51 protein-coding genes are annotated in these 52457 nt (G+C 67.0%); 21 read left to right on the top strand and 30 right to left on the bottom strand.

The window, feature by feature from the left end:
- Nucleotides 1–263 precede the first annotated feature (263 nt).
- The 6 genes from VHB27_RS08195 to VHB27_RS08170 form a co-directional block, all read right to left on the bottom strand.
- A complete protein-coding gene (locus VHB27_RS08195) occupies nucleotides 264–1109 on the bottom strand; it encodes a phytanoyl-CoA dioxygenase family protein (protein WP_325599098.1) in 846 nt (281 codons plus the stop codon).
- The gene (locus VHB27_RS08190; RefSeq protein ID WP_325599096.1) at nucleotides 1106–2569 is read right to left on the bottom strand and encodes an NAD(P)/FAD-dependent oxidoreductase; all 1464 of its coding nucleotides are present in this window, start codon (nucleotides 2567–2569) and stop codon (nucleotides 1106–1108) included. The genes VHB27_RS08195 and VHB27_RS08190 overlap by 4 nt, the downstream gene beginning before the upstream one ends.
- Nucleotides 2559–4301, bottom strand: coding sequence for an ABC transporter ATP-binding protein (locus VHB27_RS08185; protein WP_325599094.1), 1743 nt, complete (start codon nucleotides 4299–4301; stop codon nucleotides 2559–2561). Before VHB27_RS08185 ends, VHB27_RS08190 begins: the two co-directional genes overlap by 11 nt.
- Nucleotides 4298–5143 carry an ABC transporter permease gene (locus VHB27_RS08180; RefSeq protein WP_325599092.1) on the bottom strand — a complete coding sequence of 282 codons (846 nt, stop codon included), beginning with the start codon at nucleotides 5141–5143 and terminating at the stop codon, nucleotides 4298–4300. Before VHB27_RS08180 ends, VHB27_RS08185 begins: the two co-directional genes overlap by 4 nt.
- Nucleotides 5140–6171 (bottom strand): ABC transporter permease, encoded by a 1032-nt coding sequence (locus VHB27_RS08175; protein WP_325599090.1) that lies wholly within the window; start codon nucleotides 6169–6171, stop codon nucleotides 5140–5142. The genes VHB27_RS08180 and VHB27_RS08175 overlap by 4 nt, the downstream gene beginning before the upstream one ends.
- Nucleotides 6172–6512: 341 nt before the next feature.
- Complete coding sequence (locus VHB27_RS08170; protein ID WP_325599088.1) at nucleotides 6513–8123, bottom strand: ABC transporter substrate-binding protein; 1611 nt, start codon at nucleotides 8121–8123, stop codon at nucleotides 6513–6515.
- 143 nt (nucleotides 8124–8266) lie between these two features.
- Between VHB27_RS08170 and trpB the strand changes: the two genes are divergently transcribed.
- The 4 genes from trpB to VHB27_RS08150 all read left to right on the top strand — a co-directional run bounded on the left by trpB (nucleotide 8267) and on the right by VHB27_RS08150 (nucleotide 12654).
- Complete coding sequence (gene trpB / locus VHB27_RS08165) at nucleotides 8267–9478, top strand: tryptophan synthase subunit beta (protein WP_325599086.1); 1212 nt, start codon at nucleotides 8267–8269, stop codon at nucleotides 9476–9478.
- The gene (gene trpA, locus VHB27_RS08160; protein ID WP_325599084.1) at nucleotides 9475–10293 is read left to right on the top strand and encodes a tryptophan synthase subunit alpha; all 819 of its coding nucleotides are present in this window, start codon (nucleotides 9475–9477) and stop codon (nucleotides 10291–10293) included. The genes trpB and trpA overlap by 4 nt, the downstream gene beginning before the upstream one ends.
- 17 nt (nucleotides 10294–10310) lie before the next feature.
- Complete coding sequence (locus VHB27_RS08155) at nucleotides 10311–10730, top strand: hypothetical protein (protein ID WP_325599082.1); 420 nt, start codon at nucleotides 10311–10313, stop codon at nucleotides 10728–10730.
- Between the two features lie 94 nt (nucleotides 10731–10824).
- The gene (locus VHB27_RS08150; RefSeq protein ID WP_325599080.1) at nucleotides 10825–12654 is read left to right on the top strand and encodes an alkaline phosphatase family protein; all 1830 of its coding nucleotides are present in this window, start codon (nucleotides 10825–10827) and stop codon (nucleotides 12652–12654) included.
- A gap of 19 nt (nucleotides 12655–12673) precedes the next feature.
- On the opposite strand, the gene VHB27_RS08145 is transcribed toward VHB27_RS08150, so the two are convergent.
- A complete protein-coding gene (locus VHB27_RS08145) occupies nucleotides 12674–13804 on the bottom strand; it encodes a CaiB/BaiF CoA transferase family protein (protein ID WP_325599078.1) in 1131 nt (376 codons plus the stop codon).
- A 262-nt stretch (nucleotides 13805–14066) separates the two neighbouring features.
- Here VHB27_RS08145 and VHB27_RS08140 point away from each other — a divergent pair, with 262 nt between their 5' ends.
- Both VHB27_RS08140 and VHB27_RS08135 read left to right on the top strand, forming a co-directional pair.
- Entirely contained in the window at nucleotides 14067–14903 is an 837-nt protein-coding gene (locus tag VHB27_RS08140) for an aldo/keto reductase (RefSeq protein WP_325599076.1), read from the top strand.
- Between the two features lie 107 nt (nucleotides 14904–15010).
- Entirely contained in the window at nucleotides 15011–16636 is a 1626-nt protein-coding gene (locus VHB27_RS08135) for a GMC family oxidoreductase (RefSeq protein ID WP_325599074.1), read from the top strand.
- 38 nt (nucleotides 16637–16674) lie between these two features.
- Here the strand turns inward: VHB27_RS08135 and VHB27_RS08130 are convergent, their stop codons facing one another.
- Entirely contained in the window at nucleotides 16675–17730 is a 1056-nt protein-coding gene (locus VHB27_RS08130; protein ID WP_325599072.1) for a glycosyltransferase family 4 protein, read from the bottom strand.
- 145 nt (nucleotides 17731–17875) lie between these two features.
- A complete protein-coding gene (locus VHB27_RS08125; protein ID WP_325599069.1) occupies nucleotides 17876–19066 on the bottom strand; it encodes an ABC transporter substrate-binding protein in 1191 nt (396 codons plus the stop codon).
- A gap of 264 nt (nucleotides 19067–19330) precedes the next feature.
- On the opposite strand from VHB27_RS08125, the gene arfB reads away from it, so the two are divergent.
- Nucleotides 19331–19747 (top strand): alternative ribosome rescue aminoacyl-tRNA hydrolase ArfB, encoded by a 417-nt coding sequence (arfB, locus tag VHB27_RS08120; RefSeq protein ID WP_325599067.1) that lies wholly within the window; start codon nucleotides 19331–19333, stop codon nucleotides 19745–19747.
- 59 nt (nucleotides 19748–19806) lie between these two features.
- Here the strand turns inward: arfB and VHB27_RS08115 are convergent, their stop codons facing one another.
- Complete coding sequence (locus VHB27_RS08115; protein WP_325599065.1) at nucleotides 19807–21153, bottom strand: ATP-grasp domain-containing protein; 1347 nt, start codon at nucleotides 21151–21153, stop codon at nucleotides 19807–19809.
- A 313-nt stretch (nucleotides 21154–21466) separates the two neighbouring features.
- On the opposite strand from VHB27_RS08115, the gene VHB27_RS08110 reads away from it, so the two are divergent.
- Nucleotides 21467–22663 (top strand): NAD(P)-binding domain-containing protein, encoded by a 1197-nt coding sequence (locus tag VHB27_RS08110; RefSeq protein ID WP_325599063.1) that lies wholly within the window; start codon nucleotides 21467–21469, stop codon nucleotides 22661–22663.
- 58 nt (nucleotides 22664–22721) lie between these two features.
- On the opposite strand, the gene VHB27_RS08105 is transcribed toward VHB27_RS08110, so the two are convergent.
- Nucleotides 22722–23453 carry a sulfite exporter TauE/SafE family protein gene (locus tag VHB27_RS08105; protein WP_325599061.1) on the bottom strand — a complete coding sequence of 244 codons (732 nt, stop codon included), beginning with the start codon at nucleotides 23451–23453 and terminating at the stop codon, nucleotides 22722–22724.
- A 56-nt stretch (nucleotides 23454–23509) separates the two neighbouring features.
- Here VHB27_RS08105 and VHB27_RS08100 point away from each other — a divergent pair, with 56 nt between their 5' ends.
- The 8 genes from VHB27_RS08100 to VHB27_RS08065 all read left to right on the top strand — a co-directional run bounded on the left by VHB27_RS08100 (nucleotide 23510) and on the right by VHB27_RS08065 (nucleotide 30702).
- Nucleotides 23510–23719 (top strand): hypothetical protein, encoded by a 210-nt coding sequence (locus tag VHB27_RS08100; RefSeq protein ID WP_325599059.1) that lies wholly within the window; start codon nucleotides 23510–23512, stop codon nucleotides 23717–23719.
- Nucleotides 23720–23788: 69 nt separating this feature from the next.
- Nucleotides 23789–24202, top strand: a complete 414-nt coding sequence (locus tag VHB27_RS08095) for a septal ring lytic transglycosylase RlpA family protein (protein ID WP_325599057.1) — start codon at nucleotides 23789–23791, stop codon at nucleotides 24200–24202.
- 68 nt (nucleotides 24203–24270) lie between these two features.
- On the top strand, nucleotides 24271–25611 hold the full coding sequence (locus tag VHB27_RS08090) for a tetratricopeptide repeat protein (RefSeq protein ID WP_325599055.1): 1341 nt from the start codon (nucleotides 24271–24273) through the stop codon (nucleotides 25609–25611).
- 183 nt (nucleotides 25612–25794) lie between these two features.
- The gene (locus VHB27_RS08085; RefSeq protein ID WP_325599053.1) at nucleotides 25795–28284 is read left to right on the top strand and encodes a circularly permuted type 2 ATP-grasp protein; all 2490 of its coding nucleotides are present in this window, start codon (nucleotides 25795–25797) and stop codon (nucleotides 28282–28284) included.
- Nucleotides 28284–29168: a transglutaminase family protein gene (locus VHB27_RS08080; RefSeq protein ID WP_325599051.1), complete on the top strand. Its 885-nt coding sequence runs from the start codon at nucleotides 28284–28286 to the stop codon at nucleotides 29166–29168. Before VHB27_RS08085 ends, VHB27_RS08080 begins: the two co-directional genes overlap by 1 nt.
- Complete coding sequence (locus VHB27_RS08075; protein ID WP_325599049.1) at nucleotides 29165–29857, top strand: substrate-binding domain-containing protein; 693 nt, start codon at nucleotides 29165–29167, stop codon at nucleotides 29855–29857. Before VHB27_RS08080 ends, VHB27_RS08075 begins: the two co-directional genes overlap by 4 nt.
- A 114-nt stretch (nucleotides 29858–29971) precedes the next feature.
- Entirely contained in the window at nucleotides 29972–30250 is a 279-nt protein-coding gene (locus VHB27_RS08070) for a FitA-like ribbon-helix-helix domain-containing protein (RefSeq protein WP_325599047.1), read from the top strand.
- On the top strand, nucleotides 30250–30702 hold the full coding sequence (locus VHB27_RS08065) for a type II toxin-antitoxin system VapC family toxin (RefSeq protein WP_325599045.1): 453 nt from the start codon (nucleotides 30250–30252) through the stop codon (nucleotides 30700–30702). Before VHB27_RS08070 ends, VHB27_RS08065 begins: the two co-directional genes overlap by 1 nt.
- 4 nt (nucleotides 30703–30706) lie before the next feature.
- Here the strand turns inward: VHB27_RS08065 and VHB27_RS08060 are convergent, their stop codons facing one another.
- From VHB27_RS08060 to VHB27_RS08045, 4 genes are all read right to left on the bottom strand, one after another.
- Nucleotides 30707–31282 (bottom strand): biotin transporter BioY, encoded by a 576-nt coding sequence (locus VHB27_RS08060; RefSeq protein WP_325599043.1) that lies wholly within the window; start codon nucleotides 31280–31282, stop codon nucleotides 30707–30709.
- 117 nt (nucleotides 31283–31399) lie between these two features.
- Nucleotides 31400–32014 (bottom strand): GntR family transcriptional regulator, encoded by a 615-nt coding sequence (locus VHB27_RS08055; RefSeq protein ID WP_325599041.1) that lies wholly within the window; start codon nucleotides 32012–32014, stop codon nucleotides 31400–31402.
- Between the two features lie 102 nt (nucleotides 32015–32116).
- The gene (locus VHB27_RS08050) at nucleotides 32117–32785 is read right to left on the bottom strand and encodes an amino acid ABC transporter permease (RefSeq protein WP_325599039.1); all 669 of its coding nucleotides are present in this window, start codon (nucleotides 32783–32785) and stop codon (nucleotides 32117–32119) included.
- Between the two features lie 25 nt (nucleotides 32786–32810).
- A complete protein-coding gene (locus tag VHB27_RS08045) occupies nucleotides 32811–33677 on the bottom strand; it encodes a transporter substrate-binding domain-containing protein (RefSeq protein WP_325599037.1) in 867 nt (288 codons plus the stop codon).
- Nucleotides 33678–33946: 269 nt separating this feature from the next.
- On the opposite strand from VHB27_RS08045, the gene VHB27_RS08040 reads away from it, so the two are divergent.
- From VHB27_RS08040 to VHB27_RS08030, 3 genes are read left to right on the top strand one after another with little or no spacing between them, the layout of a single operon-like run.
- Nucleotides 33947–34891 carry a lipid-binding SYLF domain-containing protein gene (locus VHB27_RS08040; protein ID WP_325599035.1) on the top strand — a complete coding sequence of 315 codons (945 nt, stop codon included), beginning with the start codon at nucleotides 33947–33949 and terminating at the stop codon, nucleotides 34889–34891.
- A 44-nt stretch (nucleotides 34892–34935) separates the two neighbouring features.
- Nucleotides 34936–35400, top strand: a complete 465-nt coding sequence (locus VHB27_RS08035) for a YcgN family cysteine cluster protein (RefSeq protein WP_325599033.1) — start codon at nucleotides 34936–34938, stop codon at nucleotides 35398–35400.
- A gap of 14 nt (nucleotides 35401–35414) precedes the next feature.
- Nucleotides 35415–36335: a dihydrodipicolinate synthase family protein gene (locus VHB27_RS08030; protein WP_325599031.1), complete on the top strand. Its 921-nt coding sequence runs from the start codon at nucleotides 35415–35417 to the stop codon at nucleotides 36333–36335.
- A 24-nt stretch (nucleotides 36336–36359) separates the two neighbouring features.
- Here the strand turns inward: VHB27_RS08030 and VHB27_RS08025 are convergent, their stop codons facing one another.
- From VHB27_RS08025 to VHB27_RS07995, 7 genes are all read right to left on the bottom strand, one after another.
- Nucleotides 36360–37499, bottom strand: coding sequence for a glycosyltransferase family 4 protein (locus tag VHB27_RS08025; RefSeq protein ID WP_325599029.1), 1140 nt, complete (start codon nucleotides 37497–37499; stop codon nucleotides 36360–36362).
- Between the two features lie 124 nt (nucleotides 37500–37623).
- Nucleotides 37624–38442: a UDP-2,3-diacylglucosamine diphosphatase gene (locus VHB27_RS08020; RefSeq protein ID WP_325599027.1), complete on the bottom strand. Its 819-nt coding sequence runs from the start codon at nucleotides 38440–38442 to the stop codon at nucleotides 37624–37626.
- A 363-nt stretch (nucleotides 38443–38805) separates the two neighbouring features.
- Nucleotides 38806–39738: a branched-chain amino acid ABC transporter permease gene (locus VHB27_RS08015; RefSeq protein ID WP_325599025.1), complete on the bottom strand. Its 933-nt coding sequence runs from the start codon at nucleotides 39736–39738 to the stop codon at nucleotides 38806–38808.
- Between the two features lies 1 nt (nucleotide 39739).
- Nucleotides 39740–40627, bottom strand: coding sequence for a branched-chain amino acid ABC transporter permease (locus tag VHB27_RS08010; protein ID WP_325599023.1), 888 nt, complete (start codon nucleotides 40625–40627; stop codon nucleotides 39740–39742).
- Nucleotides 40628–40663: 36 nt separating this feature from the next.
- On the bottom strand, nucleotides 40664–41884 hold the full coding sequence (locus tag VHB27_RS08005; protein WP_325599021.1) for an ABC transporter substrate-binding protein: 1221 nt from the start codon (nucleotides 41882–41884) through the stop codon (nucleotides 40664–40666).
- Between the two features lie 169 nt (nucleotides 41885–42053).
- The gene (locus VHB27_RS08000) at nucleotides 42054–42749 is read right to left on the bottom strand and encodes an ABC transporter ATP-binding protein (protein WP_325599019.1); all 696 of its coding nucleotides are present in this window, start codon (nucleotides 42747–42749) and stop codon (nucleotides 42054–42056) included.
- On the bottom strand, nucleotides 42742–43494 hold the full coding sequence (locus VHB27_RS07995) for an ABC transporter ATP-binding protein (protein WP_325599017.1): 753 nt from the start codon (nucleotides 43492–43494) through the stop codon (nucleotides 42742–42744). Before VHB27_RS07995 ends, VHB27_RS08000 begins: the two co-directional genes overlap by 8 nt.
- Nucleotides 43495–44200: 706 nt before the next feature.
- Between VHB27_RS07995 and VHB27_RS07990 the strand changes: the two genes are divergently transcribed.
- Complete coding sequence (locus VHB27_RS07990; RefSeq protein ID WP_325599015.1) at nucleotides 44201–44827, top strand: glycine zipper 2TM domain-containing protein; 627 nt, start codon at nucleotides 44201–44203, stop codon at nucleotides 44825–44827.
- Nucleotides 44824–45756: a hypothetical protein gene (locus tag VHB27_RS07985; protein WP_325599013.1), complete on the top strand. Its 933-nt coding sequence runs from the start codon at nucleotides 44824–44826 to the stop codon at nucleotides 45754–45756. The genes VHB27_RS07990 and VHB27_RS07985 overlap by 4 nt, the downstream gene beginning before the upstream one ends.
- On the opposite strand, the gene VHB27_RS07980 is transcribed toward VHB27_RS07985, so the two are convergent.
- From VHB27_RS07980 to VHB27_RS07945, 8 genes are all read right to left on the bottom strand, one after another.
- Nucleotides 45737–46681 carry a sugar kinase gene (locus VHB27_RS07980; protein ID WP_325599011.1) on the bottom strand — a complete coding sequence of 315 codons (945 nt, stop codon included), beginning with the start codon at nucleotides 46679–46681 and terminating at the stop codon, nucleotides 45737–45739. The two genes, VHB27_RS07985 and VHB27_RS07980, sit on opposite strands and share 20 nt — an antisense overlap.
- Nucleotides 46681–47298: a bifunctional 4-hydroxy-2-oxoglutarate aldolase/2-dehydro-3-deoxy-phosphogluconate aldolase gene (locus tag VHB27_RS07975; RefSeq protein ID WP_325599009.1), complete on the bottom strand. Its 618-nt coding sequence runs from the start codon at nucleotides 47296–47298 to the stop codon at nucleotides 46681–46683. The genes VHB27_RS07980 and VHB27_RS07975 overlap by 1 nt, the downstream gene beginning before the upstream one ends.
- A 55-nt stretch (nucleotides 47299–47353) precedes the next feature.
- Nucleotides 47354–47731 carry a hypothetical protein gene (locus VHB27_RS07970; RefSeq protein WP_325599007.1) on the bottom strand — a complete coding sequence of 126 codons (378 nt, stop codon included), beginning with the start codon at nucleotides 47729–47731 and terminating at the stop codon, nucleotides 47354–47356.
- 71 nt (nucleotides 47732–47802) lie between these two features.
- Nucleotides 47803–48252, bottom strand: coding sequence for a DUF3429 family protein (locus tag VHB27_RS07965; protein ID WP_325599005.1), 450 nt, complete (start codon nucleotides 48250–48252; stop codon nucleotides 47803–47805).
- Nucleotides 48253–48354: 102 nt separating this feature from the next.
- Entirely contained in the window at nucleotides 48355–49653 is a 1299-nt protein-coding gene (locus tag VHB27_RS07960; RefSeq protein WP_325599003.1) for an MFS transporter, read from the bottom strand.
- 99 nt (nucleotides 49654–49752) lie between these two features.
- Entirely contained in the window at nucleotides 49753–50241 is a 489-nt protein-coding gene (locus tag VHB27_RS07955; RefSeq protein ID WP_325599001.1) for a hypothetical protein, read from the bottom strand.
- Nucleotides 50238–50687: a hypothetical protein gene (locus VHB27_RS07950; protein ID WP_325598999.1), complete on the bottom strand. Its 450-nt coding sequence runs from the start codon at nucleotides 50685–50687 to the stop codon at nucleotides 50238–50240. The genes VHB27_RS07955 and VHB27_RS07950 overlap by 4 nt, the downstream gene beginning before the upstream one ends.
- Before the next feature lie 136 nt (nucleotides 50688–50823).
- The gene (locus VHB27_RS07945; RefSeq protein WP_325598997.1) at nucleotides 50824–52341 is read right to left on the bottom strand and encodes a DUF1565 domain-containing protein; all 1518 of its coding nucleotides are present in this window, start codon (nucleotides 52339–52341) and stop codon (nucleotides 50824–50826) included.
- Nucleotides 52342–52457 lie beyond the last annotated feature (116 nt).

The following is a 52457-nucleotide window of genomic DNA, read 5'->3' as shown; positions in this document are numbered from 1 at the left end:
CAAGACGGTGATCGCCGCGCTGGGTCCGCCGCCGAAGCGCCACGCCAAGGCGCCATTGCCCGCCTGGGTGGTACCAACCGTCTCGGCCCTGATCTTCGTCCTGGGTCTATCGGTGTTCGTCTACCGGGCGGTGTCGGGGATCTGAGGGGCTTCACCGGCTGCTCATGGGGGTGCAGGGCCGCAGTCGCCGGAACGGGCCGAAACCGGGGCCTTTCGTCATGGCGGGCACAGGCCCGCCGGGACGAGGGGACGCCGGCCGCCAGTCAGTGGATGCCGGCCATCTCCGGGATCGACCGGCTCGCTTCCCAGAACCGAGCGTCGCTCTTGCGATGGGCGGCGACGGCATCGGGATGGAGGTCGGAGAGGGGGCGCGGTTCCAGGTCGAAATGGCCGTAACGATCCTCCCCGCGCACCAGCGACGCCGTCAGGCGGGTCGGGCCGACATGGCGCACATGCGCCGGGATGTAGCTGATGCCGATCCCGATCCGGTCGTCGGTCCCGGTATTCGGGTCCGAGGCATGGATCGCCATCGTGTGGTGCAGCGAGATTTCGCCGGGCGAGAGGATCACCGGCACCGCCTTCGATTCATCGACGTTCAGGACGACCGTCTGCCCGCGCGACAGCATCAGGTCCGGGTCCGGCACGTCGGCATGCGGCAACTGCCCGTCCCCATGCGTCCGCGGCACGATCCGGACGCACCCCGTCTCCAGGTTGCTGGGGCTCAGTGCGACCCAGGCGGTGACATGCTCGAATGGTGCCAGACCGAAATAGGTGCCGTCCTGGTGCCACGGCACGCGGTTGGAAGAGCCGGGCGTCTTCCACCACATCGTCGTGTGGAACACCAGGATATCGGGGCCGATCAGGTCCTCCACCGCATCCAGCACCCGCGGGTGGCGCACCAGCTCCGCCGCCCATTCGAACAGCAGATACGGTTTCACACGATAGGAGATCGTGCCCTTGCGCGCCTCTGCCGGGTTCGCCGAGGCGCTGCACGTGCGCTCGACCTCCCGCCGGTACCACAGCGCGTCCTCGGCCGACATCACCCGTTCGGGGAAATGGAAGCCTTCTTCCTTGTAGTGACGGACGGCATCCTCGGTCAGTATCTTCATGGCGTCTTCCTTTCCGTCAGGATCGCCTGCGGAACGTCGTAATCCCGCAGCGATCGCCAGTGCTTTTCCACGTCCGCGGTGAACAGCCCGCGGGTCAGGCCGGAGACGAGCTTCGGGACGGCGGTCGTCATCGCGTTGATCGACGCGCCGGACGGACCGAAGCTCATGGTCGAGGCGATATTGAACATATGCACGTCGCGCATCCAGTCGGTCAGGCCGGGCTGGCGCGGCAGCAGGGCGAAATCGGGACCAAGATAGGGGAAATCCGCCAAGCGGTCGTCAGCTTCCCCATCGGCCTTCCCATCGGGATCCCCATCGGCTTCCGCTGGCTGCGGGTCGTAGCGGTCGCGCCAGCGGGCAATGTTTCCAGCGCAACGACCCAACTCGGGGCGTGCGGCGAAGTCGATCATGATGCCGGTGCCGCAGATCAGGAAGTCGGCTTCGTGCGGCCCGGCCGGCGTGTCGATCAGGACCGCATCGCCCGCCATGCGCGCGCCGGTCCAGGGCCGGCCGGTCAGCAGGCGGAACGCGGGGTGGCGCGCGCAGCGGTCCCAGGTCGGCTGCGGGAACCCCTCGCGCAGTCCCAGGATATGGCTCATGAACCGCCAGCGCCACGCATCGTCCAGGTCCGACAGATGCCGCAGGAACCCCGCAAACGTCAGCCACCGGAACGGCTGGATCACCTGCGGTTCCGCCCGGCGGCAGAACAGGGCGACATCCCGCGCACCGGCCTCCAGCGCCATCGCCGCGTTGTCCAGCGCCGAGGCGCCGGCGCCCAGCACCGCGACGCGCCGGCCGCGCAGCGCGGCGAAATCGATCGGGTCCGCCGTATGCGCCCGCACATGGACCGGCAGCGCGGCGACGAAGTCGGGCATCCACCACGTCCCGCCGCCGTCCTGGCCGGTGGCGAGCACGATCTTGCGCGCGTAACGAACGCCGCCGCCGGCGAAGCGTGCCTCCAACAGACCCTCAACGGGCGCGATGTCCACCAATTCGGTTTCGTTGGCAACGGGAACGCCAGTGACGTCGCGCACCCACAGCAGATAGGCGGCCCAGTCCTGCCGGGTGATCAGCTCCAGCGCCTGCCAATGCGCCGGCCCGTACACCGCCTCGTGCCACGACTGGTACGCCAGGCTGGGCAGGTCGAGGTCCGGCCCGGTGTAATCCTTCGGCGATCGCAACGTCGGCATCCGCGCGTAAGTCAGCCAGGGGCCTTCGAGGCCGCGCGGCGCCTTGTCGACGACCAGGACGTTGTCGACATGCGCGCGCATCAGCCCGTGCGCGATTGCGACGCCCGACTGCCCTCCCCCGACGATCAGCACGTCCAGCGCGGGCTTCCCATCCGGGCCGGCGACCGGCTCCATCCAAGGCAGGCGCGGATGGGCGATGCGCGCCAGGTCGTCGCGAACCCGAGCGGCGAGGGCATCGAGGCCCGCCGCGAAGGGAGCGTCATCCGGCAAAGGCGAGCCTCCCGCCCGCCGGTTCGAAATGCGGGATCGCGTCCAGCAGGGCGCGCGTGTAGTCGTCGCGCGGCGAATCGAAGACGGCCTGGCTGGCGCCCGTCTCGACGACCTTGCCCTGGCGCAGCACGACGATCTGGTCGCACAGCATGCGCACCACGTTCAGGTCATGGCTGACGAACAGCAGGGCGATGTCGTCCTCCCGCCGCAAACGGTCGAGCAGTTGCAGGATAACCGCCTGGATCGACACGTCCAGCGCCGCGGTCGGCTCGTCCAGCACCAGCAGCTTCGGCCGCGGCGCGATTGCGCGGGCGATGCCGACACGGGCCTTCTGCCCGCCGGATAGCTGGTGCGGAAAGCGGGTCAGCAGTTCGGCCGGCAGGCCGGCGCGTTCGGCGGCCTGCCTGACGCGGTCCGCCAGGGTGGCGCCGTCCTTCAGGTGTTCCAGCCGGCGCAGCGGGTGGGCGATGGAGTCGAACGCGGTGAAGCGCGGGTTCAGGCTGTCGTTCGGATCCTGGAAGACGATCTGGATGTCGCGGCGCTGCGGCGCGCGGTGGAAGTCGTTGGCGGGGACGCGGGCGATGGACTCGCCCAGGAAGACGATGTCGCCGCCGTCGGCGTCGAGCAGGCGGCAGATCATGCGCGACAGCGTGGTCTTGCCCGATCCGGACTCGCCGACCAGCCCCAGGCTGCCGCCTGGTTCGAGGTGGAAGGAGACGTCGTCGACCGCCTTGACGCCGCCCGAGAAGGTTTTGACGACGTGCTGGAGTTCGAGGAGATGGCCGGTGCCGGGGGAACGGACGGGGTGCAGAGAGGCAGAGGCACGCATGCTCGGCCTTGTCTCTCCCGCCGCCCCTGCTCCTGTCCCAGTGCGATGGCCAGGCTTGGCCCGGTCATGGCACGAGGGCGGGGGAGACGGGTCCAGGTCGGCCAGGTCCGCCAGCGTCGACGTCCGTGTCGGGGACGCCGCGATCAGCCGCCGTGTGTAGGGATGGGAGGCGCCCCGGAACAGCGCCTCGGTCTCGCCGCGTTCGACGATCAGGCCTTTCTCCATCACCGCGATCGACCCGCAATACTTCGCCGCCAGGCCCAGGTCGTGGGTGATCAGGATCGTCGCCATCCCGTGTTCGGCGGTGATGCCGGCCAGCAGGTCCATCACCACTTTCTGCGTGGTGACGTCCAGCCCGGTGGTGGGCTCGTCGGCGATCAGCAGCGCGGGCTCGCAGGCGATGGCCATGGCGATCATCACCCGTTGGCACATCCCGCCCGAAAGCTCGCCGGGATAGGCGTGCAGGCGCTTCTCGGCGTCGCGGATGCGCACCGCCTCCAGCAGCGTCAGCGCCTGCTTGCGCGCGTCGGCGGCCGTCATGCCCTTATGCGCCCGCAGCACGTCGACGATCTGGTCCCGCACGGTGCGGATCGGGTTCAGCGCGGCCCTGGGGTTCTGGAAGATCATCGACATCGCCGCGCCGCGCAGGCTGCGCAGTTCGCCGGCCTTCGCCTTGGTGATGTCCCGGCCCTGGAACGTCACCCGGCCCTTGTCGATCTGCCCTGCCCTGTCCAGCAGGCGCATGATCGCCAGCGAGGTGACGGACTTGCCCGATCCGCTCTCGCCTACGATACCCAGCGTCTGCCCGGCATCCAGGTCGAAGCTGATCCCGTGCAGCGCGCGCACCACGCCGTTGCGGGTGGAGAAGCTGACCTGCAGGTCTTCGACCGACAGCAGGGTCATGTCCGCATCCTCGGGTCCAGGATGTCGCGCAACCCGTCGCCCAGCAGGTTGAAGAACAGCACGGTCAGCATCAGGGCGAGGCCGGGATAGGCGACCAGCCACCATTTGCCGGTGGTGATGAAGCGGGCGCCCTCGGCGACCATGATGCCCCATTCCGGGGTCGGCGCGGTGACGCCCAGACCGATGAAGGACAGGCCGGCCGCGTTCAGGATCGCCCAGCCCAGGTTCAAGCTGATCTGCACCGCCATCGCCGGCAGCACGTTGGGCAGCAGGAAACGCATGACGACCGCGAAATGGCCCTCGCCGCTGGCCCTCGCCGCCTCCACCCAGCCCGCGTTGCGCCGTACATTCACCTCCGCTCGGGCGAAGCGCGTATAGAAGGGCAGGTTGATGACGGCGGTGGCGATGATGATGTTCTCCATCCGGTTGCCCAGGGCGGCGACCAGCGCCATGGCCAGGACGAACAGCGGGAAGGCCATCAGCACGTCGACGATGCGGCCGACCCAACGGTCCAGGCGCCCGCCCTTGTAGCCGCAGAACCCGCCGATCATCGCGCCGATCACGAAGGACAGCCCGACCGCGACCACGGCGATCAGCAGGTCGAGCCGAGCGGCCCAGAGCAGGCGGGAGAGGATGTCGCGGCCAAGCTGGTCGGTGCCGCACCAATGTGCGGCGGAGGGGGGCTGGAGCGCCTGCGCCACGTCGGAGGCGACCGGGTCATAGGGCGAGATCCACGGCGCGGCGAGCGCCAGGACGACGACGGCGACAAGCCCCGCGGCGGCGAGCGCGGTGACCGGATTGCCGCGCAGGACGAAGACGGCGTGGCGGGTGGTGGCGCTCATTCCACCGACACCCTGGGATCGGCGATGCCGTAGAGGATGTCGATCACCACGTTCACGCCCACGAAGATCGTCGCCATCAGCAGCACGAAGGCCTGGACCGGGGCGTAGTCCGCCGACAGCAGCGCATCCAGCGCATAGGATGCGACGCCGGGCCAGGAGAACACCTTCTCCACCAGCACGTTCGCCCCCAGCATGGTGGAGAACACGATGCCGGTGATCGTCAGCACCGGCAGCAGGGCGTTGCGCAGCGCGTAGGCGACGATGATGCGGAAGCGGCTGACGCCCATCGCATTCGCCGTGCGGATGAAGTCGCTGCCCAGCACCGCGAGCATCGAGGCGCGCGTCATCCGCGCCAGCGGCGCCAGCACGAACAGCGCCATGGTGCAGGCCGGCAGCAGCAACTGGGTGAAGGCGGCCCACCAGCCCGACCAGTCGCCGACGATCGCGAAGTCGATCAGGTAGAACCCCGTGATGTCGGGCGGCGTGCTGGCGAAGATGTCGATGCGCGCGGTGGGATCTGGCGCGAGTCCCAGCAGGTAGTAGAACACGTAGATCAGCAGCAGCCCCGAGACGAAAGTCGGCACGCAGACCCCTGCGGTACACAGCATGCGTACGATATGGTCGACGATCGAGCCCGGTCGGAGCGCCGCCGCCACCCCCAGCGGAATGGCCGCCGCCAGGGCGATGAAGAGCGCGGTGAAGGTCAGCTCCAGCGAGGCCGGCAGCCGCTGCGCGATGTCCGCCGTCACCGGCTGGCCGGTGCCCAGGGAGCGGCCAAGGTTGCCGGTCGCGATGTCTTCCAAATAGCGGACCAGTTGCACCGGGATGGGCTTGTCGAGGCCCATCTTGTGCCGGACCGCCGCGATCTCGGCCGCGCCGGCGTTCGGGCCGGAGGCGAAGAACACGGCCGGATCGCCCGGCATGACACGCATCAGGACGAACGTAATGACGACGACGCCCAGCAGCGCGGGAATGGAAGAGAGCAGGCGCTGGCCGACGCGGCGGGCGATGGCGAGGAGGATGGTCATGGGTGTGCCGTCATTTCTATTCCGCTCTCGTCACGGTCGGACTTGGCCCGCATAGGCCGTGCAATTGGCCGGAGCCAGCGCCGCCTCGTCATGGCGGGCGGTGGCGCGCCAGCCATGCACGGCGGGGTCGATACAGGGATCAGGCGCGCAATTGGCCGGACCCGGCGCCGCCTCGTCATGGCGGGCGATGGCGCGCCAGCCACGCACGGCGGGGTCGATACAGGGATCAGGCGCGGACGGCGGGCCTCCGCCCGCCATGACGGTTGTGATGCCCCCGAAGGCGGCTCTCCCAAGGCCTGCTCGGCCTGTCCCGGCCACCAGCAAGGAGCGGCCTTGTCCCATCACGTCCGGACCAGGTCGCGGAAGTCGGCCTGGCGGTAGAACTCGTAGGTGTACCCGTTGATGTTCTTCGCCATCGCCGCGTCGTGATTGGGCTGCCACAGCGTGATCAGCGGCACGTTCGCCAGGTACAGCTCGATCATCTCCTTGCCCAGTTGCTGGTATTTCGCCTCGTTCAGCTCGAAACGGGCGGCGCCGGAGAGTTTTTCCATGTCGCTGTTGATCCAGCTCGCGAAATTCCAGCGCTGGTCGCGGGTGAAATAGAGCCGGAAGAAATAATCCGTCGCCGGCAGCCAGGCGGTGGCGGCGTCGGTGAAGAAGGGCAGCGTCTTGTTGGCTTCGCCGGTGTTGAACTCGGCGTCGGGCATCTTCTGCACCGTGACGTCGATGCCGATCTTGCCCAGCGCTTCCTTCAGCAATGCGGCCATCGGTTCGGCGGTCCCGGCGGCGCCGGTCGAGAAGGTGAAGGTGGTCTTGAACCCGTTGGGGAACCCGGCCTCGGTCAGCAACTGCTTGGCCTTCGCCAGGTCCTGATTGAACGGCATCGGCTGCGGGAAGTCGCCGGTCGGCGGCGTGGTCCAGGTCGCCCCGTACAGCGGCTTGCCGAGGGAGAACAGCGCCGCCTTGAACATGTCCTGATACGGCAGGGCCGCGGCGACCGCCTGGCGCACCTTGACGTTGTCGAACGGCGCCATCTTGCAGTTCATGCTGATATGCGTGAACCCGTTGCTCTGCGGGGTGGACACGACCTTCGACTTGGCCGATTTCGCCACCGTGGAGATATCGCTGGCAGCCAGGTCGATGCACAGGTCGGCATCGCCTTTCTCGATCAGGTTCGCCCGCGTCGCCGCTTCCGGCACCGTCTGGATGATGATCCGCTTGAAATAGGGCAACTTGCCCCCCAGGCCGCCCTTCCAATGCTCATTGCGATGCAGGATGACGCTTTCGCCGGGCGTCCATTTGTCCACGATGTAGGCGCCCGACGCCGCCGTGTTGGTCTTCGTCCAGTCCAGGCCCCACGGATCGTCGGCGGTGCAATGCGGCTTGACCAGCTTGCTGTTGATGATCTGCGCATACGGCACGCACAGATCGGCCAGCCCCAGGCGGTCCGGGTCGGGCAGGTGCACCGCGATCGTATGCTCGTCGACGATGACGAACTGGTCGGTCTTGGTCATCGAGCCCAGGAAGAACTGCGGCGGCGCCAGAGACTTCGCCGCGACGCAGCGGTCGAGCGACCATTTCACGTCCTCGACCGTGACCTTGTCGCCGTTCTGGAAGGTCGCATCCGGCCGCAGCTTGAAGGTGATCGTCTTGCCGTCGGGGCTGACCGTGTAGCTCTGCGCCAGTTCGGGGATGATCGTGCTGGCGTCGAACGTCCAGTGGCCGTTCACCTGCTTGCGGCCGAAGCGGGCCAGGCGGTCGTAGACGACCATGCTCAGGCCGAAGGCTTCGCGGGTCGAGCCATAGACTGTCAGGTCAAGTGTATTGATGTTGGCCCCGGTGACGTAGCGGAGCGTCTCCTCCCGGCTTTGTGCGAGCGCGACGCCTGGCAGGGCCGAGAGGCCCGCGAGGCCGGCGGTGGCCTGGAGGATGGAACGGCGCGTTGTGGTCATATGTCTGATGTTCCGGCGTTGCTGACGTTGTGCGGCGCAGCAAGTACCGTGCCAGACGCCATTGCAGCGGCCGGCAGCCTGGATCGGGCACCTTGACCTGCCCCGGCCAGCGCGTAGAACCACCCTGGCAAGGAGAAGGTCGTGTGAACATCCAGAATACGCTTCGCTCCGGCCCCACCGAACGGGGCCGTTTCGGCGAGTATGGCGGCCGCTTCGTCGCCGAGACGCTGATGCCGCTGATCCTGGAGGTCGAGCGCGCCTATAATGCCGCCAAGGCCGACCCGGATTTCGACGCGGACCTGAAGCACCACCTGACCCATTATGTGGGCCGGCCCAGCCCGCTGTGGTTCGCCGAACGGCTGACCCAGGAACTCGGCGGCGCCAAGGTCTACTTCAAGCGCGACGAGTTGAACCATACCGGCAGCCACAAGGCCAACAACTGCATGGGCCAGATCCTGCTGGCCCGCCGGATGGGCAAGACCCGCATCATCGCCGAGACCGGCGCCGGCCAGCACGGCGTCGCCACCGCTACGATGTGCGCGCTCTTCAACCTGCCCTGCACCGTCTACATGGGCGCGACCGACGTCGAGCGGCAGAAGCCCAACGTCTTCCGCATGAAGCTGCTGGGCGCCGAGGTGAAGCCCGTCACCTCCGGTGCCGGCACGCTGAAGGACGCGATGAACGAAGCGCTGCGCGACTGGGTCGCGAACGTCCAGGACACCTATTACCTGATCGGGACCGTCGCCGGCCCGCACCCGTATCCGCAGATGGTGCGCGACTTCCAGTCGGTGATCGGCGAAGAAGCCAAGGTCCAGCTCCAGGAGGCCGAAGGCCGGTTGCCCGACGCGGCCGTTGCCTGCATCGGCGGCGGATCGAACGCCATGGGCCTGTTCCACCCGTTCCTCGACGACCGCTCAGTACGCCTAATCGGCGTGGAGGCCGGCGGCCACGGGATCGAGACCGGGCAGCACGCGGCTTCGCTGACCGGCGGCCGGCCGGGCGTGCTGCACGGCAACCGCACCTATCTGCTGCAGGACGATGACGGGCAGATCATCGAGGCGCATTCCATCTCCGCCGGCCTGGACTATCCCGGCATCGGGCCGGAGCATTCCTGGCTGCACGATATCGGCCGGGTCGAATACGTCTCGGCGACGGACCAGGAGGCGCTGGCCGCGTTCCAGCTCTGCACGCGCACGGAAGGGATCATCCCGGCGCTGGAGCCGGCGCATGCGCTGGCCCATGTGACCAAGCTCGCGCCGACCATGGGCAAGGACGAGATCATCCTGATGAATCTCTGCGGCCGGGGCGACAAGGACATCTTCGCCGTCGCCGAACACCTGGGCGTCAGGCTATGAGCCGCATCGCTGCCCGTTTCGCGGAATTGAAGAAGCAGGGCCGCGGGGCGCTGATTCCCTTCCTGGAAGCCTATGACCCGGATCGCGAAACCAGCATGGCGCTGCTGCGTGGCATGCCCGCCGCCGGCGCCGACCTGATCGAGATCGGCATGCCCTTCACCGACCCGATGGCCGATGGGCCGATCATCCAGGCGGCGGGCAAGCGCGGCCTCGCCGCCGGGGTGAAGGTCGCCGGCGTCCTGTCGATGGTGAAGGCATTCCGCGCCCAGGACGAGGCGACGCCGGTCGTGCTGATGGGCTACCTGAATCCGATCCTGTCCTATGGCCCCGAGAAATTCTGCGCCGACGCCGCCGCCTCGGGCGTGGATGGGTTGATTATCGTCGACCTGCCGACCGAAGAAGCGGACATGCTGGTGCCGTTCGCCAACGCCAGCGGACTGGACGTGATCCGGCTGGTGGCGCCGACGACGGACGACAAGCGGCTGCCGCACGTGCTGAACGGCAGCTCCGGTTTCGTTTATTACGTCAGCATCACGGGCATCACCGGCACCACCAGCGCGACGCAGGAACACCTGGCGACGGCGATCCCGCGCATCCGCAAGGCGACGCAACTGCCGATCGCCATCGGCTTCGGCGTCCGCACGCCGGAACAGGCCGGCCATGCCGCGCGCGTGGCGGACGCGGCGGTGGTGGCCTCGGCGCTGATCGATACGCTTTCGACCTATCTGGACGCCGACGGCAAGGCCAGGCCCGGCGCGGTCGAAGCAGTGCTGGACCAGGTACGCGGCCTGGCCGCAGCGGTGCGCAAGCCATAAGGGGGTTGCGCGCGATCATGCTGGCGGTCGCCGCCGCCAGCATCCTGGCGGGCGCCGTCATCGCGATCCTGCCCGCCCTGATCCTCTCGCTCGTCCACCTCTTCTACGATAGTTCCGGTGGCATACTGATCCTGCTCGGCAACCTGCTGAAGCTGCTGCCGCATCCGGCCTTCACGCCAGGTGCGGGCGGCGGCCTGCCGATCTTCCAGGCGCTGGAGGACCATGTCGGCCTGGTATTGTTCCGCTCACTGACCGGCGCCGTGCTGTGCTCCATCGCCTTCACGATGCTGATCGCCCGGCGGCGCGGATGGCTCGTTGCGGCGTGCTGTTGCGTGGCCGGACTGATCGCCGGCCATGGCGCGATCCTGGCGTTGATACCGGCGATCGTGTTCGCCCCGGCGATTGCCGTTGGGCAGTTCCGTCCGACGGGAATATGAAATCTTGACGACATCGACGGAACCGCGTGGTTCCGAGCTTGCAATGAGGTGGCGGGTCCGCTTGGTAACGCGGGTCCGTGCCGAGGAATTGCCCATGCGCCGTTTGTTTCGCCTGCTGGCCTCCACCGCCCTCGCGGTCTCCATGTTGGGCCACGCCGTCCCGTCACGTGCCGCCGCCGCCGAACCGGTCAGGCCGCGCAACGTCATCCTGTTCGTCGCGGACGGGCTGCGGCCGGGCATGGTGAACGAGACGACGGCGCCGACCATGGCCGCCCTGATGGCACGCGGCGTGCGCTTCGCCAACAGCCACTCGCTGTTTCCGACCTTCACGACGCCGAACGCCTCGGCCATGGCAACCGGCCATTACCTGGGCGACACCGGCGATTTCAGCAACACGATCTATAGCGGCTTCCCGGTCCCCGGCGCCGGCGGCAGCCTGACGCCATTCCTGGAGAGCGATCCGGTGCTGGGTGACGTCGACGAACATTTCGCTGGAAACTACCTGAACGAGACGACGATCCTGCGTGCCGCCGCCGGCGCGCGCCTGTCCACCGCCACCATCGGCAAGCTGGGACCGTCGCTGATCTTCGACCATGCCGACCGCACGGGCAGTCCGACCATCGTGCTGGACGATTCCACCGGCCGCGCCGGCGGCATCCCGCTGTCGGAGGAGATGCAGGCGGCGCTGAAGGGCGCCGAACTGCCGCTGCAGGCGCCGACACGAGGCGACAATGCCAAGGCCGGCACCTTCCAGACGCCGGGCACGACCGTGGCCAATGCCGCGCAGCAGAACTGGTTCGCCGACGCGGCCGCGCAGGTCGTGCTGCCGCTGTTCAAGCAGCGCAAGCGGCCGTTCGTCATGGTGTTCTGGTCACGCGATCCGGACGGTACCCAGCATAACCAGGGCGATTCGCTGAACCGGCTGATGCCCGGCATCAACGGACCGACCTCCCTGGCCGCGATCAAGAACGCCGACGACGACCTGGCGAAGCTGCTGGCGGCCGTGAAAGCGCTGGGGCTGGAGTCGACGACGGACGTGATCCTGACATCGGACCACGGGTTCTCGACGATCTCCAAGGAAAGCACCACAAGCTTCGCCGCGCAGCAGAGCTACAAGGACGTGCCGCCGGCGTTCCTGCCGCCTGGTTTCGTTGCGATCGATATCGCCCACGGCCTGGGCATGAAGCTGTTCGATCCGGACGCGAAAAACGCGCCCGTGGCGGATGGCGCCTACCCCTCGCGGGCGAACGGGCTGATCGGTGACGACCCGGCGCATCCCGCCGTGGTGGTCGCGGCCAATGGCGGGTCCGACCTTGTCTACATGCCGACACCCGACAAGGCGCTTGCGGCGAAGCTGGTGAAGATCCTCTCGGCCGAGGATTACGTCAGCGGATTGTTCGTGGACTCGCGCCTGGGCCCGATCCCCGGCACGCTGCCGCTGACGGCGATCTCGCTGGAGGGTTCGGCGGTGACGCCGATGCCGGCGATCGCGGTGAATTTCCGCACCTTCGCCACCGGTTGCGCCGATCCGACCACCTGCGGGGTAGAGGTCGCCGACACCGGCCTGCAGCAGGGCCAGGGCATGCATGGCAGCTTCAGCCGCGCGGATACGCGCAACATCATGGGGGCGGCAGGACCGGATTTCCGGGTCAAGTACATCGACCCCGCCCCTGCCAGCAATGCCGACCTGGGCAAGACCATCGCCCGGATCATGGGCCTGCGCATGAAGGACAAGGGCAAGCTGGTCGGCCGGGTGCTGACGGAAGCGATGCCGAACGGCGCTGCGATCCGCGCCCGCCCGCTGGTGCTGCGGTCGGGGCCGGACGCGAACGGAAACGTGACGGTGTTGAAATACCAGATCGTTGGGGCAACGAAGTATTTCGACGCCGCCGGTTATCCGAACCGGACACTCGGGCTTCAGTGATCGAGAACGGTAAACCCGATCAGCCCGCCTTGAATTCCGTCCGGATCGCCGCCGAATGGGCGCCGATCGCGGGCACGGGGCCCAGGGCGAGCGTCTCTCCGCTGCGGATCACCGCCGGTGCGACGATCTCTGCCGTCCCACCGGTCGGCAGCGCCACCGGCGTGCGGCGCAACGCAGGATGGTGGCCCAGCGCGGCAAGGTCGTTGACGAAGCCATAGGCCGTGTTGGCGGCGCGCAACTTGGCGGCGGCTTCGTCCCTGGTCAGGACCGCGAAACCCCGGCCGACCCGTTCGTCGACCGTCGCGCGGTTCGCCACGCGGATGTTGTTCGTCTCGAAACCGGGCTTTTTCGGCAGATCCGGCTCATCCAGGAACCCCGCGCAGAACGCCGCCCATTCCCGCTCATTCTGGATCGAGATCAACACCAGCGCACCGTCCTTGGTGGCAAAGGCGCCATAGGGGCAGATCGACGGATGCGCCAGGCCCATGCGCTGGGGCGCCTTGCCGGTGCCCTCGAAATACAGCAGCGGCACGTTCATCCAGTCGGCGACGGCGTCGAACAAGCTGACCTTCAGGCCCTTGCCGCGGCCGGTGAGGCCGCGCTCGATCAGCGCCTCCAGCACACCCGTATAGGCGTTCATGCCGCAGCCGATATCGGCGATCGACACGCCGACCCGGCCGGGTCCGGCGGGATGGCCGGTGACCATGGCCAGTCCGGACTCCGCCTGCACCAGCAGGTCGTAGGCCTTCATCGACGCGTATTCGCCGGTATCGCCATAGCCCGAGATATCGACCGTGATCAGGCGCGGGTATTTCGCGCGCAGGTCAGCCGATCCGAAGCCGGACCGGGCGGCGGCGCCGGGGGCGAGATTCTGGATGAAGACGTCCGCTTTCGCCAGGATCCGATGCAGCAGCGCCGCGTCGTCCGGGTTCTTGATATCGGCGACCAGGCTCTCCTTGCCGCGGTTGAGCCAGACGAAATAGCTGGACGTGCCCTGGACGGCGCTGTCGTAGCCGCGGGCGAAGTCGCCTTCCGGCCGCTCGATCTTGATCACCCGCGCGCCGGCATCGGCGAGGCGGGCAGCGCAATAGGGCGCGGCGACGGCCTGTTCCAGGGAGACGACAAGCAGGCCGGCGAGGGGTTGGGTCATGGGCGGGTAGTCCTTGGCGTTCGGAGGCAAAGGACCATGGCGGAGGGGTGGAGGCAAGGTTCGTCGGACAATCGACAAGCCTGGTCCGACTGAGCGTGAAATTGTCCCTTTTCTAGATCAAGATACAGTGCGGCCTATCTATTCGTTAAATTAGACGAAAAATGCAAAAATAGTTCCCCTCTCTGGGCGCATCCGTGCTAAAAGCAGCCCCACATTGGCAGCGTAATATTCTCCCGATATTCCCGCTCTGGTAGTAGGACTCATGATACGGCGATCCTTTGGTGATGGCGCCAGCATTTCCGTGCTCGGCATCGGCTGTGGGCGCGTGGGATCGGTCAGCAATCCCGTCCCAATGCGAGAAATCGAAGCGACGCTTGAGGCCGCGGTCGACGCCGGTGTCACCTTTTTCGACACCGCCGATATCTATGGCCAGGGCGACAGCGAGCGAACCCTTGGACGTCTGCTTCGACGCCACCAAGGGTTGTTTGTCGTCACCAAGGCCGGTGGTCGCCACAGCCGCTATGCCGGCATGATTCGATTGGCCAAGCCAATCCTCCGGATGGCGGCGAGGTCACGGGCCGAGGTTCGGAATGCCGTGCTGACGGCACGCACGGCGTCCGTCGTGCATGAATTTTCGCCGAACGATCTGGCGCAGGCGGTCGAAGCTTCAAGGCGTCGCCTGAAACTCGACCAGCTTCATGGGTTGCTTCTCCACGACCCGTCGCTTGAAACGTTACGCAAGCCGGAAATTCACGATTTTCTCGCTGACATTCTCCGTCGAGGCCACGCCGCTCGGGTTGGCGCGTCGGTGGACTCCCTTGATGCCTTGGACGTCGCGGTCGGGATACCTGCGCTCAGCATGGTCCAGGTTCCGCTGGTATTGGCCGAATCGCTGCCGGGTACCGGCACACTTGAAACCATCCGGCGACGCAAGATCGGGCTGTTCGCGCGGGAAGTCCTGCGTGCACGAAGCCAGTCCGCGAACCGGACCGCGCGCGAAGCGGTGGCGGCGGCCATCGCCCCGGACTTCATCACGGCCGCGATTGTCGGCGCCAGCACACGACATCACCTCAACGACCTGTTGCCTGCGGCACAATGATTCGCGGGGCGGAAACCCTGGCGGATGGCGGCACGACCGAAGCCGATGTCGCGATCGTCGGGGCGGGTGCCGTCGGTGTCGCCCTGGCGACCAGGCTCGCGGACCATGTGGGCCGCATCGTCCTGGTTGAAGCCGGCAACGAACGTTTCAGGTCATCCGACAACGACCGGTTCTTCAAGGCCGAGACGGTCGAGGGCACGCTGCATCCGCCGACAGAGTTGAACCGGCGGCGGATGCTGGGCGGAACGACCACGGTCTGGGGTGGCCGCTGCATCCCCTTCGACGAAGCCGATTTCGCACCGGCGCCCGGCCGCGACGAGTGGCCGATCAGCTATGCGGCGTTTGCTTCCTATGTACCCGAGGCGCTCACGTTGCTCGATGCCGGTCCGGCGGAGTTCGCGGCCGCCAATGCCCTGCCGAACCATCCGGTGCCGCTCGCGGGGACTGCCGGCGACCTCGTTCTTGATCGTATCGAACGATACAGCAAGCCGACGAATGTCTGGGCCAAATTCGGAAAGGCATTGGTTCAGTCTGAAAACGTGACGGTGATCAGCAACGCCACCTGCACAAACGTACTCACCAACGGTCCAGGAACCCGGGTCGCCGGGCTTGAACTCCGGACAGAGACCAATCGCCGCCATACGATCACCGCAGGGACCGTCGTATTGGCATGTGGCGGCCTTGAAACGCCCCGGCTGATGTTGGCGTCGCGGGGCAGTCTCTCGTGTGGGCTGGGCAATGCGCGTGACCTGGTGGGCCGGTTCTACATGACCCACCTGGTCAGCAGCGGCGACAATGCCGGCGCCATCCGCTTCGCCAACCCCGAGACCGCCTGGGCTTTCGACTTTCACAAGACCGTCGACGGCGTGTACGGGCGCCGGATGATGCTGCTGTCGGAAACCGTGCGCCGGCGGGACAACCTGCCCAACATCGTCTTTCGCCCCAGCCGCCCGCCGATCGACGATGCGTCGCACGCCAATTCCGTCCTGTCGACAATGTTTCTAGTCCGGAATCTTCTGATACCCCCGGAATATGCCCGCAGCCTGACTTCGCGGTTCGGCAACCTGCGCAGCGCGCAAGTGTGGCGCGACCATGTGCCGAATATCCTCTTGGGCCTGCCCGGCCTGGCGCGGTTCAGCACAGACTGGCTGGTGCGACGGATTCTGGCGTCGCGAAAACTGCCGTCGATATTCTTGTATCGAAAGGATGGTCTGTACCCGCTCGAATTCAACGCCGAGCAGGTGCCCAACCCGGAGTCACGCGTTCGGCTTGGGCAGGAGGCGGATCCTTTGGGCATGCCACGGCTGATCGTGGACTGGCGATATCACGAGGCCGAGTTGGAGGCCATCTGCCGGGCGTATCATGCGCTGGCCACATCTGTCGCCAGCACCGGTCTGGGCGAAGTGGCGCTTGATCCCGACTTCCCCAGCCGTGTCAGGCACGCACTCGTACCCCAGGGCGGGCATCATATCGGAACCGTCCGAATGGGAACGGACGCGTCAACCGGCGTCGTCGACACGCATTGCGAGGTTTGGGGAACGCGCGGATTGTTTGTGGCGGGGACATCGGTCCTGCCGACCTCGGGCTTCGCCAATCCAACATTGACAGCCTTGGCCCTTGCCCTGCGATTGGCCGACCACCTCGTCAACCGGCGGGTACTTCCGGCACATGATACAGCGACGTCCAGGGCTCCCATGTGCGAAACCGAAGCCGGATCACCGCCTTCGGCCTAGCGCCCATGGCCGGGCGGCGCGGCAGCCGATGCCTGGTTCTACCCCCACCGCCCCAGCGTCACCGCCCGCGCCCGCCGCGTCACCCAGGTCGCCCAAACCACCTGGGGCGGTACCACAAGCAACAGCACCGCCGGCTTCCACATCGCGGGGCTCGAGACGAAGACCAGGCTGCAGCACCCTCCGTACACCGCGAACCCCCAATGCAGCAGCGTCACCGCCACCGGGCTCATGCCCGACCGTTGCGCCACCTGGTACAGGTGCCCTCGATGCGGCCGCGCGATCGGCTCGTGCTGCAGGACGCGCCGCACCAGCGTGAAGGCGACGTCGAACAGCACGCCCGACAGCAGCATCGGCATCAGCAGGAACGACAGTTCCACCCCGTCGAAGCGGCTGGCGACAATCGCCAGCATCGCCAGGATGAAGCCGCAGAACTGGCTGCCGACATCGCCCATGAAGATCCGGGCGCGAGGGAAGTTGAACGGCAGGAACCCCGCCAGGCCGCAGGCGAGCAGCCCGGCCGCGGCATAGGCGAACCAGCCGCCGTGCTGTTCGGCGATGAAGACGATGAACAGGCAGGCGATCAGGCTGACCCCGCCGGCCAGGCCGTTCATGCCGTCGATGAAGTTCATCGCGTTGGTGGTGAAGATGATCCAGGCCAGGGACGCCGCCGCGCCGATCCAGCCCAGCGCCCAGGCCCCGCGCCAGGGGACATGCGGATCGCTGACGTAAAGCCCGCTCGTCACCGCCACCAGGGCCGCCGCCAGCTGGGCCGTCAGCTTGATGCTGAACGGCCAGTCATACAGGTCGTCCAGGAACGACACGACGGCGATCGCCACCGACGCCTCGATCACGCCCCGGAAATACGGATCGGCCAGGCGCGCGAACTCGCCGTAGCGGTACAGCACCGCGATGCCGAGCAGGAAGGTGACGACGACGCCGACCCCGCCGCCCTTGGGCGTCGGCTTGACGTGCAGCTTGCGCGTCTCCGGCGTGTCCATGATCCGCACGGAGATCATCAGCCGCACCACGGCGGCCGAGACCAGGATCAGCGCCGCGGCAAGGCCCAGGTGACGGAGGAACGCGGCAAGGGTCATGGGGGGCGACGATCCGGCGGTCAGGGCGCGACGCCTGGCAGGTCCGGGTCGCGCGAGAAAACGACAGGCGAGGACCGGTTGACTCGATGTCCCCGGTCCCGGCGGGCCGGATCGTCTATACCCTTGGGCCGCTCATGTCACCCGTTCAGCGCATGAACCCTTCCAGCTCATCCTTCGCCCAGGCGATCGACTGCTCGATCGACTGGCCGGCGACCAGCTTGGAGACCATGGTCGGGATCAGCCCGCGATTCCAGGCCTGCACGCCGATCTCGGGCGGCCCCGAAGAGCCGGTGACGTAATATTCCGCGTCGTGCCAGGGGCGGATCGGGTAGTTGTAGACGGTGCCCTTCGGCGGCTCGACCTCCGCCCAGATCTTGAAGTCGGACATCGAGAGATAGGGCGGGATGTCATAGCCGAACACGGCGGAGGTCAGCGTCTCCATCTGCTCGCGCTCGCCCAGGTAGCGCAGGATGTCCATGCCGGCGGACTTGTTCTGCGCGAAGCTCCACATGCCGAAGAAATACGGCCGCATGGGCACGAACCGGCCTTTCGGTCCGCGCGGATTGGGGAAGGTCCACAAATCCTCGGCGATCGACGGGTTGTCGCGCTTGGCCACCGCCCAGGCCGACGGCGGGTTCCAGATCATCGCCGACTTGCCGGAGATCAGCGCCCGGTTGTTCGACGCGTCGTCATAGCTGACGGTGTCGGCGGGCAGCCACGGGATCATCTTCTTAGCATATTCCAGCGCCATCTTCACGTTGTCGGAATCGACGGTGACGTTGCCCTTGGCGTCCACGAGGTCGGCGCCGAACGCCCCGAACGTCGCCCCCCAGGTCTGGTTGGAGTCGGTCGTGGCACCGCAGCCAAAACCGAAATGATACCCTGCCTTGGCGCAGGCCTCGGCGGCCTTGAGCTGGGTGTCATAGGTCCAGTCGGCCGAGGCCTCGGGCGTCGCCGGCGCGTTCGGGAACCATTTCCGGACATCGACCCCGGCGTGTTTCTGCATCAGGCTGATGCGTGCGCAGGGCGTCAGCGGGGCCGAACCCCAGGCCACGGGGACCGCCTTCCAGTGCCCGCCGGAGACGCCCAGATACTCGTACGCGCGGCCGATCTTGCCGTATTTGGCGATGAAGTCCTTCATGATCGCATCGACCGGATCGAGGGAGTCGGCATATTCGTGCACCGACCACATGTCGAAGGCGTAGATGTCGTGGCCGGTCTTCGCCTGCGCCTCGGCCGCCATGGTGATGTTGATCTTATTGCCGATGGCGGTCAGGAAATCGACCTGGACGTCGACCTTGTTCTTCTCGGACCAGGCGGCGATAACCTTGCGCATCGCATCGTTCCCGGCAGGCACCCAATGGTCCCAAAGCGCCAGACTCAACCGCCCTGCGGCGCCCGCTGTGCTGACGTGGACAAGTGGAAGGGCCGTGGCGGCAGCGCCTAGGCGCAACGCCTTGCGACGCGACAAGCGCGAGGTCATGGATTTCGTCTCCCTGTGTTGCGGCACGATGCCGCTTATCGTTGGCACATCGACTATGACGCAGCAGACCGGTCGTTACAAGGTCATCAGCATTGTCCCGCGCGGCGGACCCGGCCGATGATCCGGATCACCCGCAGCCTGAGCCTCGATGAACGGGCGCTGAGCGAGACCTTCCTGCGCGCCTCGGGTCCCGGCGGACAGAACGTCAATAAAGTGGAGACGGCGGTACAGCTTCGCTTGTCGCTCGACCGCGCCGACCTGCCGCCGCCGCTGCGCGCACGACTGGAACGCCTGGCCGGGCGGCGGCTGACGCAGGAAGGCGAGATCGTCATCACCGCGCGCGAGCACCGGTCGCAGGAACGCAACCGCGCGGCGGCCCTGGCGGTGCTGACCGACCTGATCCGCCGCGCGGCGGTGGCGCCGAAACGGCGGATCGCGACGAAGCCGACGCTGGGGTCCCAGGAACGCCGGTTGAAAGCCAAGGCCCGCCGATCCGGACTCAAGCAGGTCCGCACCGCTCGGATCGAAGATTGAGACCGTCCGAAGCCGTCGCCGATATGGGCAGCGTCGCGGGTGGGAATATCTGACTGGCGCTAGACGCTCTCGACCACCCGCGACGGCAGCCGGGCGGATGAGCGGACCGCATCCTGAGCCCCGATCCGGTCGGCGAACTGCGCCATGTCGACGGGCCGCGGGCCCTGCTTGCCGAGCACGCCGCCCAGAAGGCGCGCGAGGAGGCCCCGCACCGGATAGGGGCGATCGCACAGCCGGCGGACCAGACCGGGATCGCTCCAAGGGACGTCGTGGTGGGTGGTCCGCAGCAGGTCGGCCGGCGCGCCCTGCTGCCAGGCATGGGGGAAATAGGCCACCAGCGGGTTCTCGCCGATGGTCGAGGCGGCATGGCAGGCCGCGCCGGTGATCTTGCCCATCAGTGCCGCGACCGGGTCGCCGCCCGCCCCGCCGGCCAAGGTGCAGAGCATGGTGATCCGCGGGTTCATTTCGATCAGCGACGCCAGCCCCGTCCCGTTCTCGATGATGAAGTCGAAGCCGCAGAAGCCCGACAGGCCAAGCCGGCGGACGATGCGCTCCGCCGCCCGTCGCATGTCAGGGCTGTCGATCAGCCGTACGATGGTGGCGGCGCTGGTGGGTCCCTGGGTGTGCAGGGCCTCGACGGCCAGGAACGCGACCACCTCGCCCTGCCAGCACGCGACCGCGCAGTTTCCCGGTCGGCCGGCGACGAAGGGTTGGACGCTGACCCGCCCGCGCTCCGCCCGACGCCATTCGCGCATGGCGAACCGGTCGCGGTTCACGACCCTGTTCTTCAGCGCCCGCATCAAGCCCAGCGGCCGGGACAGTTGGCGGAACGCGCTCAAGGCTTCGGCCGGGGAAACCGCGACGACGACGCCGGTGCCGCCGCTGGTGCCGTCCCGTTTCAGGACGAATGGGAACGGGTGGTCCGCCTGCCACGCCGCCAGCGCCGCCTCGTCGGGGAGGTCGCGGCTGGGCACCGCCCTCACTCCCTCCTGCTCCGCCGCAGTGAGCAGCGCGCCGCGGGAGAGCATGGCCGGAAAGGCGCGCGGGTCGCCCATCGACCGCTCGATCCGGCTCGCCACGAAGGCATTGGCCTGGGAACGGGCCCGGGCGTGCGCATGCTGCAGGTCGACCAGCGCATGGTCGTCGCACACCACGATCAGGTCCGGTTTTTCCGCTTCGATCAGCGCGACCAGCGCGGCGGCGGTATCCTGGACCGGATACTCATACACGGCGTCAAGGCCCGCCGTCCCTGGCAGAGGATGGCCGCGCGTGGGACACACGCCGACGACACGGGCGCCCAAGTCCGAGAAGCGGATGGCGAGGCGGGCCGAGCAGGGCCAGTAGGAACCGTCCACCAGCATCACGGCAGGCGGGACGGCACACGCGACATTCGGCAAGTTGTTCATCTGCGATAAAGGGATCGTTTGGTTGCCCGCGAGATTATTTGTCCTGTAGAACGCTGCGCCGCCTCTCCCCTCATCAGCGATGCTGTTGCTGCGAGATCGAAACTATACTCCCGTCGCATCAGTTGAGAAAAGCCATTAAGCTACAACCTGGAATAACGCAAGCTTTATCCTGGAATAACGCAACCCTCATAAGGCTTCGCCGCCGTTCGGCTCGCCAGCCGGGACCCTGCCAAACCGGGGAGGGTCCTGCCCTGCGCCGCGTGGATCGCATCGACGCCTTCTGCTGCCTACGGAACAAGGCTCGGAACACAGCATGAGCACGACTACCGACATCGCGATCATCGGCGCCGGCCCCTATGGCCTGTCGCTCGCGGCCTATCTGCGGGCGGCAGGTGCTGACTTCCGCATCTTCGGGACGCCCATGTTCAGTTGGCGCACCCAGATGCCCAAGGGCATGAAGCTGAAATCCGACGGCTTCGCGTCCTCGCTCTATGACCCGCGCGGCGTGCTGCCGCTGCGCGCCTATTGCGCGGAAAACGGCATCCCCTATGCCGATCTCGGCCTGCCGGTGCCGCTGGAGGTGTTCTGCGAGTACGGCCTCGCCTTCCAGCAGCGGATGGTGCCGATGGTCGAGGAGAAGATGCTGCTCGGCCTCACCCGCGATGGCGCGGCCTGGCGCCTGACCCTGGATGACGGGGAGACGTTCACCGCGCGCCGGGTCGTGCTCGCCATCGGTATCTGCCACTTCGCCTATCTGCCCGAGGTGTTCCGGGGCATCGACAAGGCGCTGGTGACGCATAGCTCGGACCATACCGACCTGTCCGGCTTCGCCGGCAAGTCGGTCGCTGTGATCGGGGCCGGCGCCTCCGCCATCGACGCGGCCGCCTTGCTGGGTCAGGCGGGCGCGAAGGTGGAGGTGATCGCGCGCAAGCCGGTGATCCATTTCCACAACCCGCCCCCGCCCGGCGGCCGGACCTTCATGGAGAAGGTGCGGGCACCCACCACGACGGTCGGCCCGGGTTGGCCGTCCTTCCTCTGCACCCATGCGCCACTGGTGTTCCATGCGATGCCGGAGGCGTTCCGGCTGAAGGTGGTGCGGAAGCATCTCGGCCCGGCGCCCGGCTGGTTCGTCCGCGAGCATGTCGAGGGCAAGATGCCGCTGCGCGTGTCCACGCGCGTGGAGCGGGTAAACCCGGTCGACGGGCGGGTCCGGCTCGACCTCGCCGGAGAGGACGGCAGCCGATCGCAGTTGGAGGTCGACCATGTCGTCGCCGGCACCGGCTATCGCGTGGACCTCCGCCGGCTGGGCTTCCTCGACGCCGCGCTGCGGGGGGACATCCGGTCGGTGGAGGAGACGCCGGTGCTCGATTCCCATTTCGGCGCATCGGTGAAGGGGCTGTATTTCGTCGGCGCGTCGGCCGCCAACGCGTTCGGCCCCGTGCTGCGGTTCGCCTGCGGGGCCGAGTTCACGGCAAAGCGGCTGTCACGGCACCTGACGGCCCGGCGGTAGCGGCGCGGTTTTCGCTGGGTGTGTCAGGCCCTTCGCGCCGCGGCCGGCCTCATGCCGGTCAGCCCAGCAGGGCCCGCCCGATCAGGGCCACCCCCAGCACCGTCAGCGTCGCGAGGGCCGTCATCCGGTGATGGACCGGCCGGGCGCGGTGGAACGCCCAGGTCCCGAGGCGGGTACCCAGGAACAGGATGGGGGTCGTCGTCACCGCCCAGATCAGGACATCACGCGTGATCAGGCCTCGCCAGACCATCGGCACCAGGGATGCGCAACCTGACAGCATGAAATAGACGATGGTGGTCGCCCGCATGCGCGACGCGGAGTGGCCGATCGCCAGCAGATAGACCACCACGGGCGTGCCGCCCATCGACGCCAGCCCGCTGATGATCCCCGACACCATCCCGACCCCCGCGCCGACCCGCCAGGACGGTCGGGGCGGCAGCCGCAGGCCCTGTTGGACCAACCCGACCGAGGCCAGGATGATCAGGCCGATCGCCAAGCGCACCGCGTTCGGGGCAAAGCCGGTCAGGACCGTCAGCCCGATCGGCACCCCCACCAACAGGCCCGGCAGCAGCGTCCCGACCGCGCGCCAGTCGCACAGCTTCGCCGCGCTCCGCAGGCCCATCAGGCCTATGGCCACCTGCAGCACGACGACCAGGGGCACGACTTCCTTGGGCGGCAGGGCGAGGCTCAGCAGCGGCACACTGGCCAGTCCAAAGCCGAATCCCGTGAAACCGCGCAGAACGGCGGCGGCGAATACGCCGATCAACGCAGTCAAAAGGCTGTAGATCATTGGAGAATGGCCGTTTTTCCCACCCTGGACTTCACGGGCCGACCATTGCGGAAGGCGTGTCTATCGTCAAATCGAACAGAATCTTCGGTATTGGGGTTGTCACGACAGTCATTTCTGAGCATGTTGCCAGTCATGGAACGAGGGAAACCCTCTTGCGGCACGAAAAAATGCCGCAAATTCGCCATTTTGGCGAATTCCTTTCAGACAATGCTGGTCAATTTGACCGCATTGACGGCGATCTATTGCCTACTGAACCACAAGCGTAACGGTTTGCCAAATTTTGCAACCGTTTCACACTCTATCTAGAGAGGTCATGTATGAAGAGCCATTGCGCTATGGCAATATTTGCGGCATCGGCCGCGTTGATCCTGTCGCAGCCCGCGGCAATGGCCCGCACCCGTCCCCACCCGCATCACGTCGTCACCCCGGTCGCAGCACAGCAGCACGCCGCCAACGCGACCTGGGTGGGGGAGACCGGCAAGGCGTCCTATTACAGCTCCCGCTACAACGGCCGGATCACCTCCAGCGGCCAGCGCTTCAGCCAGAATGAGCTGACCGCCGCCCATGCCTGGCTGCCCTTCGGCACGAAGATCCGCGTCTATTGCCAGGCAACCGGCCGTTCAGTGATCGTCACCGTCACCGACCGGATCTATTCCAACCGCCGCATCCTCGACCTCTCCCGCTCCGCCGCCCAGGAACTGGGCATCATCCGCCGCGGTGTCGCCAAGGTTTCCCTGACGCCGGTCTGACGCCTCCGCTGTCCCTCTGACACGTCGTTCCGGACCATGCTAAGGCACTGGACCGGGAGGATGAACCAATGTTCCAGGATTGCCGCGGCGTCACCTACACGACCGATTCCGAACAGGCGGTCGCCGCGTTCGACCGGGTCGTGGACGGATACCTGGGCTATCGCGCCGACATGAAACCCCGGATGGACGCCGTGATGGCGGCCGATCCGGCGTTTGGCATGGCGCATTGCCTCCAGGGCTACTTGCTGATGATGGGCTTCAACGCCGCCGGCCTGCCCGGTGCCAGGGCGGCGCTGGCCGCCGCACGCCGCGCCGCCGGGACCGAGCGGGAGGAAGCGCACAAGGCCGCGCTCGATGCCTGGATCGAGGGCGATCCGGAGCGCGCGGCCGATATCTGGGAGCAGATCGCGCGCGATCACCCGCACGACATCCTGGCATTCCGCCTGGCGCATTTCGTCAATTTCTGGACCGGGCGGGCGGATGCGATGCTGGCCTCGGTGCGAGGGATCGAGCGGCACTGGAGCGCGGCGCTGCCCGGTTACGGCTCCATCCTGGCCTGCCGCTGCTTCGCGCATGAGGAGAACGGCTATTACCTGGAAGCCGAACTGGCGGGACGGGCCGCGATCCGGGTGAACCCGGCGGACCTGTGGGGCGCGCACGCGGTCGCGCATGTGCTGGAGATGACCGGGCGTCGGCGGGAGGGCATCGCCTGGGTCGAGGCACTGCAGCCGCATTGGGACGGCGGCAACAACCTCAAGCACCATCTGTGGTGGCACCAGGCGCTGTATCACCTCGAACTCGGCGACACCGACCGGGTGCTGGCGCTGTATGACGCGGGGTTCCGCGACCTGGGCTCGCCGCTGACCGGCGCCGCGCCGGACCTTTATATAGATGTACAGAACGCCGCCTCGATGCTGTACCGGCTGCATCGCCTGCGGGTCGACGTCGGCGACCGGTGGACGGAGCTGGCGGACAAGGCGGAGGGCCGCATTGGCGACTGCCAGTCGGCCTTCACCCTGCCCCACTGGATGATGGCCCTGGCCGCCACCGGCCGGGACGATGCCGCTTCGCGCATGTTGGCCGGGATGCGCGCGTTCGGCCGGGAACACTCGCCGCTGGCGGCGCTGGTCCGCACCGTGGCCCTGCCGGCGACCGAGGCGGTGCTGGCGAACCTGCAGGGCCGCCACCTCGACGCGCTGGCGGCGATGCGTCCGGTGCTGGGTGACCTGTACCGGCTGGGCGGCAGCCATGCGCAGCAGGACGTGCTGGAGCAGGTGTTCCTGGACTCGGCGCTGAAGGCCGAGGCCAAGGCGGACGTGCGCCTGCTGCTGGAACGGGTCGCGGGGCGCTGCAGGCTGTCCCCGGCGCATCGGGCCGGGTATGCGATGGCGGCGCGGTCGATGGGGTGAGCGCCGGACGGCCCCGTCATGAAACCATCCCTAGAGCCTTCGTAACCCTGGACAAAGTTTCGCACCGCGTGGCACGTTGCCGCTTTCGCGGTAGGAAGAGGATAACCGAGTGTCTGCCTGCTTGGGCCTGGCAGCCATGACCGTCGCCAACGGCCCGGCGAGCGTCCCTGTGGGATGCAAGGCATGACCGGCCAAGGCCCGCTCGACGAGATGGCGGATGGCTACGGCCAGGCAAAGCCTTACTGGCGACCGCTCCTGTCGATCCTGTTCGCCCTGGGCCACGAGACGCTGTCGGAGCGCACGCGGATCCTGGACCGGACCTTCGCCGAGGAGGGCATCACCGCCATCCTGCCGGGCGAGCGCGCCGTCAACTGGCGCTGCGATCCGATCCCCCTGCTGATCTCCGCCGCGGAGTTCGCCCAACTCGAAACCGCCCTGGCCCAGCGCGCACGGCTGATGGAGCTGGTCCTCGCCGATCTGTACGGCCCGCGCACCCTGCTGTCCGAGGGGCTGGTGCCGCCCGACCTCGTCTATGGCAATCCCAGCTTCCTGCGCCCCTGCCGCACGGTCGACGGACGGCGGCGGGATCGCTACCTGACAATGTATGCGGCCGACATGATCCGCGGTCCCGACGGGGTCTGGCGGGTGCTCGCCGACCGCACCGGCCAGGCCCAGGGCCTGGCCTATGCGCTGGAGAACCGCCGCATCCTGGCCCGCGTCCTGCCGGAACTGTTCCAGTCGCAGAAGATCCGCCAGCTCCGGCAGTTCCTGGAAGCCACCGGCGACGCGCTGCAGACCATGTGTCCCGACAGCGGCGCCGGCGTCGCCCTGCTGAGCGGCGGGCATGCCGACCCGCTGTGGTTCGAGCATGTGCTGCTGTCGCGGGAAATGTCGATCGGCCTGGTGGAGAGCGGCGACCTGACGCTGCGCAACGGCCAGGTGTTCCTCAAGACCCTGCGCGGCCTGCAGCGGATCGGCGTATTGTTGCGCCGCCAGGAAGGCCACCGCGTCGACCCGCTGGAGCTGGCCCCCGGCATTGGCGTCCCCGGCCTGCTGGAAGCCATCCGCGGCGGCACCGTCCGGATGGTCAATGACGCCGGGTCCGGCCTTGCCGAGGCGCCGGGCCTGGCGGCCTTCCTGCCCGCGCTGGCCCGCAGGCTGCTGGGCGAGGAATTGCAGATGCCCAGCCAGGCAACGCTTTGGCTGGGCGAAGGCGCCGTGGTGCGCACCGTGCTGCGCGACCTGGAAGGCTGGCTGGTGCGCAAGGCGACCGACGGCGACACGCCGCCGGTGGTGCCGATGCTGCTGTCGGCCAAGGACCGGGAGGACCTCGCCGATCGCATCGCCGCCGATCCCGCGGCCTATGCGGTGTCGGAAGCGCCCTCCCTTTCGGTCGCCCCCTGCGTCGGCGCGAACGGGCTGGAACCGAAGCCGATCGCCATGCGCATGTTCCTGAGCTTCGACGGCGAGCGCTGGCGGGCCTTCCCCGGCGGCCTGGCCCGAGCGCTGTCGGAGGAAGACGCGCTGGCCGGCCGGTTGCCGCGGACCGCGCTGTCCAAGGATGTCTGGGTCATTGCCGAGGAGAACGCCGGCATCCAGGGCACGCTGGGCATCACCACGCCGGTCCTGGGAATCCGCCGCACCGCCGGCGACCTGCCGTCCCGCGTCGCCGACAATTTCTATTGGCTGGGGCGCTACCTGGAGCGGCTGGAGGAAGCCGCCCGCCTGCAGCGGGCGATGATCGCGCGCATCCTCCGACCCTCCCCCACCCCGCGGGAAGTCGCCGAGATGCAGATCCTGGTCACCAGCCTGACCAGCGTCGGGATGATGGAGCGGGAGGACGCCAGCGTACTGGGCGTCGGCATGCTGGGATCGGCGGTGATGCGCGCCTTCCGCCTCGGCGGCGGGATGCGGGTCGTGCTGGGCGATGTCGCGCGCCAGGTCGACCAGCTCCGCGACCGGCTGACCGGGGAGATGCACACGGTCCTGACCCGCTCGCTGCGCGCGCTGGGGGACCAGATGCGGCATCTGCCGCCGGACCAGAATCCCCGCGCGCTGGAGCATGCCTCGGTCCTGACCGCCGACATCCTGGAATTCGCCGCCACGGTGGCCGGGCTGGCGGCCGAGAACATGGTACGCGGCGGCGGCCGCCTGTTCCTGGATTTCGGGCGCCGCGTCGAGCGGGCCCAGGCGATCGCCGCCGAACTGGCGCAGGTGCTGGAACAACCGGGCACGGCCCATCCGGGACGGGTGGAGGCCGGGTTGCGGATGGCGCTGGAGCTGCGCGATTCCGTCATCACCTACCGCACCCGCTATCTGGCGGTGCTGCAGCCGGCGCCGGCACTGGACCTGATCCTGGCCGACGAGGGCAATCCCCGCGGCCTGGCCTTCCAACTCGTCGCCGCGCGCGAGCTGCTGCGCGAGATCGCCGAGGACGGCGACTCCCTGCTGGTGTCCATCGATCCCCTGCTGGCCGAGACTGCCGCCATCATCCAGGACGTCCTGCAATCCCCCGACCAGATGGCCGCCACCGCCAGGCTGCCCCTTCGGCTGCGGAAGCTGCAGGAGGGGATCGCGGCAATGGCCGACCGGGTGTCGCGCCGCTACTTCACCCTGCTGCCGGTGGCACGCAGCCTGGGGGTGGAAAGCGACCTGCTGCGCGGGGCCGCGTGATGCGCTACCGGCTGCGCCACGTCACCCGCTATGCCTACGGCAACCCGGTCGAGCTGGCCGCGCACATGGCGCATATGCGGCCCCGGCCGATGCCGTTCCAGACCGTGCTGTCCGATGCGGTCGACACCACGCCAACCACCGCGCGGCGGCGCGACGGGCACGACCATTTCGGCAACCGGGTGACTTGGCTGTTCCTCGACCTGCCGCATGCCGATTTCGAACTGACGGCGGAATCCCTGGTCGAGGTCGCCTACCCCGACCCACCCGCCCCCGACTCCACCCCGCCCTGGGAGCACGTCGCCGAAGCCGCTCGGCAACCCGAACACTGGCAGGCGGTCGAGTTCCGCTTCCCCACCCACCTGGCGCCGGTGAACGCCGAGACCAGGGCCTATGCCGAATCGTCCTTCACCCCCGGACGGCCGGTGCTGGCCGCGCTGCTGGATCTCAACAGCCGGATATTCCACGATTTTCGCTTCCGGCCGGGGGTGACGACGGTGTCCACCCCGGTCTCGCAGGTGATCCAGAAGCGCGAGGGGGTCTGCCAGGACTTCACCCATGTCATGGTCAGCGCCTTGCGCGGCCTGGGGCTGCCGGCACGCTACACCTCGGGCTATATCCGGACCCGTCCGCCGCCGGGACAGGCGAAACGGCAAGGGGCGGACCAGTCGCATGCCTGGGTCGGGGCCTGGATCGGGCCGGAGCATGGGTGGATCGATGTCGACCCGACCAACGGGATCGTGGTGAAGGAGGAGCATGTGCTGCTGGGCTGGGGCCGCGACTTCAACGATATCAGTCCATTGCGCGGCGTGATTCTGGGCGGCGGGCGCCACAACGTGACCGTCAGCGTCGATCTGGAACCGGCGGTCGAGGGGGACCCTGTATGACCACGCTGCGGATCCTGTCCACGCTGGCGGTGATGGGGGCAATGCCGAAGATCGCCGAGGCCTATCATGCCGCGACGCTGGAGACGTCGTTCTCCCCCACCGTCGCGCTGGTGGAGCAGTTGCGCGCCAAGGGGGAAGCCGGGGTCGAAGCCGACATCGCGATCCTGACCGCGGGCGGCATCGACGAGATGATCGCCGAAGGCCACATCCGGCCCGGCACCCGGACCGATGTCGCCCTGTCTTTCATCGGCATCGCGGTGAAGGCCGGCGCCCCCAAGCCGGACATCTCCAGCGTCGAGGCCTTCCGAGCGGCGCTGCTGGCGGCGAAGTCGATCGCCTATTCGCGGATCGGTGCCAGCGGCCTGTATTTCGCCAGCCTGATCGAACGCCTGGGCATCGCCGACGCGGTCAACGCCAAGGCCACGATCATCGCCACCGGCTTCACCGCCGAACAGGCGGCCAACGGGACGGTCGAACTGGCGGTGCAGCAGGTCAGCGAACTGATGGTGGTGCCGGGGATCGAGTTCGTCGGTCCCTTGCCGCCCGAGGTGCAATCGGTCGGAACCTTCTCGGCCGGGCTGCTCACGACGTCGCGCCAGCCCGAGGCGGCGGAGGCGCTGCTGCGCTACCTGGCATCCCCGGCAGTGGCGCCGATGCTGCGAGCGGCGGGGCTGGAGCCGGCGGGATAGGCTCGTAACGCACCAATCCGTCCCGGAGACCATCGGAAAGTTTTCAACACCTTCTCCTCCGCACCTTACTGGCTATATGCTGTCAATGACAGCATCACCAGCACGGAGAACGCCATGGCGACCTTGACCGTCCGCAATCTCGACGATGATGTCGTCCGCGCGCTGCGCATCCGTGCCGCGGAGCATGGCCGGTCCGCGGAAGCCGAACACCGCGAGATCCTGCGAATGGCATTGACCGGCGCCCATCATGTGTCGTCACGTGCCGCCGCCGCAGAGCGCCTGGCCGAGTTCCGGCGGCGGACTGCGGATCGCGGCTCCGCCACGGTGGCCGAACTCCTCGACGCGAGCCGCCAGGGCAGGATGGAGGATCTCACCGGCAATCCGGACGCTTGATGACGCTGGTCGTCGACGCCAGCGTCGGGCTCAAATGGGTTTTGGGGGAGTCCGACAGCTTTCTCGCCCATGCGCTGGCCGTGAGTGACGAGGCGCTGCTGGTCCCTGACTTCTGGCTCGATGAAGCCTGCAATGTATGCTGGCTTCAGGTCCGCAAGGGAACTTGGGCGCCAGACGAGGCGAGGGAGGCCTTCGCGCTGCTGCGAGCGCTAGTCCCGCCGACGCCCACCGGCGACCTGGGCCTGCACGAGGTCGCGCTCGATATCGGCTTGGCGGCGAATCATTCGACCTATGACACCCTGTACGTGAGCTTCGCCATCGCCATGGGGGCGCGAGGCGTCATCGTCGCGGATGGCCCTTTCGCAAGGGCCATGGCTCGTCACCCGGATGCCGCCTTGTCGGACATGCTCATCCCCCTCGGCGAGTGGGCGAAAGCTCAGGGATTTTCGTGACCGGTCATCGCCCTGCGATCCGAAGCCAGTCGCGCAGGGACGGCACGGCGACGCTCAGGGCGGCCACGACTCCAAGCTTCACGAGATCGCCCGCCAGGAACGGGGTGACGCCCAGGGCGAGGATTTGTCCGACCGGAACATAGGCCGCGAGCCAGGCCGCGCCGATCGCGTAGACGATCGCCAACCCCGCCAGCATGGCGCCGAACCGCCCGATCACGCCCTTTCCGCGGGCCAGCACGCCAACCAGGCCGGAGGCAAGCAGATAGCCGAACAGGTAGCCACCGGTTGGTCCGGCCAGATAGGCGAGGCCGACGCCGCGTTCCGGCGAACCGGAGAAGACCGGAAGCCCGGCTGCGCCGGCGGCGAGATAGGTCAGAAAGATCGCGACCGCGATCCGCGGTCCGAAGGCCAGTGCGAAGGCCATGACCGCCAACGTATGCAGGGTCATAGGCACGGGCCAGAAGGGGATTTGCGACTTGGCGGCAAGCGTCATCAGCACTGCACCGGCGATGACGGTCAACACCGTGCGCGGAACCTCCCGGAGGCGATCATCAATCAGTCTGGCGGCAACGTCGGTCATCGCGATGGTCTTCCGAGAGTAATTATAGATAATTATAGAAGTTTATCGCTAGAGTGAGTCTGCGCGCAAGGCCTCCATCAAGCCGCCCCGGCGTGCCCGCCGTCGGCGCGGGCCGGGTCACAGGCGCCGGCCGCCGACCCAACGCACATGGCGGCTCAGCACAGATGCAGCCGCCTCCAGGTCTCCGGCGCGCAGACCGGCGAGGATCGCCCTGTGGTCGCGATCGGTCGGCGCGTCCCACTCCGCCCGCCAGCCTGCGAACAGGAACCGCGCGCTTGCCGCGTGCAGATCGTCGATGGCCTTAAGCAGGCGCGGCATGCCGCACGGCGCGAGAATCAGGCGGTGAAAATCCCGATTGGCGGTTTCCCATGCCTCTACGTCGCCGGCGCGGTCGCCGGCCTTCGTCGCCTCTTCCGCCCGGTCGAGAATGGCTTTCGTCAGATGCGGGGCGGCGTTGCGGAGCGCCAGGACTTCCAGCGCGGCCCGCATTTCGGCCACTTCCTTGATTTCATCGCCGCTGAAGCCGGCGACGCGCACGCCGCGGCGCGGCTCGCTGACCACCAGCCCCTGCGCCTCCAACCGGCGGAACGCCTCGCGCACCGGCACGTGGCTTGCCCCGAATTCCTCGGCGATGTGATCTTGGCGCAGCCGCGCGCCCGCCTCGATCGTCCCGGCGATGATGCGTTCGGCCAAGGTCCGGCTGATGCGCGCGGCGAGGGTGTCGGACTTCACGGTCGTCACGTATTATAGATAATCTGCGACGGCATCCATGGCGACAGTCCCGGAGGCGCGTCCAAGCACATGCCCCGGCCTGGGGTCAGGTGTTGCGTGCGGTCACTTCGGCCGCTTCGTCAACCGCCGTTCATACGCCTGCGCGAAGATCGTGCTCGGGAACAGGATCAGGAAGTAGATCAGCGCGATGACGGTGTAGGTCTCCAGCGGCCGATAGGTGTCCGCGGTGATCAGTTCCCCGTTGTACAGCAGGTCCGGCACCGCGATCGTGGACACCAGCGACGTGTTCTTCAACTGGGTGATCGACTGGTTCACGAAGGGCGGGATCATCCGCCGGATCGCCTGGGGCAGGATCACCCGCCGCATCATCTGCCACCGGCCCAGGCCGAGCGCCCGGGCAGCGTCCCACTGGCCCTGCTCGATCGAGATGATGCCGCCGCGGAAGATCTCGGCATAGAACGCGCCGGTGTAGCAGGACAGCGTCAGCCCCGCGGCGACCACGGCGGGGATCTGGATGTTCAGCAGCACCGGCAACGCGTAATAGAACCAGACGATCTGCACCAGCAGCGGGGTGCAGCGGAACGCCTCGATGAACGCGATCAGCGGCGCGTTCACGACCCATGACTTCGACAACCGGCCGAGACCTACCAGCAGCCCGATCAGCAGGCCGATCAGGATGGTCGCCGCGGTATAGGCCAGCGTGACCACCAGGCCGCGCCAGAACAGCGGCATGTAGTGCAGCAGGAAGTAGAAGTCCCAATGATAGTGCATATGGGACTCCGTCCCGAGAAGCTGGTCAGAACGTCAGGGTGGCCGGAATCTGGTCCCGGGTCACGCCGAACTTGGCGACGCCGTCCAGCAGCCATTCACGCAACTGGCCGGTGCCGCGCGCCATGTCCAGCCAGGCGTCGATCACCTCCTTGAAGCGCGTGTCCGGCTGCTCCCGCTGCAGGCCCAGGCAGCTTGGCAGCGCCACCGTCGGGTCCGACAGCAGATAGTACGGCCCCAGCGACGGGTTCTTGCCGATCGTCGACAGCCCCAGCAGCGCCGCCTGGATATGCGCGTCCGCCCGCCCCGATTGCAGCGCCAGCGTGCATTCGTCGCGCGTTTTGTAGCCGACCAGATTGGCCTTGGGGCAATAGCGCCGAGCCGCCGTCTCGTGCAGCGAGCCGATGTCGAACACGACGGTCAGGCTGGGCTTGTTCAGATCGGACCAGGTCTTCGGCTCCAATCCCTTTTTCGCCAGGCAGCCGAACGGATGGGTGATCATCGGGTGGGTGAAGGTGATCGACAGCGCCCGCTGCGGCGTGGGGTTCAGCGCGAAGGCGATGTCCACCTTGTTGGATTGCAGGTCCAGCACCGAGTTGCCGTAGGTCGAATCGAGGTATTGCAGTTGGGCGTCGAACACCTTGGCGATGTCCTGCGCCATGGAGATGCAGGCGCCCGACCACGCCCCGGTCGTCAGGTCCTTCTGGAAATACGGCAGTTCGCCCGGCAGCGCGGCGACGCGCAGGACCTTGGTGCGGCGCACCCGGTCGAAGGTGGTCTCGGCCGCGTCCGCCGCCCGCGCCGATCCGACGATGCCGAACAGCGGCAACATGCCGGCCGCCGCCACGGCCAGGCCACGACGGCCCGCGCCTTTGTTTCCAGATGTCTGATCCATCTCGCCTCTCCTGACTCCACGCCCACCTGTAACACACGTTTGCGTGTCACCGTAGGCGGCTCTCCAAACCAGCCCCCCGGGCGTTATGCAATCGGCGTGCAATCGGCATTTGCCGCGTTGGGTGTCCCGTGGGATCTCCCCTCGGTCCCAGCTTCGCCTCACCGCGCGAAGATTTGCGCCGTGAATTCGCCACGAGGTCACAAGATTGATACGGGCGACTCGGACACCTGGCCTATGGCACGGCTGACAGCGAAGCAGGGAGTGAGAACATGTTCCGCTATGTGGCAATCACCGCGCTGGCGGCGCTGACGCTGCTGCAGACCGCATGCTCGGCCAATAGCCAGGCCGAACAGCAGACGCTCGTCGACCGGGCGACGCTGACGGTGCAGGAGATGATGACCCAGACGGTGTCCGACGGGCCGCGCAACCTGATCAGACGGGCCAAGGCCGTCATGGTCTGTCCGCGCATCTTCAAGGCCGGCTTCTTCTTCGGCGGCGAGGGCGGAAGCTGCGTCCTGCTGGCACGTGCCGGCAACGGCACCTGGTCCTACCCGGCCTTCTATGACATCGGCAGCGGCAGCTTCGGCCTGCAGATTGGCATCGAGGACAACCAACTCCTGATGCTGATCATGACCGAACATGGGCTGAACGCGGTGCTGGACAGCCAGATCAAGCTGGGCGGCACCGCCGGCCTGGCGATCGCGACGCTGGGCGCGGGCGTGCAGGGATCCACCACCGCCGCCGTCGGCGCCGATATCGTGGCCTTCGCCGCCTCTCGCGGGCTGTTCGCCGGCATTTCGCTGGAAGGCAGCGTGATGTCCACCAATACCAAGTGGGACCAGGCCTATTACGGCCAGCCTTTCGCCGCCCGGCAGTTGGTGATGCAGATGCAGGGTGCCAATCCGGGCGCCGATCCGCTGCGCGACCTGCTGACCCGGTATGGCTCCGGCGGACCGGCGGCCCCGGCCTTCGCCCCGGCGCAGCAGCAGCCGGGCTATGCCCCGGCCTACCCGTCGTCCGGCCAGCAGCAGGGCTACGCGCCGCAGTCCAGCGCACCGCCCTCGAACTACGCGCCGTCCAACTATGCGCCATCCAACTATCAGGCCCCGGCGCAGCCCGCCTATCCGGCGCAACCATCCTACGCGCCCCAACCCGGCTACTCCGACGGCGGACGGGGACCGATCCAGGAGCAGAACCTCGGCACGACGCGCTGAGTCTCGCTGGTCAAGGCGCGCGGGCCGCTTTAGGGTCCGCCGCCATGGCCCCGTTCTGGCAAACCAAGCGCTTGGAGGAGATGACCCGCGAAGAGTGGGAATCCCTCTGCGACCGCTGCGGCCGATGCTGCCTGCACAAGCTGCGGGACGAGGAGACGGACGCGCTGTCGTTCACCAACGTCTCCTGCCGGCTGCTGGACCTGGAATCCTGCCAGTGCAGCGACTATGCCCGCCGGCGGATGCGGGTGCCGGACTGCGTCAGCCTGACGCCCGAGGCGCTGAAGGACATCGACTGGCTGCCGCCTTCCTGTGCCTATCGCCGGCTGCGTGACGGCAAGGACCTGCTGTGGTGGCACCCGCTGGTGTCGGGCGACCCGGACACGGTGCACCAGGCCGGCGTCTCCGTCCGCGGCCGTGCGATCAACGAACGTGACGCGGGGGCGCTGGAAGATCACGTGGTCGACTGGCCCGGCGCGATGCCGCGGACCAGGCGGCCGGACAACCTGTAACCGGAGAACCGAGAATGCTTGCCAATGCCATCTATGGCGGCGTGAACGCCGCGGTCCTGACAGCGATGAACGCGGACCTGTCGATCGACCTCGATCGCATGGCGGCGCACTGCAAATGGCTGCTGGCCAATGGCTGCAACGGCCTGGGCGTGCTGGGTACCACCGGCGAGGCGAACAGCCTGGGCATCCAGGAACGCATCGAGGTGCTTGAAGGGCTGGTAGCCCGCGGCGTTCCGGCGGCGAAGATGCTGCCGGGCACCGGCACCACGGCGATCACCGACACGGTGCTGCTGACGAAGCACGCCGAGAAGCTGGGTTGCCCCGGCGCGCTGCTGCTGCCGCCGTTCTACTACAAGAACCCCTCCGACGACGGGCTGCTGGCCTATTTCAACGAGGTGATCCAGCGCGTCGGCGGCTCGATCAAGATCTATCTGTATAACTTCCCGCAGCAATCCGCCGTGCCGTTCTCGGTCGGCTTCCTGGAGCGGCTGCTGAAGGCCAACCCCGGAAAGGTGAAGGGTATCAAGGACTCCAGCGGCAGCTATGAGAACGGGCTGAGCTATGTCGAGGCCTTCGCCCGCGACGGGTTCGAGGTCTATGCCGGCGACGACTCGCTGCTGAAGCCGCTGCTGGAGAAGGGCAGTGCCGGCTGCATCACCGCCGCGTCCAACGTCAACTGCGCGGTCGGGGCGCAGGTCTACGCGAACTGGCAGAACGCCACCGGGGCGGCGGCGCAGGAGGTGCTGACGGCGACCCGCAAGGCGGTGACATCGGTGCCGCTGATCTCGGGCCTCAAGGCGCTGGTGGCGCGCAACACCGGCGATGCGCGCTGGCTGGCGATCCGCCCGCCCCACCTGCCCCTGACGGCGGTGCAGACGGCAGCGCTGTTCAGCGTCTTCGACGCGAGCGGGATCAAGCTTCCGAAAGCGGCCTGACAGGCCTGTCCGGGCGAGGTCCGGTCAGGGGGCTGGGCGTCCCGGCTCTACGGCCGTCTCGCCCACTGCGACAGTCTCGCCCATTGCGACCGCTTCCCCCACCGCGACCGGGACCGACGGAGATACCGCCGCGACGCCGGGCCGAGCGGGCACCAGGTGTGAGAGGAACGTCTCGGCGCAGGCCCGCCAGGAATACCGCTCCGCGTGCGTCCGGCATGCCGCGCGGTCCGCGCCCAGCGCGGCCAAGGCAGCGGCGCGCAGGTCTTCGTTGACCGCGCCGATCATGCCCTCGGCGTCCCCCAGCACGTCCTTGGGGCCGGTGACCGGGAAGGCGGCCACCGGGGTGCCGCAGGCCAGGGCTTCCAGGATCACCAGCCCGAACGTGTCGGTGCGCGAGGGGAAGACGAAGACGTCGGCGCTGGCATAGGCGCGCGCCAGTGCTTCGCCGTGCCGCGGTCCGGTGAACAGCACGTTGGGATAGCGCGCCCGCAACGTCTCCAACTGCGGACCGCCGCCGACCACCACCTTCGATCCCGGCAGGTCCAGGTCGAGGAAGGCCGCGATGTTCTTCTCCACCGCCACGCGGCCGACATAGATGAAGATCGGGCCGGGCCGCCCCCAGTCTTCCCGCGGCATCGGTCGGAACAGCTCCAGATCGACGCCGCGGGACCAGGCGCGGATATTGCGGAAACCACGCAGGTCGAGCTCCTGCCGCAACGATGCGGCGGCGACCATGGTGCCCTGGCTGGCGCCGTGGAACCGGCGCAGCCAGGCATAGACCGGCCGTACCGGCAGGCCCGTCCGAGCCCTGATATATTCGGCGAAGCGGGTGTGGAAGGCGGTGGTGAAGGCGAGGCCGGAGCGGATCGCCCAGCGCCGCGCCGCCAGGCCCAGCGGTCCCTCGGTGGCGATGTGCAGCGCGTCCGGGTCGAAGGCCTCGATCATCCGCGCCAGCCGCCGGCGCGGAAACACCGACAGGGCGATGTCCGGATAGGTCGGGCATGGGATGGAGCGGAAACGGTCGGGCCCGATCACCTCCACCACATGGCCCATGGCGGTCAGTTCCTCGACCAGGGTCATCAACGTGCGGACGACGCCGTTGACCTGCGGCTGCCAGGCGTCGGTGACGATGAGGATGCGATGCGACGGCGCGGGAGAGAGCATGATGTCGGTTTCGGGACTGTCCCAGCTGATCGCGGTGGCGCCGAGGTTCGGATACCGGACCTTTCGCCGGCCACGGTGCCGAAGGGCGGCGAATGCTGCGAGTCTGCGCCGGGCGGTTTGACGGTCAGGCAACCTGCGCGACGCCCGTCGTGCGGGGCGAGAAGAAGGACAGGCGGTTTTCGGCGGCCCAGTCGATCAGCTCCAGCCGGCCGTCATGGTGTTCGACCAGCGCGGTGCAGCTTTCCACCCAGTCGCCGCCGTTGAGGTAAAGAATGCCGTCGACGTCGCGGATCTCGGCATGGTGGATGTGGCCGCAGACGACGCCGTCGAAGCCCCGGCGGCGCGCTTCGTTCACCAGCGCGGTCTCGAACCGGTCGATCGCCTTGACGGCTTCCTTGACCTGGCGCTTGAGCCAGGCGGACAGCGACCAGTAGGGGTAGCCGAGGCGGCGGCGCACGTCGTTGAACCAGCGATTGACCACCAGCGCCGCCGTATAGGCCCAGTCGCCCAGCAGCGCGAGGAACTTCGCGTATCGCACGACGCTGTCGAACTCATCGCCATGCATGATCAGCAGGCGCTTGCCGTCGACGGTGCTGTGCTCCGCCTCCCGGCGCAGGCGGATGCCGCAGATATCGAGGCCGAGGGTCAGCCACTGGCGGAACATCTCATCGTGGTTGCCGGGGATATAGGTGATCTCTGCGCCGTTCTGCGCGTGGCGGAGCAGCAGGCGCAGGACGTCGTCGTGCCCCTCGTCCCAGTACCAGGATTTGCGGAGCCGCCAGCCGTCGATGATGTCGCCGACGAGGAACACTTTTTCGCAGGACACGCGACGGAGGAAATCCGCGAGGAAGTCGCTGCGGCAACCGCGGGTGCCGAGATGCGTATCGGAGATGAAGATCGTCCGATAAGACAGCCGAGCGGCGCCGGGAGTGATGCTGTTCATGTCCGCGCGACATACGCAGGGTCAAGGATTCGGAAAAGTGAAGACTCCATGACCATTGCGAAATGGATGGCAAGTTTGAAGTATAATACAGCGATCATCTTGCTGTCATCCAATCGCAATGCTTGCGTTGGATACTGCGAACTTCGACGCCTGCGCCATATCGTTTCTATATCATATTGTATCGGCAACTGCGGCGAATGCAGGCGATGCGCAGAAACGAAAACTCCGATCGCGGCGGCGGGCCGTTATCCCCCCAATGCCATGGCCGGCCTTGCGCCGGTCATCCACGATCTTAACCCATTGAGATCGCGCCGGTCATGACAGGGCAGCAACGGTCGGCGGCCCTGGCGACCTCCCGTCCCCCTACAGCGAGATCTTCAGCGCCGCCGCGATCTCGCCGATGATGCCGCGCCGGAAGGCCAGCACGCAGACCATGAAGATCGCCCCCTGCGTCACTGTCACCCAGGCGCCGAACTGGGCCAGGTAGTTCTCCATCGAAGTCACCACGACCGCGCCCACCACCGGCCCGAACACCGTCCCGAGGCCACCCAGCAGCGTGGTCAGCACGACCTCGCCGGAGGTCGAGTAATGCACGTCGGTCAGCGTCGCGATGCCGAAGACGATCGCCTTGGTGCCGCCGGCGATGCCGGCGATCAGGCAGGACAGGACGAAGGCGATCAGCTTGTAATCGTCGGTTCGATAGCCCAGCGACGTCGCCCGCGGCTCGTTTTCCCGGATGCCTTTCAGCACCTGGCCGAACGGCGAGTGGATGATCCGGTGCACCAGCAGGAAACCTGCGACGAAGATCGCGGCCACGACCCAGTACATCGTCATGTCGTCGTTCAGGTTCAGCACGCCGAACATGTGCCCGCGCGGCACCTGCTGGATTCCGTCCTCGCCGCCCGTGAACGGCGCCTCCAGGCAGAAGAAGTAGACCATCTGCGCCAGTGCGAGGGTGATCATGGCGAAATAGATGCCGGAGCGCCGGATCGCCAGGTAGCCCAGCACCAGGCCCAGCACCGCGCCGGTCGCCCCGCCCAGCGCGATCGCCGCCACCGCGTCGATATGCCAGTATTTCATCGTCCAGGCGGCGATGTAGCTGCCCATGCCGAAGAACGCCGCGTGGCCGAAGGACAGCAGCCCGACATAGCCGATCATCAGGTTGAAGGCGCAGGCGAACAGCGCCGCGCACAGCACCCGCATCAGGAACACCGGATACAGCACGTACGGGCTGACGACGAGCGCCACCAGCATGAGCAGGAACGCGATCAACTGCGAACGAGAAAATCCGAACATCTCAGGCGGCCCTTCCGAACAGGCCGCGCGGCCTTGCCAACAGCACGATGACCATCACCAGGAACACCACGGTCGCCGAGGCCTGGGGATAGAACACCTTGGTCAGCCCCTCGATGACCCCAAGGCCGAAGCCGGTGATGATCGAGCCCATGATCGAGCCCATGCCGCCGATCACCACGACCGCGAACACGGTGTTGATGAAGTTCTCGCCCATGTTCGGGTTGACCGAGTAGATCGGCGCCGCCAGCACGCCGGCGAAGGCCGCCAGCGCGACGCCGCCGGCATAGGTCAGGGTGATCAGCCGCGGCACGTTGACGCCGAAGGCCTGCACGATCGGCGCGTTCTCGGTCGCCGCCCGCAGCGTCGCGCCCAGGGACGTCTTCTCGATGATCGCCCAGGTCGCGATGCAGACCACGAGCGCCGCCACCACGACCCAGCCGCGGTAGTTCGGCATGTACATGAAGCCGAGGTTGGTCGCCCCTTCCAGCACGCCGGGGATGCGATAGGGCATGCCGGAGGAGCCATAGGCGTTGCGGAACAGGCCCTCGATCACCAGCGACAGGCCGAAGGTCAGCAGCAGCCCATACAGATGGTCCAGCTTGTACAGCCGGCTGATGATCGTCTTCTCCAGCACCAGCCCGAAGATGCCGACGATGAGCGGGGCCAGGATCAGCGACGGGAAATAGCCGATCCCGAGGTAGTTCAACAGCATCCACGCCACGAAGGCGCCCATCATGAACAGCGCGCCGTGGGCGAAGTTGATGATGTTGAGCATGCCGAAGATGATCGCCAGGCCCAGCGACAGCATCGCGTAGAACGCGCCGTTGATCAGGCCCAGCAGAAGCTGCCCGAAGAGCAGCGGGCCAGGAATCCCAAAGATCATTATCATGTCAGGTCCTCGGCTCCGCCGCCCCCTTGGTTCTTGTCAGACCTTCACGAACGGGCAGTGGCCTTCCGACAGCGGACGGAATGCCTCGTCACCCGGCGTGGTCGCCAGCAGTTTGTAGTAATCCCACGGCCCCTTGCTCTCGGCCGGCTTCTTCACCGCGAAGAGATAGGACGGGACCAGGTTGCGGCCGTCCACGCGGATCTTGGTCTTGCCGAAGCAGTCGTCGTCGACCTCCATCGCCTTCATGTGGTTGACCGTGGCGACGCCGTCCTTCTTGGCCTCGGCCACGCCCATCGCCGCCACCGTCTTCAGGTAATGCAGCGTGCCGGAGTAGCAGCCGGCATGGTCCATGTTCGGATAGTTGTTCGGGGTCTTCGGCAGCACCCGCTTGGTGAACGCACGGGTGCGGTCGTTCAGGTCCCAATAGAAGCTTTCGGTCAGCACCAGGCCCTTGGCGACGTCCAGGCCCAGCGCATGCACGTCGGTGATGAACATCAGCAGCGCGGCGATCTTCATCGAGTTGTTCAGCCCGAACTCGTTCGCCTGCTTGATGGCGTTCACCGTGTCGGCGCCCGCGTTCGCCAGCCCCAGCACCTTCGCGCCCGAGGACTGCGCCTGCACCAGGAAGGAGGAGAAGTCCGTCGTGCCGGGGAACGGGTACAGCGACGCCCCCTTCACCGAACCCTTGGCGTCCTTGATGAAGCCCGAGGTGTCGGCTTGGAGCTGCTTGCCGAACGCATAATCGGCCGTCAGGAAGTACCAGCTATCGCCGCCCGCCTTCACCATCGCCCCGCCGGTCGACTTGCCCAGCATATAGGTGTCGTAGGTCCAATGGATGAAGTTGGGCGAGCACTGTTCGCCGGTCAGCGCCGAACTCGCGGCGCCGGAATTGATGTAGACCTTGTTCTTTTCCTTCGCGACCGACTGCACCGCCAGCGCCACCGAGGACGTCGGCACGTCGATCAGCAGGTCGACGCCGTCGCGGTCGAACCATTGCCGGGTGATGGAGACGCCGAGGTCGGGCTTGTTCTGGTGGTCGGCGGACACGACCTCCACCTTGAAGCCATGGGCGCCGAAATCCTCGATGGCCTGCTTGACGCAGGCGACCGAGGTGAGGCCGCCGGTGTTCATGTACGGGCCCGACTGGTCGTTCAGCACCCCGATCTTCACCGAGGCGCCCTGCGCTCGGGCGGGTCGGATCAGCGGCATGCTCGCCGCGGCGGCGGCGGTGAGGACGGAACGGCGCGACAGTTTCATGGGGTTACCTTGCGAAAGCGGGTTGCGGAAACGAGACGTTGACGGCTCCCCACTTCAGTCGTTGTGACGCCGTGCGGCGCCTTGTCCACGTTGGCCGTGGTTTCGATCGAAATCTGTCATGACCGGCGCGGCACGACAGGCGTCGGGGCGGATGACGTGACAGCACGCCCTACACACCCAGATATTCGTGCAGCTTGTCCATGTTCGCCTCAAGCTGGTGGTTCGGGATCTGGTCGACCACCTTGCCATGTTCCATCACGTAGTGCCGGTCGGCCACCGTCGCGGCGAACCTGAAGTTCTGCTCCACCAGCAGCACCGTGAACCCGCGCTTCTTGATCTCCCGGATCGTGCGGCCGATCTGCTGGACGATGACGGGCGCGAGGCCTTCCGTCGGCTCGTCCAGCAGCAGCATCTTCGCCCCGGTGCGCAGGATGCGGCCGATCGCCAGCATCTGCTGCTCGCCACCCGACAGCCGCGTGCCGTGCGCGGTGCGGGCGCGCTCCTTCAGGTTGGGGAACAATTGGTAGATCTCGTCGACCGACAGCCCGCCGGGCGCGACCACCGGCGGCAGCATCAGGTTCTCGGTCACCGAGAGCGAGCCGAAGATCGCGCGTTCCTCCGGGCAGATGGCGATGCCGGCCCGAGCGATCTCGTTCGGCATGAGGTTGATCATCTCGGCGCCACGGAACTTGACGTGCCCCTCGCGCCGCGGCACCAGGCCCATGATCGACTTCATGGTCGTGGTCTTGCCGGCGCCGTTGCGGCCCAGCAGCGTCACCACCTCCCCTTCCCGCACCTCGAAATCGACGCCGTGCAGGATGTGGCTTTCGCCGTACCAGGCGTTCAGTTCGCTGATCTCAAGCATCGGCGCTTCCCAGATAGGCGGCCACGACCTCGGGGTTCTTGGAGACGGTGGCGTAGTCGCCCTCGGCCAGCACCTTCCCGCGGGTCAGCACGGTGATCTTGTCGCACAGGCCTTCGACGACCGACAGGTTGTGCTCCACCATCAGGATCGTGCGGTTGTCGCGGATGCGGCGGATCAGTTCGACGATCAGGTCCACGTCGCCATGCGCCATGCCTGCCGTCGGCTCGTCCAGCAGCATCATCTCGGGGTCCAGCGCCAGCGTCGTCGCGATCTCCAGCGCACGTTTGCGACCGTATGACAGATCGCTGACGACCGTATCGGCGAACCCGGTCAGGCCGACGTCGAACAGGAGTTCCCGTGCGCGGTCTTCATAGATCCTCAGCGACTTTTCCGAACGCCAGAAGTCGAAGCTGGCGCCGCGCTGGCGCTGCAGGGCCAGGCGGACGTTCTCCAGCGCCGTCAGGTGCGGGAACACCGCCGAGATCTGGAAGCTGCGGACCAGCCCCAACCGCGCCACCATGGCCGGCCTCATGCCGGTGATGTCGCGCCCCTTGAACCGGATCGTGCCGCGGGTCGGCGGCAGGAAGCTGGTCAACAGGTTGAAGCATGTGGTCTTGCCGGCGCCGTTCGGGCCGATCAAGGCATGGATCGTGCCGGTCTCAACGCGCAGGTTTACCCCGTCAACGGCCACGAAGCCGCTGAATTCACGCGTGAGGCCTTCTGTCTCCAGGATGGTGCTCGTCACCCCGGACGTCTCCCTTATCGGTTTGATGCAAGAAATCTGAAACGAGTTTCCGGCGGCGTTTTGCATAACCCGTGCCGGTGTGCAAGGCCGCATCGCACGGTTGGCATGCGGAAATCACGGATCATGGGTTCGAGGCCACAGGCTTACCGATGTAAGGTTGTAGCGCCTTGGCTTCCAGCAAGTAAAGATAGTGGTCTTCGGGCGCGCCTTCCCGTCAAGATCGCCCCCCGTTGCATCGGCCAGTGTAGCGGCAAAGTGCGACGGCAACGGCCAGGCCGCCCATCGGAAACTTGCAGATCCTTCATGTCGTGGGAGTGGCCGGCGCGATGACCTGCCGACGCCATGATGGCCGGCAGTCCGACGGCAGCGATGGTCCGTGCTTCGGCCAGTCACCGGATCGGCGTCCATGCCCCGTCGCCTATCCCACCGCCGGCGGTCCGGTCGGCACCGCCGCCATGCCGACCGGCCGGAGACGGAGCGGTCCGGCGGATGCGGGGCCGTCCCTCCCGGTCGTCATCACATTCGCGATTGTTCCCAGTCGCCTTGGCGTCTTCGCCGAAGCTGATGCTTGACGGAACATTCCTGGATGTGGATGATTACTGACAGAGAACGGAGAGTTTTCTCGCCGTTTCAGGTCCCCCGCAAGAATTGTGGAACGGCAAACGCGGGCTTTCGCTTGGCGATGCCCTTACGAATGAGAGGAAAGATGGCGAAGCCACACGTCCTGGCAGGACGGCCGTCGCATGCGCATGACATACTGCGATCGATTTCGAAACGAATGGCCGGGAAACAAATATCCGGGAAACAAATATCCGGCCTGGGCCGCATCGCGCTGGCTTGCGCGGTCTCATTGCCGCTCGTGACGGCCGGATGCCAGAACAACGAGCAGACCGGTGCGCTGCTTGGCACCGGCGGCGGCGCCCTGGTTGGCGGCGTGCTTGGCAATGTGCTGGGCCACAGCACCACCGCCACGCTGATCGGGGCGGGCGTGGGTGGTGCACTGGGCTATTTCGCCGGCAGCGCGATCGGCCGCAACCTGGATGAAGCCGATCGCGCGCGCGCGTCCGCGGCGACGCAGCAGGCGCTGGCGACGCCGGTGTACTATCCGCCAAGCGGCGCGCCGGCACGGCCTCCGCCCCGCCCGGTGAGCTGGGTGTCCGACCACAATACCAATGTTCGCGGGTCCTCCACGGTCGTCGCGGTCAACCGGGACGCGCGCAGTGGCGGCGAATGCAAGATGGTGCGCGAAGTGGCCTATATAAAAGGTCAGGAAGAGGTACAGAACTCCCGCTACTGCCGTTCCTCCGACGGGTCGTGGGTGGCGCAGGCATGATCCGCCTGGCGGTCCTGGCGCTGGTTGCGCTGCTGGCGATCCGGCCTGACGCGCGGGCGCAGCGGGACGCCATCTTCGAGCCCCTGCCGAGGAACCTGGACTGGCGGACGGTCGCGCAGGCCAACAACCTGCACTTCACGCTGGTCCCGCACGGCAGGACCAACATCGTCCTCGTCTGGGGCGGGATCAGCCAGGGGGACGCGCTGCGGTTCGCCGCCGCGCTGTCCGCGGCCAGGCCGATCGATGAGATCCAGTTCTACTCAGGCGGCGGCAACCTGATCGAAAGCCTCAAGATCGGTGCCGAGATCCATCGCGGCGGCTTCAGCACCCGCGTCCCCGACGGCGCGCGGTGCATCAGCGCCTGCAACTTCATGTTCATGGGCGGCATCGTTCGGTCGGTCGATCCGAACGGTTCGTTTGAAGTGCATATGTTCAGCGACGACTGGACGGACCGGCTGCGTCACGAGCTGGTTCATCCGCCCCATTCGGTCGCCGAGTTCAATCGGCGCCATCCTAACGCGGCGATCGATCCGTCGGAGGTCGAAAACAAGATCGCCGCCGCGAGCGCACACGCAGCCGCGCCAGGCGCGCCGTCGGATGCCGCTGACCAGCCGGTCGACGGCAGCAAGCCGGTGCCGACCACCGTGACCCCGCTGGCCCCGCCCGCCGCGGCGGCGACCACCGATGGCAGCAAGCCGGTGGCACCGCAGGGCGTGACCCTCGACGACCTGTTGATCAACTTCGCCATCGACGACGACGTGAAGGGCATCCAGCAAAGCTCCGCCCAGATCGCCGCGGTCATCGCGCGCTACCTGGTGGAGATGCGGCTGTCGCTCGATTTCCTGACGACGTTCGCGGCGATCCCCAACTCGTCGCCACGACCGCTGTCGCGCGCGGAGCTGGTGCAGTTCAACGTGGTGAACAACTAGCGGCCGCCTCCAACGCCGCCCGCACCTGCGCGGCATAAGGGATCGGCGCCACCGCCCCGTACCCCGTGCATTTCAGCGCCGCCGCGACCGAGGCGTAACGGACCGCCGCCTCGGGCCCGTCACCATGAATGATACGTGCAAGAAACGACCCGCAGAACGTGTCCCCGGCGCCGGTCGCATCGACCGACGCCACCGGATGGGCCGGCACGCGCACGCGGCCGTCCGGCGTGCCCAGATACGCCCCCTGCCCGCCCATCTTCAGCACGACCACGCGGCAGCCGAGCCGCAAGTAGAAATCCAGCATCGCGTCGGGATCGGTCAGGCCGGTCAGCGTCTGCACATCCTCCTGCCCCGGCATCGCGTAGTCAGCCCGCGCCATCGCGGCGTGCATCACTGCCGCGGCCCTGGCGGGCGGCCACAGCTTCGGACGGTAGTTGGTATCATATGCGACCTTCACGCCATGCTGCACGGCACCGTCGATCGCGGCGAATACCGCATCGCAGGCCGCGGCGGAAATCCCCTGGCTGATCCCGGAGACGTACAACATCTTGGCCCGAGCGATGGCGTCGAGGGGAAGGTCGTCCGGTCGATAGCAGGCGGCGGCAGAGCCGGCGCGGTAGTGCAGGAAGTGGTGCCCCCCGGTATCGTGCGTGACGAAATAGACCCCTGTCGGGCCGCGGTCCGTCCGCTGCACCGTCGTGGCGTCCACCCCCTCCCGCGCCCACAGCGCCATGAAGCTGTCGCCCGGCATGTCCTGCCCAAGCGCGGTGATCATGCCGACAGTGGCGCCTTGACGGGCCGCGGCGATGGCAGCGTTGGAGGTGTCGCCGCCGTGTCCTTCCAGATAGTGACACGTGCCGTCGGCATTGGCGGGAAGCTGGTTGAACTCCAGCATCGGCTCCCCCATGCACAGCAGGTCGACCATCACAGGACAGCCTTCGCCGCTGCCTGGATCGCGTTCCGATCGCCCGCCGCGATGCGCTTTTCATCGACCATCGCGCCGCCGATGCCCACGAACGCCGCGCCGGCGGCCAGGTATGCCCCGACATTGCCGGGCTCCACCCCGCCGGTCGGGCAGAAGGCGACGCCCGGAAACACGCTCGCCAGCGCCTTGATATGGCCCGGCCCGCCGGCCGAGGAAGCCGGGAAGATCTTCACCACGTCGGCGCCGGCCGCCAAGGCCGCCCGCACCTCCGACGGCGTCATCGCGCCCAGCATGAGCGCCGCGCCCGCCTGTTTCGCCGGCGCCGCCAGGGCCGGATCGACCCAGGGCGCGACCAGGAAGCGCGCGCCCGCGTCGAGACAGGCCTGGGCGGTCGCGGCGTCCGGCACGGTGCCGGCACCGACCAGCAGGTCCGGCTGGGCGGACAACCGGCGGATCAGGTCGACCGCGCCGGGGATTGTCATCGTGATCTCGAAGATCCGGATACCGGCGTCACGCAGCCAGCCGACCGCCGTCTCGGCATACGCCGGATCGCGCGTCCGCACGACGGGAACCACCCGCGCGTCACGCAAGGTCTGGATCAGCTTGTGGGGGGTCATGGGCGATAATCCTCCTGCCGCAACCAAGCAGCAGGCAACCGGCGGACGCAAGGCCCTATTCGACGGCGGCTTCCGAGGTGTCGGAGGCGTCGTCGGCCCAGGTTTCCAGCGCCTGCGCCTTCTGCCGCAGGGCGCTGACGCTGTTGCCCAGCGAGCGCAGATTGCCGCGATAGCGCTGCAGGCTGTCTTCCAGCGCTCCGGTCGAGACTTTCAGTTCTGCCATCGCGCTGCGCCAGGCCTTCAGGGCCGCCCGCTGCTCCGCCAGGGCGGCATTGAGAGATTCGAGGGCGCGCGTCAGACGTTCGTGTTCGGAGCGCGAGGCGGCGGTGGTCGACGGCGCCAGCCGCGTGGCGGGGACAATGTCCAGGCGCTGGGGGAACGGAATGACGGTCGCCGAGGGTTGCGTCGGCTTGTCCGGTTTGGCGTTCGTCACTCCGGTGGTCTCCGCTCACGATTTAATCAGCGATTAATAAATCATGAATGGAAAGCAAAATCCATCAATTCTTAGAATACGGCTGTCAGACCAATCCCGTGCATCAACAGCACAAGTGCCAGCGTCACCGCCGCCATGCCGGATATCCCCCAACGGAGCCAGAGATAGCGCACGGAAATCGGGGACCGCCTGGCCTCCCGATGCTCCGTCAGTGTCGTCACCAGGTAGCCGAAGATCAGCATCGCCGGGGCGACCGGGCCGCCGACCCATTGCGCGGCGAGCAGCGCCGCCCAGGCGATCACGAACCCCAGCAGGCTGGCCGCGAACCGGACCGCCGGCCGCGACGTCGTGATCCCGGTGCCCATCACCCAGTGGACCGCCGAGGAAAACGTCAGCACCAGCGCGGCATAATCGACCAGCGCGAGCATCGCGCGCGATGCGATCCCAGCCTCTGCGCTGACCGCGCCGAGACCGAGGCAGACGAACGGCACGATGGCCACGAGCAGGACGATCACAGGCATGGCGTCAGATAGCCATAGCGCGACGGCAAAGCGAGCCTTCTGTCGTCGAGAGCCGGACGGCGCCAACCCATGGCGGGCGTTTCCGTTCACCCTGCTCCCGCCTCAAATCCCCGCTGATTCCGGGTTCGTCTCCAGCGCTCGGTCATGATGCACGCAGAGCGTGGCGATCGCGCCGGCGCAGCAGATGCAGGCGATCACCAGCAGGCCGCCGTTGAAGCTGCCGGTCGCGTCCTTGATCCAGCCCATCACGAAGGGCGCGACGAATCCGGCGATGTTGGCGAGCGAGTTGATATAGGCCACGCCCGCCGCCGCGGCCGCACCTGACAGGAACGCCGTCGGCATCGACCAGAACACCGGCAGTACCGCGAACGCGCCGAACGAAGCGACCGACAGCGCCGCCAGGCGGACATACGGGTTCGGCGTCAGCGCCGTCACCATCAGGCCCAGCGCGCAGATGGTCAGCGCGATGCTGGTATGGCTCCGCCGTTCCAGCACGCGGTCCGACCGGCGGCCGTACCAGATCATGCCGACGGCCCCGACCGCGAACGGGATCGCGGAGACCAGCCCGACCTGCATGTTGGTCAGCCCGAATTGCTTCACGATCTGCGGCAGGAAGTAGACGATCCCGTAAATCGAATAAGCGATCGAGAAGCCGGCGACGCCCAGCGTCAGTACACGGGGATTGAACAGCACCTGCGTCACCGAAAGACGCTCGACAGTCTCGCGCTGACGCCGTTCGACCGCCTGACGGCCGACCAGCCAGGCGCGTTCCGCGTCGTCCAGCCAGTGCGCCTCGGCCGGGGAATCTTGCAGGTAGAACAGGGTGATCACGCCCAGGATCAGCGCCGGCACGGCTTCCAGGATGAAGACCAGTTGCCAGCCGTGCAGACCCAGGAAAGGCGGCGCGCCCAAGATCAGCGTCGAGGCCGGCGCGCCGACGACGGCCGAGACCGGGGAAGCCGCCATGAAGATGCCGACCATGTGGCCGCGATACTTGGCCGGAAAGAATAGAGTCAGGAAATACATGATGCCGGGAAAGAACCCGGCCTCGGCCGCACCCAGCAGGAAGCGGACGATATAGAAGCTCGTCTCCCCGTTGACGAAGGCCATCGCACCCGAGATCAGGCCCCAGGTGATCATGATCCGAGCCAGCCAGCGCCGAGCGCCCGTCTTCACCAGGATCAGGTTGGAAGGGGTTTCGAGGGCGAAATAGCTCAGGAAGAACATGCCGGCGCCAGCGCCGTAGACAGTGGCGGTGAAGCCCAGTTCCTTGTTCATCTCCAGCGCCGCGAAGCTCAGGTTCACGCGGTCGAGATAAGCGATGAAATAGCCGATGACGGCATAAGGCAGCAGCCGGCGCGACACCTTGGCCATGGTGCGCGCTTCAAGCGCGTCTGTCATCAGGTTCCTCCCCTCTGTTGCTTTATGGCAAAGGAGGGTCTGGCGCGATGCGGCGCTTGTCAACTTCAGCGCGTAACGCACCGCCATCGGACAACCTGGCTATTGAAGATAGCCCCAGCGCGCGACCGCCGGCTCCGCCGAGGCCCATTTCCACTGCGCCGCCTGCCGGCAGATATCGCCGACGAACCAGGACCCCTTGCGCTTGTCGCCCTTCCCGCTGTCGACCGAGAACGCGATCTCCCGGCACGTGGCCAGCTGCGTGTCGATGTCGCGCACGATCCGCAGCCGGCCGTGCTCGTCGCCGATCGGGATGGTGTGCTCGATCTTCCAGTCCGCTTCGGCACCCATGGGCATCTGGCCGGCGACCGCGGCGATCGCGTCCTGTTCGGCGCCTTGGCGGACGCGGGCGACATAGCGCACGGCCCAACTGGCCGCGGCGTCCGTGGCGACGGCGGCCGCGAAGCCGACGGCGGGGTTGCCGCTGGCCGCCCCGGCCGCGCCGCCGGTGATCACGGCACTGATCCGCGCGGCGGACTGGCAGCCGGCCAGCAGCATCAGGCCGCCCAGCGCCGCGAGGGAGCGTCTCACTGCAAGGATCCCCACCGAGCGGTCGCCGGTTCGGCCGTGGCCCATTTCCAGGTCTGGCCGTCCTGGCAGACAGTCGCCGTATAGAAAGCGCGGCTGAGCACCTTCTTCTTCAGCGTGTCGACCGAGAACACGATCTCCCGGCAATGAAAATCCGGGCCGCCGATCACGCGGGTGACGACAAGATCGCCGTGTTCGTCGTCCTCGATGGGGATGTCATGCGAGACCGACCACTGCCCGACCTGCCCAGGCGGGAGCACCCCGGCCACGGCGGCGATCCGATCCTGCTCTTTCCCATGGACCACCCGTTCGGCGTATTGCAATCCGGCATTGGCGGCGGAGGCGATGCCGAGGCCAATGCCGGCGGCGACCGTCGGGTCCTTGGTCACGGCACCGGAAATGCCCGCGCCGGCGATACCGGCAACGTCCGCGGTGCTGGAGGTCAGCACGGACCCGCATCCGGCCAAGGATACGGTGCTGGCGAGGATCAGGCCTAGGGGGAGGCCCAGAAGGGGGCATCGTCTCGGCGACATTTGTCTCGAGATGTATCGGCAAACGAGACGATTCGTCCAATCACAGGCGCGTCTACGGCGCCTGTCCGGGACAATGCGTCAGAGAATGCGGGCATGCGCCGGCGTCGACGGCGGTGGCCGGCAGATAGGGCTGCGTCGCGCCATAGCCGATCGCCGGGCTGTCGGGCGACAGGGCGAAGTCGCCGGATGCGGGGGCCGTGAACTTCGGGTCCACGTTGCATTTGTTCGTCCGGCAGGAGAACACATCTGCGTTGAAGAACGCGACGCCGACCTTGAAGGGATCGCTGCCCCAGATATTCGCGGTAGTGCCGCCGAACGCGATGTTGTTGCTCCAGGAATTGTCGCTATCCTTGACCTTCGGCGAATCGCCACCCAGGAATGCAACGTTACCCATCAGCGGACATGGCGCGGGCATGGGCCCCCGCGTCATGCCTTGACACCGCAGATCGGATGTATTGGTGGCCGGCGTCGCGTAAGCGATGTTGTTCACAAAGGTATTGTGGATTCCACCCGCGTTGTTGATCTCCCCACGGGGAAAGCCCTGATCGAACGGATCCAGGTTGTTACTGTAGGATGTGTTGTTCGCTACGGTCACGTAAGAGGATCGGAAGACCGCGATTCCCTTCGCGCCATTGGCGTAGACAATATTGTTCGCAACCAGGGTTTGATCCGGATACAGCACGTCGTCTATACCCTCGCCGTTGAGGGTATCTATTATAATACCGTTTCCGTCGGTATCGTATGGATTCGTGGCCACTCCGCATTTTGTCAATTTGTTATCATATGAGATGTTCCAGGAAATGACCTGATGGAACGGCGCAAACCGCTGATCCTCGGCTGTCGGCGCGTAGTTGGGCGTCTTCTTGCTGACGACGATCCCGATGCCGGATCCCTGGGCGTCGCAAGTCACGTTGGCGTTGTCGTATGTCGTGTTGTGGAGCACAAAGAGCCAGTCGGACTCGTTTGTGTTGATTCCGGCCTGTCCAAATCCGTGAACGATGTTGTTAAGCGCCCAAAGATGGTGGACCCCAGGGGTCGGCGTCGGGAGGCCCACGAGATTGTTGTTGGTGAATATCCCGACCCCGTAGGCGACCTTGCTTGCCGCTGCCAGCTCGAAGCCGTCGATGACGATGTAATTCGGGCCGCCGCCCGCATTGATCATCGTGAAGGCCGGCATCCCCGTGCCGCCGACCGCGGTGATCTTGCACTGATCCATCACCTGGCAGCGATACACGACGTAGCCGGTCGGCGTGGCCGCGTTGCCGCCGTGATGGATGTTCACACCCGCGGTATAGGTGCCTGGCGCGACGTTGACGCATGTGCCCGCCGCGGCGGTGGCGTCGGCGCGCTGCAACGTCCTCCACGGCGCTGCGGCAGTCCCCGCCGCCGCGTCGGAGCCGGTCGGGGAGACATAGACGTTCCGCACGCAGCGATAGAACGGTGCATTGAACAGCGCGAGACTCGGGCCCGGCGCTTCGATGGCCGTGGCGTCGTCAACAGCTGCCGGTGGGGCGGCAGAGGCGATCTGCGGTAGAAACGCCATAAGCAAGGCAAGCAGAAGTTTGCGCATGGGGTGTCCTTTTGGATGGGCGCGAGTACCGTCCCAGGCATTCTGCCAAGTCCAAACGCTGTTTTCGATTCCGACGTGCCCGACGAGCGGCCCTGAAGCAACCTTCGGGCCTCGTC

This window comes from Rhodopila sp. (assembly GCF_035548235.1).
Classification (GTDB): domain Bacteria; phylum Pseudomonadota; class Alphaproteobacteria; order Acetobacterales; family Acetobacteraceae; genus Rhodopila.
Note: the sequence above shows the minus strand (reverse complement) of the source record. Positions and strands in the feature narration are given on the sequence as shown.

What these genes read in the sequence shown, in the direction of transcription:
- VHB27_RS08195 (WP_325599098.1), bottom strand. Translation starts at nt 1,109, where the DNA reads ATGAAGATACTGACCGAGGATGCCGTCCGTCACTACAAGGAAGAAGGC.
- VHB27_RS08185 (WP_325599094.1), bottom strand. Translation starts at nt 4,301, where the DNA reads ATGACCCTGCTGTCGGTCGAAGACCTGCAGGTCAGCTTCTCCACCCGC.
- VHB27_RS08180 (WP_325599092.1), bottom strand. Translation starts at nt 5,143, where the DNA reads ATGAGCGCCACCACCCGCCACGCCGTCTTCGTCCTGCGCGGCAATCCG.
- VHB27_RS08175 (WP_325599090.1), bottom strand. Translation starts at nt 6,171, where the DNA reads ATGACCATCCTCCTCGCCATCGCCCGCCGCGTCGGCCAGCGCCTGCTC.
- VHB27_RS08170 (WP_325599088.1), bottom strand. Translation starts at nt 8,123, where the DNA reads ATGACCACAACGCGCCGTTCCATCCTCCAGGCCACCGCCGGCCTCGCG.
- trpA (WP_325599084.1), top strand. Translation starts at nt 9,475, where the DNA reads ATGAGCCGCATCGCTGCCCGTTTCGCGGAATTGAAGAAGCAGGGCCGC.
- VHB27_RS08155 (WP_325599082.1), top strand. Translation starts at nt 10,311, where the DNA reads ATGCTGGCGGTCGCCGCCGCCAGCATCCTGGCGGGCGCCGTCATCGCG.
- VHB27_RS08150 (WP_325599080.1), top strand. Translation starts at nt 10,825, where the DNA reads ATGCGCCGTTTGTTTCGCCTGCTGGCCTCCACCGCCCTCGCGGTCTCC.
- VHB27_RS08145 (WP_325599078.1), bottom strand. Translation starts at nt 13,804, where the DNA reads ATGACCCAACCCCTCGCCGGCCTGCTTGTCGTCTCCCTGGAACAGGCC.
- VHB27_RS08140 (WP_325599076.1), top strand. Translation starts at nt 14,067, where the DNA reads ATGATACGGCGATCCTTTGGTGATGGCGCCAGCATTTCCGTGCTCGGC.
- VHB27_RS08130 (WP_325599072.1), bottom strand. Translation starts at nt 17,730, where the DNA reads ATGACCCTTGCCGCGTTCCTCCGTCACCTGGGCCTTGCCGCGGCGCTG.
- VHB27_RS08125 (WP_325599069.1), bottom strand. Translation starts at nt 19,066, where the DNA reads ATGCGCAAGGTTATCGCCGCCTGGTCCGAGAAGAACAAGGTCGACGTC.
- arfB (WP_325599067.1), top strand. Translation starts at nt 19,331, where the DNA reads ATGATCCGGATCACCCGCAGCCTGAGCCTCGATGAACGGGCGCTGAGC.
- VHB27_RS08115 (WP_325599065.1), bottom strand. Translation starts at nt 21,153, where the DNA reads ATGAACAACTTGCCGAATGTCGCGTGTGCCGTCCCGCCTGCCGTGATG.
- VHB27_RS08110 (WP_325599063.1), top strand. Translation starts at nt 21,467, where the DNA reads ATGAGCACGACTACCGACATCGCGATCATCGGCGCCGGCCCCTATGGC.
- VHB27_RS08105 (WP_325599061.1), bottom strand. Translation starts at nt 23,453, where the DNA reads ATGATCTACAGCCTTTTGACTGCGTTGATCGGCGTATTCGCCGCCGCC.
- VHB27_RS08095 (WP_325599057.1), top strand. Translation starts at nt 23,789, where the DNA reads ATGGCAATATTTGCGGCATCGGCCGCGTTGATCCTGTCGCAGCCCGCG.
- VHB27_RS08090 (WP_325599055.1), top strand. Translation starts at nt 24,271, where the DNA reads ATGTTCCAGGATTGCCGCGGCGTCACCTACACGACCGATTCCGAACAG.
- VHB27_RS08085 (WP_325599053.1), top strand. Translation starts at nt 25,795, where the DNA reads ATGACCGGCCAAGGCCCGCTCGACGAGATGGCGGATGGCTACGGCCAG.
- VHB27_RS08080 (WP_325599051.1), top strand. Translation starts at nt 28,284, where the DNA reads ATGCGCTACCGGCTGCGCCACGTCACCCGCTATGCCTACGGCAACCCG.
- VHB27_RS08075 (WP_325599049.1), top strand. Translation starts at nt 29,165, where the DNA reads ATGACCACGCTGCGGATCCTGTCCACGCTGGCGGTGATGGGGGCAATG.
- VHB27_RS08070 (WP_325599047.1), top strand. Translation starts at nt 29,972, where the DNA reads ATGGCGACCTTGACCGTCCGCAATCTCGACGATGATGTCGTCCGCGCG.
- VHB27_RS08065 (WP_325599045.1), top strand. Translation starts at nt 30,250, where the DNA reads ATGACGCTGGTCGTCGACGCCAGCGTCGGGCTCAAATGGGTTTTGGGG.
- VHB27_RS08060 (WP_325599043.1), bottom strand. Translation starts at nt 31,282, where the DNA reads ATGACCGACGTTGCCGCCAGACTGATTGATGATCGCCTCCGGGAGGTT.
- VHB27_RS08050 (WP_325599039.1), bottom strand. Translation starts at nt 32,785, where the DNA reads ATGCACTATCATTGGGACTTCTACTTCCTGCTGCACTACATGCCGCTG.
- VHB27_RS08045 (WP_325599037.1), bottom strand. Translation starts at nt 33,677, where the DNA reads ATGGATCAGACATCTGGAAACAAAGGCGCGGGCCGTCGTGGCCTGGCC.
- VHB27_RS08040 (WP_325599035.1), top strand. Translation starts at nt 33,947, where the DNA reads ATGTTCCGCTATGTGGCAATCACCGCGCTGGCGGCGCTGACGCTGCTG.
- VHB27_RS08035 (WP_325599033.1), top strand. Translation starts at nt 34,936, where the DNA reads ATGGCCCCGTTCTGGCAAACCAAGCGCTTGGAGGAGATGACCCGCGAA.
- VHB27_RS08030 (WP_325599031.1), top strand. Translation starts at nt 35,415, where the DNA reads ATGCTTGCCAATGCCATCTATGGCGGCGTGAACGCCGCGGTCCTGACA.
- VHB27_RS08025 (WP_325599029.1), bottom strand. Translation starts at nt 37,499, where the DNA reads ATGCTCTCTCCCGCGCCGTCGCATCGCATCCTCATCGTCACCGACGCC.
- VHB27_RS08020 (WP_325599027.1), bottom strand. Translation starts at nt 38,442, where the DNA reads ATGAACAGCATCACTCCCGGCGCCGCTCGGCTGTCTTATCGGACGATC.
- VHB27_RS08015 (WP_325599025.1), bottom strand. Translation starts at nt 39,738, where the DNA reads ATGTTCGGATTTTCTCGTTCGCAGTTGATCGCGTTCCTGCTCATGCTG.
- VHB27_RS08010 (WP_325599023.1), bottom strand. Translation starts at nt 40,627, where the DNA reads ATGATAATGATCTTTGGGATTCCTGGCCCGCTGCTCTTCGGGCAGCTT.
- VHB27_RS08005 (WP_325599021.1), bottom strand. Translation starts at nt 41,884, where the DNA reads ATGAAACTGTCGCGCCGTTCCGTCCTCACCGCCGCCGCCGCGGCGAGC.
- VHB27_RS08000 (WP_325599019.1), bottom strand. Translation starts at nt 42,749, where the DNA reads ATGCTTGAGATCAGCGAACTGAACGCCTGGTACGGCGAAAGCCACATC.
- VHB27_RS07990 (WP_325599015.1), top strand. Translation starts at nt 44,201, where the DNA reads ATGGCGAAGCCACACGTCCTGGCAGGACGGCCGTCGCATGCGCATGAC.
- VHB27_RS07985 (WP_325599013.1), top strand. Translation starts at nt 44,824, where the DNA reads ATGATCCGCCTGGCGGTCCTGGCGCTGGTTGCGCTGCTGGCGATCCGG.
- VHB27_RS07980 (WP_325599011.1), bottom strand. Translation starts at nt 46,681, where the DNA reads ATGGTCGACCTGCTGTGCATGGGGGAGCCGATGCTGGAGTTCAACCAG.
- VHB27_RS07975 (WP_325599009.1), bottom strand. Translation starts at nt 47,298, where the DNA reads ATGACCCCCCACAAGCTGATCCAGACCTTGCGTGACGCGCGGGTGGTT.
- VHB27_RS07965 (WP_325599005.1), bottom strand. Translation starts at nt 48,252, where the DNA reads ATGCCTGTGATCGTCCTGCTCGTGGCCATCGTGCCGTTCGTCTGCCTC.
- VHB27_RS07960 (WP_325599003.1), bottom strand. Translation starts at nt 49,653, where the DNA reads ATGACAGACGCGCTTGAAGCGCGCACCATGGCCAAGGTGTCGCGCCGG.
- VHB27_RS07945 (WP_325598997.1), bottom strand. Translation starts at nt 52,341, where the DNA reads ATGCGCAAACTTCTGCTTGCCTTGCTTATGGCGTTTCTACCGCAGATC.